Raw genomic sequence first — 57,671 nt, forward strand, 5'->3', positions numbered from 1 at the left:
TTTTATCGATATTCATGGCTTTATCATTACCCCAGCATTATTCAACTGCCTGGCTGCTTTTTATTTTTTTCAATCCGGTTTCAATGAAACCATGATATATCAAACACATACAATACCGGGTTAAAAGAAAGTATAATGTAAAATACCAATAATTGTCCAGCAATCATTGTCTTTCAGCAGCGATGTTTCCAACTTTCCAGCCCCACCTCATCGAAATCACGTGAAATGACCCTTTTGTCAATAAGGCTTTTGATGTGCGTACGGGAAATAAATGGCAATAATTATGCTTGACTTTGCTCAGAAGATATAATAGTCTGTTATTGAATAAATCAAATCGGCTTGTGAAGTCTTTCCGGCATTAAAATTATATGATAAAGGAGACACTATGAAACAAATAATCAGTATATTTTGCATACTTTTAATCTTCAATGCCGCTCTTTTCTCACAGACAGCCGAACGGTTGGCCGAAAAACCGGCGGCAAAAAAACCGGAAAAACACGAAATCGGTTTTATTTTTCAAATAGAAAACATCTACCGGTTTGTTACAAATTATTCCGACGGCATCATTTCGGGATTTGGTCTCAAGTACTGGTTTTCAAGTAAACTGGCTTTTCGTGGTGTTACCTATTTTAATATCTTTACCGATGCAGAAGATGATGTGAACAACTATTATTCTTTTGGCCTTGGCGGTATAGCAGAATACCATTTTACCAGCGGCAAGGCATCCCCTTATTTAGGCGGTATGGGCGGCTTTGAAATTCTCAACCAGAATGAAGAGTTCTATCTGGATTATCATATCGGCGGTGTCCTTGGCGTAGAAATCAGAACAGAAGCATATCTTTCGTTTTTTGCAGAATACAGGTTGCTTATCGTCTTTGACGAAATGGGAATGACAGTCGATTTGGGCAAACAATATCTGCCGGTCCTTGGCGTTACCATCTATTTTTAAGTATTTTTATATGTCCTGTATAACCATAAACAGAATTCTCATAATGTCAAATATATTATCCTTATTGTAAGCTGTATAATAACCCGATAAACGGCAATAATCCGTTAATAGTTAAGGAGAAAAATATGCCTGGCATATCAGGAATTATTTCAAAGGCCAATAATAGTCAAAACAAACGGCGAATTCTGGAAATGACGAACGCGATGATGCATGAGTCTTTTTATAATTCAGGTACATATATAAATGAAAATGATGGAATATATATCGGCTGGGTCTCACATCGGGGGTCTTTCGATGACTGTCTGCCGGTGACGAATGAAACAAAAAATTTATTGCTTTTTTTCTCCGGTGAAAATTATATTGACAATGCCCTGCTCGATCACCTCAAGAAGAAACAGCATATGTTCGATGCCTCGAATGCGAGTTATCTGATTCATCTCTATGAAGAGCAAGGGGATGATTTTTATTTAACATTAAACGGCTTTTTCAGCGGGATTCTTGTCGATCTCAACAGGCAAACGCTTATCCTTTTTAACGACAGATTCGGAATGAAGCGTGTTTATGCATATACAGACGACGATGAGTTCCTGTTTTCAAACGAGGCAAAATCCATTTTACGCGTGCAAAAAAAAACGCGCCGTCTTGAAGAAAAAAATCTGGGAGAATATTTTTCCCTGGGATGCGCGCTGGAGAATAACACCATATTCTCCAACATACAAACATTGGAATGCGGATCAAAATGGACGTTTATCAAGGCTGAACATGTTAAAAAGGAACGTTATTTCAGTCCGCGATCGTGGGAAGATCAACCTGTCCTCGATGAAAGCCGCTATTATACAAAACTGAAAGAAACATTCCGGAAAATTCTGCCCCGTTATATAAAGCCCGAAGAAAACGTTGCTATCTCATTAACCGGCGGGCTGGATACGCGTATGATCATGGCATATATCGATACAGACAGGATGAAACCGGAATGCTATACATTCGGCGGGTTTTACAGAGATAGCTATGATGTTAAAATCGCCAGAAAAATAGCCCGTGCCTGCGGACTCCGCCATCAAACATTGCGTATCGATGACGGCTTTTTAAAAGAATTTCCCGACCTTGTCGAAAAAACGATATTTGTTACGGACGGAAATATGAATCTCAATGGCGCCGCTATGCTTTTTGTCAATAAAATGGCAAGGGAAATCGCGCCTGTTCGGTTAACGGGAAATTATGGAAGTGAAATAATCAGGAAAGTAAGTAATTTTAAATTCAATCCTCCCGATTGCGGCCTTTTTTCATACGATATGCGTCAAAATATTAACCTCGCCGCAGAAAGCTTCCGTTCGATTAAACACGGACGGGATTTATCTTTTACCCTTTTCAAACAATTACCTTTATATCATTATAATTCCTTCTCACTGGAGGCGACGCAATTGATGGTACGCTCTCCGTTTACCGACAACGATTTCATTGAGGTCGCATACCGGAAGCCGCAATCAATTGATGAAAGGGCTTTGTTACTCCAACTCATTTTTGACGGAAACAAAGAATTGGGCGCAATGATATCGGACAGGGGTATTAAAAGAAATTCCATCTTCCCGGTATCGTTCATACGGCACGCATATTACGAATTTCTTTTTAAAATGGAATATTATTTCAATTACGGAATGCCCCAATTTCTGTCAAAACTCATGTATATTCTTGGGCACCGGCACCTGGAGAAGATTTTTCTGGGATGGCATAAATACTATCATTTAAGACCGATTATCAGGGATACCTGTTCGGACTATCTTAACATACTGCTTGATCAGAAAACACTCTCACGGTCTTTTTTCAATAAAGCGTTTATTGAAAAAATGGTAAACGATCATTTGAAGGGATACAAAAATTATACGGTAGAAATAAACACCGCCCTTTCAATAGAACTGACGTGTCGCCTTCTATTGGAACAATTTTGATAGTTCCCATGGCGACAATTGCTACATATGATGACCTTGAACGATTTCAACCGCTTTCACTACAGGCAGGATTGTCGCGCCCGATTCAATTGAATATTGAACGATCTTTTCAAATACACCTGCGCCGCACCCGAAAGGTGTCGGTTGATCGCCGATATCGTGGGTAGCGAAGATAAGCCATCCACGTTCAACACGATTTTTGTCGATCATTTTCATTATCTCCTGCAGATTTTTATTATTTCTTTTATCGATAAAATAACCTTTTAGGAGATTGAAATCGATCGCAGTTCGATTATTCGTTTGCCCGCCGCCGCGACAACAAACAAAATATCTGCCGGCCGTTCGCTTTGTCAGCGGCTTTGGTACGGCTATTGGATAGGATAACGTCCGGAAGTATGTTCCCGGTAATAATGTCTCGAGAGAATCACGATTCTTTTTTATCGCTTCTTCAAAGTCTTTCGTATTTGTATGCCATGCATCAAGATGTGAAAACGTATGACATCCTATTTCATGCCCTTCCGATACAATATTTTTCAAATCATTGACAGAGATTATTTTCCCCGTTGGCGTCTCTTTGCCAAGCAGACCAAGAGAGATATAAAACGTCGCATGTAAACCGTATTTTCTCAGTATCGCTCCGCCCTCAGTGAACGCCGATGAGGGAATATCGTCGAACGTAAAAGAAATAAGCGGTTTATCCAATAGAAATCGGGTGGATCGTTTAGAGAAAAAAGTGGACCGTATCCTTCTGTATTTATTATATAACCTGTTCCAAAAGGAAGCATGACTCATCTTTTAAAATCCATATCCCTTCTTTTCAATAAATGTTATTCGACCTATATTATACCTATTCTTTCGAATATTTAACTGTTTTTTATCCAATCCCGTTATTTTTTCACTCCCCGGTCCTTTTCTTTTTTACTGTTTTATACCACGATGTCCTCATGTTAAGAAAGAAATTTAAAATAAATTTAGGTATCATTGCCTTCATGCCATGGTGTAATCCAGTCTTTATTGCGAGGTCGCCCAAAAAGGTTAACGGAATAAAATATCGCGGAATCTCTATTTTGAGAAATCCATTATATTTTTTGAATGTCGTCAATGAATCTTCGCCTTTTTTACCATAGACGAATTTTCCGTAAACAAGATAAGAACACCCTTTTTCTGCACAACGTTTTACCGCGGCGGAAAAAAGCGCATTCATGGGGGATTTGTCGCGATGTGATATTTTAGCGATTGTTCCGCTCGTTCTTGCGTATTCGTCTCCATAACATAATTTAATGAATCCGACTTTTTCTTTTTCGTGATACGCGACAAGGAATTCACTTCGTTCCAGATCGGTCGCCCAACCCTTTTTGACGGTACTAAAATCCTTTCCAAAATAAGAATATTTTTTCCCCCTGCGAATGGGAGTCTCATTGAATATATCCATGAGACCCAGAATGAGATTATCATCAAATTTCTCAATTTTGACGTTTATTCCTTTTTTTTCCGATTTTCTTATCTTGTTGCGTACATTTGTATGGATCTGACCGGAAAACCAATCTTCGTATGTTGAGATCGGCAGGGCTGCTATATTGTCCGGTTCTCTATAATACAGATATTTCGGTTCCGTTTCTTCTATATTCTGGACGACCGTCAAAATATCCGCCTTCAATTTCCTTTTTTTAATCTCTTCCATTATTTCAGCAGGATCTTTGACAGGGAATATCCACTCATCTCTAACAGAAATTTTTCTAATTAATTTCCCCTTGCTTTCGAAGCATAATTGTCTGATATCAGCATATTTCATAGATGACAACCTTTACTATTTTTTATTGTTTATACCATGTATGCCAAAAATACCCAAGAAAATAAAATACCATTACCGTTGTCTGTAAAATGATGTTAACTTTATTTTAAAACGTAACCCTTTCCAACTCAATCCCTCATCATTCAACTTTTTAAAAAAGTCTATTTATTATCGATCATTTTCAGAAAATGCGACATAACCTGCCTGAACGGTTGTACTCCCCGAAAGAATATGATCAATGTTAAAACATACACTCCGATAAATACCGGTAATGTGTACAATATATTAATGAGAGGATTTGAGGAGGAAAAGACAAAATTAAGCAATATAAAACATATTACCGCGGCGATTGCTGAACAGACAAAATATTTCCAGATAGTTTTGATTATCATAGAAACTTTCAAGCCTATTTCTTGGCCCGCATAATGCATTCCCGGAAAAACCAGTATATAGATGACAATGATATATGCAACCGCGACCCCCATCACGCCAAAAAACAACCCGATAATATACGAAGCAATATTCAAGATTGAATCAAGGATACCCCAGCGGAACCATTTGTCCGGTCTTCCCAGAGAAACAAAAAGCCAACCCTGGGTTCCATATAAAATCTGCATTGCGGCGCCAACAGCCAGAACAGAGAGAATTTCTCCCGTTTTAAACCACTGTTCGCCTATGATCATTCTGATAATATCTGTGCTTTCTATACTCAGGTAAAAACAAAACGGTGTCGTGAGTATGCATATTGTTTCTATGGCGTTCAGGAAATAACGTATAAAACGCTGGTGGTCATCCTGCAGCTTGCTTAACGTAACGACAGCTACATTCTGCAAAGGGAATATCAACTGATTCAACGGCATGAGAAAAAGACTGTATGCTTTACTGTATAATCCCAACTCATGGGCGCCGAATTTCCACCCGATCAGGGTTTTGTCGATATTTTTCGAAAAATATTTCATAAAATAATAGCCGCTTAAATTCGCACCGAATAATAAAAACGATCTCACACTGGTTTTTCTCGACGGCCTTGACGGAACCCATTTACTTACAATGCAGATGGCGACAAGATAGAAAAAACTATACAGCAGAAATCGAATCACAATAGCCCAGTAGCCGAATTCCAATATTGCGGCTATTATCGCGATGACTGAACTGAGAAATGTTGCTACTATTTCTACGACAGCCACCCTTTTAAAAAACATCCCACGTTTCAGCAAAGCCTGGTGCTGGATCGACAGACAGAGGAAAATAAAATTTGTTGAAAAGATAACGGCTATCATCGTAAGCTTGGGTTCTTTATAAAGCAATGAAATAACCGGTGCAAATACGATTGTTAATACCGCAAATCCAAATCCGAATAATGTATTAATCCAGAATAAATTACTTACCTGTTGATGAGTGATATCCTTTTTTTGAATTGTCGCATCACTCAATCCCATATCCTGAAAAACCATAAAAAACCCTGTCAGCGACGTCACCATGGCAATCAAACCAAAATCTTCGGGAGCCAATATTCGCGAGAGGATTATTGTCCCCCCCATCTGAACAAGATATACGATAAAACGGGATATAACCGTTATACCGCCTCCTTTGATGGCCTTTTTGTTTAAACCGTCCTGCAGATGATCGGCATTAAAATAATGGCTGTATCTGGATTGTCCGCTACTGTTCATATTGTATCACTTTCATAATCTGCTTAATTCACCATCCGGGGTTTGGACCGAAATATCTATAAGCAAGGAATCGCGATTCTAAAACAGCCTCAATTATATATCAAATACTATTCAGAAATCACGCTTAATATCTTTGATAATTCCAAGAATTGCAAGACATCTGCTGAAGTGATCTGTTATTTTAATCAGATACCTGACAAGCAGATGAACACTAATAAAAAATAAAAAGGGTAACATTAGTATATAAAGGATAATTGCCGTCATCGATTTCAACAATATCTTTATTTTCTGAAACCGTGTCGTTTCTTTTTTATTATTGGTAAATGAAAGTACTCCTCGTAAATACGCGCGTTTGAAAAAATATCGTAACGTCATTCTATCCGAAGGAACATACTCATAAACGATCGCTTCATCACACCATAGGAACGTGAAATTTTCCGCGGCAAGCCGCCTGAAAAAATCAACGTCTTCCCCGCCTTCACCGAGTTCCCTGTTGAAATAATGAGCAGCGTCATCGAAGATCTCCCTTTTAATGATGACGTTTCCGGTTCGTGTATCTTTCCAATGAATAAACGTCCCTGTTTCATGTCGGGGTCTCTCGAAAATTTTGCCATTCCCCATCCACAATGGCGGTTTTTTTTCAAATTCAGGAAGAACCGGGCCGAGTACCGCTACGACATCGAACCGCTTGATCGCGTTATAATGATTGCACAGCCAGGTATCGATCGGTATCTCATCATCATCGATGAACGCACAATAATCTCCGCTCGCATTCTGAATCGCGGTATTTCGTGCCAGGGCAATATTTTTCTCCGGGACATTGAAATATTCTATAGCAAGCCTGTCCCCCGTACTGTATTTTTTAACGATTTCCATACCCCTACGGGCGCCGTCATTATCAACGACAACCGTGGAAAATGTAAATTGCGCTTCCGTCTTCTGACATAATAGTTTTTCAAGCAGTCGATCGAGCAGCTGCGGTCTTTTATACGTGCATATACATACGGTAATATGATCCATGGAAAGTAGTATAGCACATATCGGTGGTCATGAATATATATCACCTGTATTCATCACAAACTGCTTTTAATTCCGGTTTCATCACGCATATACCAATGAAGCCGCATCAACATGTATCCGCCACATACATAAAAATCACATCTTTCCACATTCATCAAATATTAAGTGAAATCACTATTGACAGACATTACGACCTTGTATAATTTGATGAGTGAAACGATGAGAACCTGTATCGATAATGTCAGTCATTTATAGGAATAATCTTACCAATTCATGATTACATTCAGGGAAAAGAACCGGACGGGAGTATACGGCACGTGAAGAAGATATTACTCATATCAAACAAACTCATGCATTACAGGGTAAGCGTCTATAATTATTTTTATGATAATTTCAGGAAAAACGGGTATGAGTTCATCGTTCGGGCGGATATGCTTCAGAAGGAGAATACCCACCCGATTAAATTTGATTTCGCGGAAATACCATTTAAATTTCATCTGTACAGAAAAGAAATAAACAGAATAAAACCCGATTTCGTCATTTTCTTTCTGCATCTGAGGGATCTGATCATTTTCCCGCTTATTTATTGGCTGAAATCCAGGCATATTACCGTTATATTCTGGACAAAAGGGAAAAATCTGGATAATCCCGACTCTTTCATCGTCAACACCCTTTATTACCACACCCATAATCAGGTCGACGGTATTATCCTTTATTCGAAAAAAGAACTCGATTTTATTAAGCCCAAAAACCATCATAAAGTCACGTTCGCCAACAATACGATCAATTTTGCCGATTTTCCCGATATAACGGAATCGAAAGAAACGATAAAAAAAGAATTGCATATCCCGTTCAAAAAGGTCGCTCTCTTTGTCGGAAGAATGGAAATCAACAAAGGCAGGAAACGGGCCGATCATGCGATACGGATATTCAATACCCTGACCAATCCCGATTACGGACTCGTGCTCGTCGGTTCCGGTTTTAACGATGAAATGAAATCCATGATAAACAAAAAAAACACGATGTATCTGGGAGAAATCCATGATCCGGGTCATTATAAAATAAGTAAAATATTCAAAATGTCGGATGTTTTTATCATCCCCGGACATGTCGGGCTCGGATTAAACCAGGCGTTTTATTGGGGATTACCGGTGATCACGGAAGAAGGGAAACAGCCGCCGGAAATACATTATCTTGTTGATGGAAGAAACGGTTTTATGGTAAAAGAAAACGATATCGCGGCGTTGAAGGAAAAACTGTTATATCTTCTTGAGAATGATCATATCAGGGCGGAATTCGGTAAAAAGGCGAGGGCGGATATTATAAAGAATGCTTCCATCGAAAACATGTTCAACGGTTTTCTGGAAAATATCAAATTAAAGAGATGAAAAGTATGACTATAAGTATTTTTGGTCTTGGGTATGTCGGATGTGTATCCGGCGCCTGTCTGGCGGATTTGGGACATACGGTTATCGGTGTCGATATCAATGAAACAAAAGTCACAATGATCAATGAGGGCAAAAGCCCCATTATTGAAGAAGATATCGATACATTGATCGAAAAAGTGGTGTCCTCAGGCGCGTTGAGCGCGTCAACGAATACCGTATCCGCCGTTGAGAAGAGTGATGTTGCTATCGTCTGTGTCGGTACGCCTTCGAGAAAAAACGGCAGCCTCGAGTTCAGGGCGGTGATGAATGTCAGTCACCAGATCGGCGAAGCACTGAGAGAGATATCAAAATATTTCGTCGTCATCGTAAGAAGTACCGTCCTTCCCGGTACCGTGGAAAATATCGTCATACCCGCTCTGGAAAAATCATCGGGTAAAAAAGCAGGAACCGATTTCGGTGTTTGTATGAACCCGGAGTTTCTGAGAGAGGGAACGAGCGTCTATGACTTCTACAACCCGCCGAAGAATGTAATCGGGGAATTCGATTCACGAAGCGGTGATGTTGTCGAAAACATATACGGAAAAATTCAGGTAAAAACATTCAGGGTCCCCATAAAAATAGCGGAAATGGTCAAATATTGCGACAATACCTTTCATGCCTTAAAGATCGCGTATGCAAATGAGATAGGGAACATCTGTAAAGAGTTTGAAATCGACAGTCATAAAGTCATGGATATATTCTGTTCGGACACGAAACTCAATATCGCCCCCACCTATCTGAAACCCGGATTCGCTTTCGGCGGATCATGCCTGCCGAAGGACCTGAGGGCGCTGACCTACGAATCGAAATTGCTCGATCTGGAAACACCGGTGCTGAACTCCATATTATCCAGTAATAAAAGGCAGATTACAAAAACAGTAAACAAATTGCTGGAATATAAAGGGAAAGTGATCGGTTTTCTAGGATTGAGTTTTAAAAGCGGGACGGATGATCTGCGGGAAAGTCCCATCGTCGAGGTCATTGAAACGGTTATAGGTAAAGGTCTTACGGTCAAAATATATGACAAAAATGTCTCCATCGCCCGCCTGATAGGCGCAAACAAGCAATATATCGAAGAAGAAATTCCGCATATATCATCGCTTATGGAAGAAAAAATAGAGGATCTCATACGGGATGCCGATGTACTGGTGATAGCAAATAAATCCGAAGAATTTAAAAATGTTGTACGGAAAGCCGGAAAGCCCAAAGTCATCATCGATCTTGTAAGGATTGTCGAGGATACATCCGAAATAAAAGCCGATTACTACGGAATATGCTGGTAACGACGGCCGTGTGACAATCTCGATGACACCGATAGTACCGTTACCGGTATACTGAATGCAGTACATCACAGACACATTCAATCTGTTCCGCCTTTATTTCCGGCCACAATGGCAGACTGAGAATACGTTGAGAAAGCCTTTCTGAGACAGGAAAATCACCCTTTTTATACTGCCTGTATCGATAGGCGGGCTGCAAATGGAGGGGGATCGGATAATGAATACCGCAGGAGATACCGGCTTCAGAGAGTTTTTGCTTTATCTCATCCCGATTTTCTATCTGTATGACGAATAAATGCCAGACGTGCTCCGCCTGAGGCGCGACATAAGGGAGCGTGATGTTCCCGTTATTTCCAAGCAGCTTCACATACATCGCCGCTTTTTCCCGTCTGATATTTGTCCAATCAGCAAGATGCCGTAATTTGATCGACAGGATCCCCGCCTGGATCGTATCGAGTCTGTTGTTGAATCCTTCGATAAAATGCTCGTACTTTGATTTCCAGCGGCCGTGATCGACCAGCATCTTGCAGCGTTTGTATAATTCGGCATCATTGGTGACAATCGCCCCGGCATCGCCGAAGGCGCCGAGGTTTTTACCCGGATAAAAGGAAAATGTCGCCGCGTCCCCGTAAGAGCCCGGTTTTCGTCCCCCCAATGCCGCGCCATGCGCCTGTGCCGCATCTTCAATGACAAAAAGACCGTACCGTTCCGCAACGGCGCATATTTCCGGCATATTCGCCATCTGTCCGTAGAGGTGAACGGGAATGACCGCTTTGATCCGTTTATTTCTGTTTCGTTCGCAATATGCTTCGAGTTTCGCCGGATCGATCGTTGCCGTACGTTCATCGACATCGATAAACCCGACCTCGGCGCCCATGCCGGTGACCGCTTCTGCGGTCGCGATAAAGGTGTTGACGGGAACCAGGACCGTCTCCCCGCGCTCGACACCAAGGGCTATCAGGGTATTCCTGATCGCGTCCGTCCCGTTCGAACACCCGACGGCGTAACCGGTCCCGCAGAATCCTGCGAAACTTTCTTCAAAGGCTTCGACTTCCCTGCCCCCGATATACTGCGAGTTGTCGATAAGTGACGTTATTTTTTCCATAATCTCGGGATAGATCGCATCGATGCTTTCCCGCAGATTCATAAAAGGAACCTTCATGACATCATTCTCCCTCTTCAATTTCATATTCCCCGATATTACGGATATGAGATATGCTGCGGGCCGGGTTCCCGGCTACGACCGATCCCTCCTCAACGTCTTTTGTCACAACGGCCCCCGCACCGACAAGTGCGTGTCTGCCGATCGTCCTGCCGGGCAGCACCGTCACATTCGCTCCGATTTTCGCGTGCTCGCAAATGACGGGTCCGGCGAGGGTTTGTTTGACATTTCTGCTTCGGGGATACTTCGCGTTCGTCAGGACGACATTGGGACCCAGCCAGCAATCGGTCTTCAATACGGAATATTCGGGGACAAAGACCTGGGAATGTATGCGAACGCCGTCTTCGATCCTGATGTGATGCTCGATGCAGGAAAGGCTTCCGATACTGACATTGTCGCCGATCGTATTCGACTCCCGGATCGTGACATGGTGGCCCGTGTTCAGGTTATCTCCAATATTATTGCCCGCGTAAATAACCGTGTGGCTTCTGATTACGGCGTTGTCGCCGATAACCGTCTCCAGTTCCCCCTCCGCCTTTCCGGCCGGCGGGACACCGATAACACAGAACTCGCCGATGCTCGCGTTCTTGCCGATAGTGACATTTCCGTAAACGACCGCCGATTCTTTCATTCTATTTCCCCAATCGTGATTTTTTGGGCACGAACCGAAGATTGACTTCCCTTTCGGTTTCAGCCGATTCATAGATCGCGTTGATGAGTTCAAGGGATTTTCGACCTTCAATGCCGTCGACGAGGGCCCGCCTGTTGTTGATAATGCAGTCGATAACGTTTTCCAGATAACGTTTATGACCGAATCCGTATACATTCGGCGGATTTTCCGCATAATCGGTCAACACCTTTTTTTTCTCTTCTTCACTCTGATCTTCGAATTCCCAGGTAATCATTTTATTGACGGCGAATCCCCCAATGACGACCGTCCCCTTTTCTCCAAGGATCGAAATCGAGCCTTCGAGATCGAGGGGGCGCGTGGCCGTCGTGGCTTCGATAATACCCAGCGCGCCGTTTCTGAATTTGATAATCGCGGCGGCGGTATCTTCGACTTCGATATCGGTAAGGTAATTCATGGTTTTCCCCATTACCGAGACCGGTTCTCCGAGCATCCACTCCAGAAGATCGATATGGTGGGAAGCCTGGTTCGCGAGAACGCCGCCGTCCAGTTTCCATGTGCCGCGCCATTGATCCATATTGTAATAACTTTGTTTTCTCATCCACCGGACCCGGATCGTTCCCAGGAATATCCTGCCGAATTTCCCCTCTTCCACCGCCTCCCTGAGTTTGGCGACCGGCAGATTGTATCTGTTCTGTTTGACGACGAACAACCTGCACCCGTATTCATCGCAGATCCGGATCATCTCATCGGCGTCGTCGAGCTGTAATGCCATCGGTTTCTCGCAGACAATATGCTTGTGATATTTCCTGACAATATCAATGGTATGTGTATGGTGGAAGCCGCTTGGCGTCAATATCGTCACCGCATCGACAGCTTCTTTTTGAAGCATCTCGTCATACGAGAGGTAATATGGAATATTGCCGCAATATTCGGCGGCCTGGACCGCCCTCTTTTTCTGACTGTCGCACACCGCGACCAGTTCCGCTTCCTTGATATCGATGAGTGCGTCAAAATGTCTTTTCGAAATCCTGCCGCATCCGACAACAGCAAACCTGATTTTATCCATGACTGTTACCTCTTGCTAATGATCCAACCGCCGTTTCCGGTCAATTCAGTCAAGGGAGACGCTTATCGTACTCCCCCACGGTATAACAGTATAATTTTTAAGTGTCTCCGTGTCTACAGGTGTCTTCGCCCCGCCCGGACGGTAACACCTGATCTGATGCGTGTTTTCAAGCACCCGGCTGTCTGCCGTGCTATTTTCATACTCGATATCACATGTGAAAAGATCATTCGCCAACGTCATATTTGTAAAGGAGATGCTTCTTCTTGCATGAAACCACATAACGATATCGAGTGCTTTTGTTACCCATACCTTCCTTGCCTTTAAATAGTCGAGAAGTCTTTTATAAAAATTATCCCATAACCGTTCGGGCGCGATGCTTCGCATGTGCCAGATGACCGTAACGGCACCGCCCAAAACAGCCGCTTCGTTGAATATATGTTCGCAATATGCCCATGCTTCGCTTTCCTTAAGATTCATTCTTCCCGGATAAAACATGGTCGAATCCTGTATGTGCATCGGTAGCTCATACAGCCCGGATACGCCCGGAAAACGGAATACCTGGGACGTTCCGGCCCGAAAACCGACGGTTTCGTTATAGCCGTAACTGGAATCGTAAAAATAACCGCCCCTTTCAAGGTGACGTGGAGTGTTTTCGTTAAAAAACAGCCAGTGCATGCGAATCCCGACCTTCCGGTCTCTTCCGATTATTTCACGAACGCGATTCAGTTCGGATTGCGCCGACGATTCGCTGTTCCAGGAATCAAGGCCGTGAACCCCCACCTCATTGCCGCAGGTATCCAGATACATAATCTCATCCCCGATATCGTCGATATCATACCTGGAAGCCCGTCTTTTTACATTACCGGCATTCTGATTTTTTCCCGTACGGCCTTTGAACGGGATGACATAAAACGTCGATGTCAATCCTTTTTCCAGTTTCACATATTCCTTGAATTGATTCCAGAAATCCTTTACCGCACCGGCAAGCACAAAAGGAAGTGAAAAAACGGAAATCAGGTTCCTGACAAGATGGCGGACCGTCCGTTTTCCTCTCACCACATCGAGCAAAGAACCGATCGTCGCCCTGTAGAGATACGCGATGAAGGTCAGGTCCGGGAAGTGCTTTCGGATCGAAACAAAATCGACATCATGGGTCAGGGCGACCATACAGGAATAACGGGGATGAACGGGTGGAATTTCGATAACAGGTATTCTCCCGTAATCGAGAATGACGAGCTTAAGCAGCATGATGTGATAATCCAGCACAGGGATGCATGCGTTCCCGACGGGCTGTCCCTTTAGCAGAAGCCGGGAGATCTCGTCAAAAAGATTGAATCCGATGTGCAGGACGATCATACCGGCTTTCTCCCGCTTCATCATTACCGGCTCGTTTGTTTCCTCAAGCAACAGTCTGGAAGAACAATCACCGGTAAATGTCACCACAGACCCGTATAACGGGACGCTCAGACCATATCCCGACAACCTCACGGGTTCCGTATCGTAGCGCCTGCCGATACGCTTTCCCATCCCCCCCGTTGTCTCCCGTGAACAATAGACGATCAATAATCGCGCATCGATCGCGGTTTCGGGCACCTTTTTCGAACACATTACCACAGGGTACCGTTTACCTTTTTGATACAATTCCCATGGTGTTTTGAATAATTCAAATAGTTCTTCGACCACCGATATTTCGGAATCGGAACAAATTATGCCAATCATCCCATCACCTGCCGTCAAAAAAGATGTTTTCAAATTTTAGCCGGATAATTGAAACGGTGTATCCGGAATGCTTTGATTGAAACGAATCGCTCATAAGGCACCTTACCCCATATACCGGTACATGAACCTTCCTATCACCCTCAAAAGCGAAACGGGGATCAATTTCATATAACGGGCCAGCCGTTTCGAGCCGTAATGTATCGGTTCACCGGCCTTTTTTCTCACATCGACAGTCAGGTAGTTCATTTCCATTATTTCGGCGCCCCATTGCCCCTTAAAGGAGAGAAGACCCCGGTTGTCCGGGGAAGTTCTCCCGAAAGACATGCTGGCATACCCTTTTTCATGATACTTTTTAATGGCATCACACATGATACAATTATTGGGCCGGAGATGATTAAATTTAGTATCGGAGGCACCATATTTATACAACACCTTCTTACCAAAATGAAAGAAAACGGCTCCGGCGATGATATTTTCCTCATGACTCGCTAGCGCGACAACCCCTTTCCCGTTTTTTAAAACGTGTTTCCAGATATTTCTGAAAAAGGAAAACGGCTGGGGAGGAACTCCATGCTTTTTTCTCGTTTTACAATGCAGCCGATAATACGCTTTTAAGCCGTTCAGATTGGTGTGATAGTCAATCTTGACCCCGCATTTCTCCGCTTTGACTATGTTTCTTCTGTTGCAGGATTTATACCGCGAAACGATATTGGCAAACGAATCGTCAAGGTCCACGATATGGTGATAGTATATCTGTCTGTGCCCCTCATATTGCAGGGCAACCTCCTTTATCACGTCGCGCAGTTCGATATATTGCCATCCGGTTTTTTTCGCATATGAGAGAATATGATAAATCATTTTTTCAAGATCAGACGTATCGGAAAAAACAAGCGGGGGGCAATAATCGGAAAAAGGGAGGGAAATCCCGTTTTTTTTCCCGACTATATTTCTTACTTCCAATACCGGGACGATTCCCCTTATCATGTCGTTTTTCTTGAAAATGAAAAAAAAGGGCTTATAATGATATGAATGATTCAACACCTCAAGCCAATACGTCGAATGAAAGAATGTATAATCCGGGTGTGAACGGACAAGGTCGTTCCAGCCCGTATACTGCAATGGATTTATCACCTCAACACATTCCATAGTAACCGAATATTCCCGTCATAAAAGATTTTACCCTCACTATAGAGACTCGCCGCCGCTATGTAAATATCAAAATCAAGAAAGAGTTTCGGTAAAAACGCTTCCCAAAGGAGGGGCATTGCCATAAGATTTTTAATTTTAGCTATTGACGATAATAAATGCCGATATCTCACGACTTTCATTACAAAGTGATAAAATAATAGTATTTGATATTTTCATAAAAATCCAATATAACATATAGTATTGAAAACGACATTTTACTTACTCGTTTGAGAATTTTTTTATATGGATTGTTGCTTATTTTATAGGGAAATTAACATGTTTGATCGTTGATTAACCGGGATGTATACATAATGACAGGGGGAAAGAATTAACTATCACCGGATATTTAATTAAAGTAAAGTTGTTTTTTCATAACAAGAAAAGTGATAGTGTCGTATTCGATAAATAACCTATGCATCATCGAAATACAAGTCACATTCAAATCACGGCCGCGCGGAAGAGTTTTTATAACGTCTATTATTGCTGTAAATCCTATATTCCAAAAAGGATCATGATTGCGGCAAGAAGACTCTATGCGTTTTATAAAAGCAGAAAATATAAAACGATATGGCCGATCGACTTTTCGGCGGACAAAAAACCGGAATGGTTTCACGGATGGCCTCAAAAAAAGCGGTTTGCGGTGCTGTTGCGGCACGACATAGAATCGGAGGTCGGGTACCGGAAAATCAATGACCTCATCGATATTGAAGACGGACTTGGATTTAAATCCGTCTACAATCTGTTGTTTCAAAAATACGAGGTAACCCGGGAGATGATAGACGGTATAAAGAAGAGGGGGTTCGAAGCAGGCATACATGGTCTCACGCATGACGGCAAACTGTATCTATCAAAAGAAATATTCGACAAACGGGTCAAGCTGATTAATCATTATCTGGAAAAACATCAATGTGCGGGTTTCGCATCGCCTTCGAGTTTCCACAATCTCGAATGGCTGCATGATCTGAACATCGAATATGATTCATCCACCTTTGACACGGATCCCATAGAACCTCAAAACGACGCCGTGAAAACAATCTACCCGTTCATGGTCAAGAATTACCGGCAGCATTCCTACATCGAAATTCCTTATACACTCCCGCAGGATTTTACCGTTTTTATATTATTAAAGCATAAAGATATAGATTTGTGGAAACGAAAAGTCGACTGGATTGCGGAAAAGGGGGGCATGGTTTTAGTAAATGTCCATCCCGATTATCTGCAATTTCACGGCGATAAAAAAAGGATCAACAATTATCCCGTCGATTTCTATATCGAGTTTCTTGACTATATAAAAACAAATTATAAAGACCAATACTGGCATGTTTTACCCAGAGAACTGGCCTCATTTTGCAGAAGTGAATGTATAAAAGACTTAATTAACACATCTATACGGATGCCGCGAAATATTCCCTGATAATCCCCGCCGTATATTCTATCTGCTCCCTTTCAAGATGTTCTCCCATGGGTAACGATACGTAATTCCGTGCGCATTCTTCGGCAACAGGATACCTTTTACCGGCGCAATCCAGCCCCCGGTAAGCGTCCTGCATATGCAACGGGACCGGATAATGTATTCCGCAGAAGATTCCTTTTCCTTTCAGATAATCCATAAAATCTTCGCGGTTCTCCGTCATGACGGCATAGATATGGTACACATGTTTCCCGTATTCCGCCTCATACGGCAGCACAATCCCTTCGAAATGTTGAAGAAGCTCATTGTAGGCGGCGGCGTTTTCCCTGCGTCTGTCGTTCCATGCCCCGAGGTGTTTCAATTTGACGCTTAAAATCGCCCCCTGGATCCCGTCCATCCGCGCATTCCAGCCGATCATCGAATGATAATACTTTTTCGACTGCCCGTGGTCCCGCAGCATCCTGCATGTATCGGCATGCTTCCCGTCATTCGTCGTGATTGCTCCGGCCTCGCCGTACGCACCGAGATTCTTCCCCGGATAAAAGCTGAAAGCCCCCATCAATCCCATGGAACCCGCCTTTTTCCCCTTATACTCCGCCCCGTGCGCCTGGCATGCGTCCTCGATCACAACGAGTCCGTGTTTTCCGGCGATTTCCAGGATCGGGTCCATATCGCACATCTGACCGAACAGCTGCACGGGGATGACCGCCTTCGTCTTCTCCGTTATCGCCGCTTCTAGCAGACGGGGATTCATCGTGTATGTTTTGGCATCGATATCGATAAAAACGGGCGTCGCGCCCGCGTAACTGACCGCTTCCGCGGTCGCGATAAATGTATTGGGTACGGTGATGACTTCGTCTCCTTCACCGATACCCGCCGCCAGAAGCGCCAGCCAGAGTGCGTCCGTTCCGCTTCCCACACCCACCGCATAATCGGTTCCGCAGAAAGCGGCGAACTCTTTCTCGAACTCCTCGACAAAGGGCCCCCCTGCGAAAGCGGTTTTATCGATCACCTGTTGTATCGCCTGATGGATTTCGGTCTTTATCGATTCATACTGTTTTTTGAGGTCTAAAAATGGAACATTCATCATCATTCATTCTCTTTTCTTTTCCGTAATATTCTTGCGGGATTACCCGCGACGATCGTATCGGCAGGCACATCCTTTGTCACGACGCTTCCCATACCGATAATCGCCCTCTCGCCGATCGTTATTCCGCATTTGATCGTCGCGCTCGAACCGATCGAAGCCCCCTTTTTAACAAGGGTCGGGATACACATCCAGTCGTCCTCCGTCTGGAGTTCGCCGTTTATATTCGTGGAACGCGGGTATATGTCATTGATGAAGGTGACGTTATGTCCGATAAACACCTCATCCTCGATCGTCACGCCTTCACAGATAAAGGTATGGCTCGATATCTTGCACCGTTCACCGATTGTCACACCCTTCTGAATTTCCACGAAGGTTCCTACTTTGGTCAGGCTGCCGATCTCACAGCCGTAAAGGTTGACAAATCCGTATATTTTGACATCCTTGCCCAACCTGACATCGTCCGCTATCTTCTGCATGTTTTCCATCCGTTATAAATTTATTTTTTTTCCTTCGGCCTTCAGGGACGCGGTTGAGGCTTCCAGTATCCTGACAATCTGCATACCGGCCTCACCGTCCGAAGGAGAAGGCTCCCCTTTTTCGATCGAATCGATAAACTGCTGGCATTCGATTCGCAGCGGTTCGGTCTGTTTTATATGGGGAATATACACGTCACCGTAATGATAGGCAAACTGAAACTCACCGAATGTATCGTAGTGATGGGGAATCTTTACGTGCTGATCGTAAATTTTTATTTTATAAAGGGGTTCCGTGTCATCATAGACGATCATCTTTTTACTCCCGATAATGGTAAACTCGCGTATTTTTCTGGGGTCCAGCCAGCTGCTTTGAATAATGGCAAAAAAATTGTTGCTGAAATCCATGGTGAGGGTGGTGACATCCTCTATTTTGGGATGAATGTGCGCTTTCCCGACGCAGTTTACTGAAACGGGTCTTTCATTAATGAGATAGAGAATAATGGAAATATCGTGCGGGGCAAGGTCCCATGTGACGTTGATATCGTTCTGGAACAGACCCAGATTGAGACGCTGGGATTTTATATACAGGACCTCACCGATGTCCCCTGAATCGATAATCTCCTTTATTTTCCTCACCGTCGCCGTATAGATGAATGTGTGACCGACCATTAACACAAGTGACTTTTCATGCGCTATGTCGTTGAGGGCCTGACATTCTTCGGTCGAACCCGCCATCGGTTTTTCGATGAATGTATGTTTTCCGGCTTGAAGAGCCATCCGGGCGAGTTTGAAATGAGTGGAAACCGGCGTCGCGACGACAATGGCGTCGATACGATCATCATCCACAAGACTGCTATAATCCGTTGTCGTATCGACCTCCGGATAGATTTCTTTCATATGGTTGAGTCTTTTATCATCTTTATCGCATACTTTAATTACCCGGCAATCGGTGAGGGATCTGAAATTCCTGATGAGATTCGGACCCCAATAGCCGCATCCGACAATACCGATATTTACCATATTTTATTTCCTTTTATGTGTATTTAAAGTGAGGCGGTATATTACCCCGCTTTATAACGTCAGCTTTTACCATATCGGTAATCAAAATGGTAAAATATTAAAGAAGTATTTCCTTTTAATATTATTTTGTCAAGGCTGACAGGAATTTTCAGTTTCATTAATAAAAACCGGCATTTTGTTCCATCTTTCGCTACCTGCATCGTTTTACTTAACGTTTGATACGTCCTGTTTGAAACCGGCTTTATCTATGCCCAATCCCTTATTAATAACCGCCGTCTATCTTTTTCTCTTGACCGTTTTTAATTGCCTGTAAAAATCCCACATGTTCGTGTCCCGTGTCAATGACTTGCCGCACGTTGCCACAGCGGCCGCCGGATTCCCCTGAACCATCGTATGCGGCGGGACGGATTTTGTCACGACACTTCCCGCGGCCACCACAGCACCTTTCCCTATTTTAATGTTCGGCATGATTATGACTCCGGGCCCTATGAAAACCTCGTCCCCGATTACCAGAGAAGGTTTCCTGCTTGCCAGATGCTTTTCCCCGAGATTGTCGAAATGGGCGATCAATGTCGAACGAATACCGATGATCACCCTGTCTCCGATGACAATCTTTTCCGGATGTGCCGTGTCCAGAAGAACATCGGTGCCGATAAAGACATCCTTTCCTATTTTTACGCCGCGCAACTTATGAAGCCATATCCTGATTGTCGTAGAACCGGGAAAATTTCTCGCGATCGATTGCAGAAACCTGTTTTTAATCGCTTTCAGGAGAGATTCCTGCGTTAAAATTCTATTCATTTGCAAAAGCCCTCTCAATACCATTTTATGAGGCCTTATGATGTTCGATATATCATCATTATCAGAGTGGGAAAGGAGTGTCAAGGAAAAAGAATCGTTGACTCAAATTGCCGTTTATGACCGGTATCTGAAATAATCGATATCCCCTCCCGTCCGTGCAATATAAATCCTGACTTTTACCGCCGTCACCTGTAAAAAAATATTTTCAATGTTTGCCTTAAAATCGTATTTACGTTTATAATAACAAAAACAGGAAGAATAGTTTGTCTATTCCATGTATGTATGAAACGGCATGAATAATATAAGAAAATATATAACTGACTACTGCGAAAACAATAGATCTTTTAGAAAGGACGACCTTTATCTGCTTGAAACATCCCTGTATCTTGAAGACAGCTTCGGAATACGGCTTGCCGATGACCAGATATGTCCCGAAATACTCAACAATGCGGATACTATTGAAAAGTTCATACGTGAAAAAATAACCTCAAAAAAGGGAAAAAAAGGATTATAAAGAAAGAATGTGCGGGATCTGCGGCGTCGTAACGGAAAACACGGAACTACCGGACATCGGAATATTGCTGAACATGATGTCACGGCTCGTTCATCGCGGACCGGATTCAAGCGGCTATTTCCGTGACCATGATGCGGCACTCGGCCATACCCGCCTTTCGATAATCGATCTTCAGGGAGGAACTCAGCCCCTTTCAAACGAAGACGGTTCTCTCTGGGTCATATATAATGGTGAGATATTCAATTATATAGAACTGGCCGCCGAACTGAAAAAACTGGGACACGCTTTTTCGACAAAAAGCGATACGGAAGTCATCGTTCACGCCTATGAACAATGGGGGACGTCCTGTTTTTCCCGTTTTAACGGGCAGTGGGCGATAAGTCTGTGGGACAGGAAAAAGAAAACCCTCATCCTTTCCCGCGATCGTCTGGGAATACGACCCCTCTATTATACCAAAACCGGAAATAAATTTTTGTTTTCTTCCGAAATCAAGGCGTTAGCCGCTTGTCCGTTTGTCGATCTCTCCTTCGATCCGGCCGGACTGAATGAAGTATTCACTTTCTGGTGTCCCGTCGCGCCGCGGACGGTGTTCAACGGCGTGTATGAACTGAAACCTGGCCACTTCGCAGTACTGAAAAACGGCTCATTCACGGAAAAGCCTTACTGGCAGCCTGATTTTGCAGAAAGGGATAACGAGAGGGAAGGAAGTGAAGGGGAACATATCGAACGATTGAAAGACCTTCTCGTCAAAGCAAGCCGGTTGCGCTTTACGCGAAGCGATGTTCCTGTCGGGGCGTTTATTTCCGGCGGTCTCGATTCGTCGATTACCGCCTCAATTATCACACATTTTACCGGGACACCCCTTCATACCTTTTCGATACGATTCAGTGACATGGCACTCGATGAAGGTCCGTACCAGCGGGAACTGGTAAAAAGACTCGGGACAAAACATGAGGATATCGTGGTTTCAGTCGATGATATCGGCAGGATATTTCCCGATGTCATCCTGCATACCGAACGTCCCATTCTCAGAACAGCCCCGGCGCCCCTTTTCCTTCTCTCCCGCCTGGTGAAGAAAGCGGGTTACAAGGTTGTCGTGACCGGAGAAGGTGCGGATGAAGTGTTCGCGGGATACGATATTTTCAGGGAGGCGAAGGTACGGGAGTTTCTCGCCAGGGATCCTTCATCCGCAAAACGGCGCGACATTCTCCTCAAACTCTATCCATGGATGTCCCGCTCGCCCCAAAGCATTCCGGCTTTCGCCCATCGATTTTACGGTAAATCCCTGGATCTCTCGGATCCCGGACTTTCCCATCGCCCGCGATGGGACACAACGATGATGATAAAAAGACTTGTCACACGGGATTTCCTGCGTGAAATGGAAAAAACCGATGTCGCGCAGGAATTGCTCGGCCGGTTGCCCCGCACTCATGTCAAATGGGACAGCCTCTCTCGCGCTCAATGGCTCGAGATGACGACCCTGCTTTCCGGGTATATCCTCTCTTCACAGGGAGACAGCATGCTCATGGCACACTCTGTCGAAGGCCGGTTTCCCTTCCTTGACAGTGATGTCGTCGATTTTGCCGATAATCTCCCCGCCAGGCGCAAACTGCTCGGGCTGCGGGAAAAACATATTCTCAAAAAGGCGTTTTCCGATCTTGTCCCGGACAGTATTCTTGAAAGGCCGAAGCAGCCCTATCATTCGCCGGACGCGGCAAGTTTTTTCGGCGGACACCGCCTCGAGTGGTTTGACGATATAGTAAACCCGAACGCGATAAAAAAGGCGGGGATATTCAGCGAGGATGCCGTGGCGCTTTTACTTGATAAATGCAGAAACGCTAAAGGGGTAAACATGAGTAATGCGGATAATATGCGTATTGTGGGCATTGTATCGACGATGCTTATCCATCATCATTTTATGAAACACGGGGGTGAGATGTTCCGCAAAAAGAAGATGCCGGTACTCAGGAAAATCGTCGATATGACCTGCAACAAGTAAAACAAGGAGTAACGATACAGATGAAAACGGAATTCGGTTTTGAACGTCTTTTGCTGGATGAAAAGAAAGCAATAGAGAACATTACAAAAACCTTGAGAGAATATGTCAAAACGGAACTGAAGCGGCAGGGACTCGTCGTTGCCCTGTCGGGGGGAATCGACAGCAGTGTCGTCGGCGCACTCGCCGTGAAAGCACTCGGTCCCGACCGGATATTGGGGTTGCTGCTTCCGGAAAGGGAATCTTCTCCCGATACATTACGGTTAGGGAAACTCGTCGCGGACTATCTCGGGATCGAGACGATACGGAAAGACATTACGGGAACGCTGGAGTCGGCGGGATGCTATCGAAAGCGGGATGAGGCAATAAAAGAAGTCATTCCCGAATATACAAAAGAGTATAAAGCCAAACTGGTGCTGCCGGGTATTGTCGAAACCGGAAACCTCAGGCTTTTTTCCATCGTCGTCCAGGCACCTTCCGGACGGATAATAAAAAAACGTTTGACATCAAAAGCATATCTCGGTATAGTCGCCGCATCCAATTTCAAGCAGCGCGTGCGGAAAATGTTCGAATATTACCATGCCGACCGACTCAATTACGCAGTCGCCGGCACGCCGAACCGTCTTGAATACGACCAGGGGTTTTTCGTCAAGCTCGGGGACGGGGCCGCGGACATCAAACCCGTCGCCCACCTCTACAAGACCCAGGTGTACCAGCTGGCTGCCTTTCTTGGAATTCCGGAAGAAATCAGATCGCGTCCCCCCACCACCGATACCTATTCAATGCCCCAGTCACAGGAAGAGTTTTATTTCTCATTACCGTACGACAAAATGGATCTCTGTCTTTATGGAAAGAACAACGGGATTCCCGCCATAAATGTGGCAAAAACGATCGGTCTGAGTGAAGAACAGGTCAACCGGGTGTATAGCGACATCGAACAAAAAAGAAAAACGACACGATACCTGCATCTCCCGCCGCTTCTGATCGAGAACATTGAAATCATCAAGCCTTGACTCGATAACCCGGATATGCATTACCGTCTCGGTAAAAACATCCGCCGTGATTCAGCTTATACAGCGTATTCAACCTTTTCAAGCAGGTTATGCCTACGGGCCGCCTCCGAAGACCTGCAAAGCAGGTCGTGACAGGTGCCGCTAAATCTGTTTCCGCTTGTTCAGCTGTTTCCTGATCAAATCAATAATTATAGCCAGAACCACAGCCAGGATGAATCCGCCGAAGGTCGCCCCGATGATAATAAGCGTTCGATTTGGTCCCGATTTCTGCTTTGGCACTTCCGGCCATTCGATTACCTGAAAAAGCGGTTCCGCTTCCAGCGTCAGTTTCGCTATTTCATATTGCTGGGAAAGGTTTTCAAAAATTCGATTCTGAATATCAAGACTTTGCTGAAGATGCGAGAAATCAAGCGCTATTTCAGGGAGGTCTTTTTTCGGCAATAACGAGCTGTCATACCCGGGCAGCCCTTTCTCGACTTGTTCGATGAGATCGAGGATATTTTCACGTTCCGATTTCAGCTTGGAAAGATGGGGATCCTGCATGGTTGCTATTTTCGAATAGTTTTTTATCTCCATTTCCTTGACGACAAGCTGCGACTGGAGACTCCCGATAATCTCCGCCTGCTGGGTTGCCAGTTCATCCAGCGAGAGGACACCATATTGCTTCTGAATTTGAAGGATTTGCCTCTCCAGTCTTGTTATTTCCTCTCTTATTTCTATTAATTTCTGTTCATAAAGCAGCTTTTTATTTGTGCGCGCGGTAATGAGTTTGTTAAAAAACCAGTCCTGCAATTGCAGCACGATCGCGTTTAGAATTTCATACGCCCTTATCGGGTCCGTGTCCACATAGAGTAAAAAAAGCTCATAGGTTGGCCTGCTGTATTCCGCCTGCAACCTGCCGGTGATCGATCTCCGGGCATAAAGCTGTATTCTGTCTTCAATCCCGTATTTTTCAAAAACATCGTACTCTTCCGCAAGTTCATCGAGAAAAGATCTGCTGTACATAACCCTTATTGCCAGGTTTCCATAATCAAAGTTGCTGCGGGGAAACGCGGATTCAAGTCCCATTGTCTGCCTGAGTGTATCCAGCCCGATATCTTCCTTTTGAAATAAAAGAAGGGCGTCCGCGGTAAACTCATTTGGCAGTGGACTTATCTCGGAAGGGAGCATGATCGATATTATGGTAATGGTCAAAGCACCGACCGCAAACAAAATTGTAATAATAATGATGAATATCTTGTAACGGAGAAGAATCGCCACATAATGGAGAATTATTTCCATTATTGTTTTTTCTTTTGGTTTGCTTTCTCCCGCATTATTATACATGTCGCCATTCATAGCATACAATTATATTAAAAAATGCACTTTATGTAAACTCACGACAATCACCGATTCCTCGATTTCACTCTCATATTCTAATTGAAAATCCGAAGAAAGCACGTAAAGGAGAAATTTTCTCCTGATAAGATTGCTAAAACATTACTTTTAGGTTAAAATACCTATTATGCATTTTTTTAACACGGCAGGTCCCGTCAACGCACTTGATCACTATTGTATCGATCCGCTTCGAAGATTCGATTTAAGCGTTATCCTTAAGCTTATCGAACAGAAAAAATACTTTGTTTTACACGCCCCCCGTCAATCCGGTAAAACCTCGTGCATGCTCGCCCTTACGGATTATATCAACCAGAAAGACCAGTATAAATGCCTGTATATCAACCTCGAATCCAGCTATACCGCCGCCGATGACATAACGGAAAGCATGAAATGCATTTTATCGGAACTCTCTTCAAGGGCCAGGGATTATCTGAACGATTATCTGCCGGAAAAAATAGCGTTCAATCTTCTCGAGGAGCGGGGTCCGAATCTCGCCTTTAACGAACTCCTCACTCAATGGTCGAAAAACAGCTTAAAACCGATTATTCTTATTTTCGATGAAGTCGATTCACTGCAAGGGAAAATCCTTGCCGCCCTGTTACGCCAGTTACGCGCCGGCTACGACAAGCGCCCCCGGCTTTTTCCCCAAAGCGCGATACTCTGTTGCGTGGAAGATATCCGTTACAAAAAAATCGAACTCTCTCCGGGAAACGTCGTCACCGGCGGCAGCATTTTCAATATCGAGGCAAAATCACTCCGACTGAACAATTTCAGCAAAGACGATATCGAATCCCTCTTTCACCGGTATTCGAAAGACACACAGATAAAAGTCGATATGGCTGCGATAAATAAAATATGGCGGCTCACGGCCGGGCAACCGTGGATCGTCAATGCGTTGGGGTATGAAATTTGTTCGGAAATGGTACCCCGGAAAAAGGATATTTCGACAATAAAAGAAAGAGATGTTGATGAAGCGGCGGAAAACATTATCCAGAAACAGGAAATACATCTTCAGAATCTCGTCGAGCAATTGAACCAGGAGGGGGTGAAAAAAATCATATCGCCGATGCTGACCGGTGAGGAGTTTTTCCAGGATATATCGGAAGAAGACTTTCAATACCTCTACGATCTCGGTCTGATCACAATAAGCAGCAGCCAGATCGGCATCGCAAACGAAATATACAAGGAAATCATTCCCCGATCACTTATTTATTCCACACAACTTCTCATACGATACGATCTCGACCTCTTCTCCGAAGAAGACGGGATGCTGAACATGAGAAAAATAATCAAATCATTCCAGAACTTTTACAACAAGTATTTCAGACGATGGGCGGAACGGTTCAGCTATCAGCAGGCCGGCGCATTCCTCTTTTTTCAGGCATTCCTGCAGCGAATTATCGACGGCGGGGGAAAGATACAGCGGGAGTACGGTATCGGAAGAAAATTCACGACACTGACTATTTCATGGCCTTACCGCCAATCGATCCAGAAAAACCTGATAGACCTTCATTTTTTCAAGCCGCCGTTAAAGGAACAGATGAGAAAGTCAGTGGAAGAATTGACGGTGCAGATGAAAGAAAGAAAGATCTCGGACGGCTATGTGATCATTTTCAGCAAAAATCCCGATGAATTATGGGAACAGAAGATTTACAAAAACAATAAAGAAGACGGCCTTATCATCGATGTATGGCTTATATAGCCGCTGAATGGCTTATAAGCCACCATCACGCTGCATACTTTTAACCGTATGATTGATACCTGAAAATTTAATAGCTTCGATAAGACGTTAAAAAGACACCGACTCAACGCTTATAAAAGCAATAGAAGGTGTCTTTTCAAAGCCTTATTCCTGCGAAAATATCTCTGCAATAAGAAGACTCAATTCCTTTTTGGTTTCTTTTGTCTCCATATGTTGTTCCCTGTTTCGTCTCAGCTTGTCGATAACCGATTCGAAGATTAATCCCATAATTGTCGGGATTGTTTTTATCATGATGAATACGTCAAATAAAAAAGACAGCTTTTTACCGTATTTTATATCAAGCCTGACCATCTGGTTGAATGACAGCCTGTTTTTCCCGCTTACCTGCCACAATCCGGTAAGACCGGGAAGCACATCGAATCGATAGCGATGCCATCTCGTATATTCGTTGACCTCATAGGGGATCGGCGGTCTCGGTCCGACAAGACTCATCTCTCCCAAAAAAACATTGATGAGTTGCGGAAGCTCGTCGATGCATGATTTTCGAAGCACATTCCCTCCACGGATGATTCTCGAATCATTTTTACCGTCGAGTTTGGTCATTGGTCTATCACCACCGTTGATGAGTTCTTTCAGGTGATGCGCATGGACATTGACACCGATATTGTGGTGCATGGTACGGAATTTCAGAAGCGTAAATTTGTTGCCCTGATACCCTATACGTTCCTGTTTGAAAAAAACAGGTCCCGGTGACACGATTTTGATATATGCGGCGACAAGGAGGAAGAGAGGGGATAACAACAGAAGGGCGGTCCCTGACAGGAGGAGATCGATAAGTCGTTTCCACAGAGGAATGTCCCGTGAAAAAACGTTCGCCAGCCGGCTTTTAAGCACTTCCGCTTTCTTCATGCAGCGGGTGGTCCCGGTCGGGACAGCCTGCTTCCCGGATATATTGATGACATTATTCTCCTCATCATGTTCACCGGTTCCGGAGGTCGTATTTCCATTCGGATCACCATTCTCGAACCATGAATGCGGATAGGTAAAAATTGTAAAGGGCGGAGCGGGAGAAACCTCATAAATCTTCTTTGCCACATCGATGGCAAACATCCACGCCCCGTCTCCATCTGTCGCATGAAGAATGACACCAAGATAATGATCGTCGAGCCATCCTGCAACATCAACGGTCCGTATACGGTTTTTCAACGTATCGATAATCCTTCGAATCTGTTTTTTGTTATATACTTCATGGGTTTCAAAGAGGACGAGTGAAAAGACATTATTGAGTCTGTCCGCCCTGTTTCTTTCGATATTGAGAAAAAGTCTAAACTCTTTTTTATTTAACACCTTTATATCGACTGAAGATATGGGATTAATGATTTTACGGTCTTTTATACTCCTGTTTCTGTTTACCATTTCTTCCTCCTCATGAAATCGCACATGGCGCACCCCGCTCATCCTTTCATGATATCATTTCATCATAAAAGGCAGCCTTTTGGCCTATGTGCTTTCAACTTATGCATACAAGACAAGAAAAAATCGGAAGTTATGTTTTTATATCCGCCATACACACTTCTCCTTTTTTCGCCTTCCGATTAATGCCTTTTCCCCCCTGACATTAATCACTGCATCTTTTGTATCTACCCTTAAATGGTCTTTTTTATGGAGAGCGTTTAGACATGCATTCCGCATGGTTGCTCAATAGCACTATTTTTTTATTTCTCTTTAAAAATCACTTTACTTTCAATCAATTACCACGCTTCAGGCATATACCCTTCCGCCAAAGTAACAGTTGTAAATATACTTGAAAATTTGAAAAACACAATAATGATAAAGAATGAATTTTGTACCAAATGGTATATTTTTAGTATTATTTTTTACTAGTTCGTTTTCAAACAGTAGTACTTTATTATGACTATTTTTATAGATTTAGCACCTTTATAGGGCTATTGTCCTATGGCTCAGTAGGTTTTTATATTTGAGAAACCATCAAGTTTATGTACTTCATAAATATCGTGTTTTCATGGATAAAAGATAATTCGTTTTTTACTATTTTATAGCGATCAATCATTGTTTCCGATATAGAAACCTCATTATATTCCCCTGTCCTCCGCGGCCTTCGTTCGACACAAACATATCTCCGCCGGGAAGAAAGCAAATCCCTTCCGGTTGTAAGAATAGTTGTCTGGGTAATTCGGTCACGGACCGTATTGCCCCGTCCGTATCGATAACGACAAGAAGTTTTTCGACGGAAGAAATGAGATAGATTTCCCCCGTCACCGGATGCACGGCAATCCCTGAAGGCTGTAATTTCCCCTTTATGAGAAAAGGATTTTCAGCTTTTTCCCTGATCGCGTCGATATCGATTGAAAAAAGCGGAACGGCCGTCATGCTTTTTTTATTGAGGTCAAAAGTATAAATGGGCTCGTCCATTCCTGCCAGGTACTGCGGATTTTTACAGGTGATAAGGAGGGCGTTCAATCCCCGGTGGTAGCAGAGACCTTCCGCATCATCCCGCGATGACAGGAATGTCTGGTATTTTTTTATTTTCTGATCCGCCAGCCCCAGATTCTTGATGCGATAGATCGTTCCGGTATTGAGAAGGATATAAATCTTTGTCTCCATGTCGTCGATTGTGTCTTTCATTATCTCGATATCCTCGTAATCCTTATCCTTGCCGAATTTGTGATTCCCCTTCATCTCGCCGCTTTCATAATCCAGCAGATAGATGATACCGTTCTCATCTTCGATACAGGCGAGTATATTGTCCCTGTAATACGATATACCGGAGACCTCCGTCAGTTCCGGCGGAAGTGTGATGATGGTATCGGGATGCAATATATCGTAGGGCAGGACACCCATCAGATTGACGACGGAAGTCCCGCTTTCACCTTCCGCCGGACGGGTAATCCAGATGCTTAAGACGGCGACCCCCGCGATAGTGCATAAAAGAATAATGATGAGTTTATTTTCTTTTTTCACAGGCAATACCCCAAGACAGTACCGGTTTTTTCATCCGATCATCTCGCCTTTATGCGAAAGCAGGTTGATCGATCTGATACCGGAAAGCTGTTTCACATTACTGACAAACGCATGTTCTTCTTTTTTCTTGATCTGGATTTCGTAGATCATCTCGTAACCGGAGGAGTCGCTGTTTTTCATTTTCAATTTATATTTATGGGAAAAATCCTTGAATACGGTTTCAAGCTGATTTTCGGAAAACCCATTACCTTTGACAATAAGGATATATGAAAACTGTTCACCCAGATAATAATGGAAAATGAACATTAACACCGCCACGATGAGGGTACCCAACACCGCGATCGTGTGGTTTCCCGTCCCGGCGGCAAGACCCGCGGACATTCCCCAGAACAGGTAACCGATATCCCGTATATCTTTAATAGCTGACCTGAATCTGATTATGGACAGCGCCCCCACCATGCCGAGGGAGAGGGCAAGGCTTCCCCCGATTACCATCATCACGGCCGCGGTTACCACGGTAATAAGCACAAGGGTGATATTGAAATTTTTGGAATAGATGATTCCCGAGTAGGTCTTTTTGTAGACCCATGAAATGATCAATGCCACGATGATCGCGATTGCCTGATTGAACAACATCTGCTCGACGGGAATATAAACGGTAACGATATCGATAATTCCCGGAAATAATTTTTTTTCCACCTCGCGTTCCTCTTTTCCTTTTTCCTCAATAAAAAGGTGTAACATCAACGATTCAATAGTCTTTCGTTGGTTTCACGACTCACATAATCAAAAGAGAAATAATCTTTTTAACTACTCGACAATGCTCTTATATTCAATACGGATATATAATATAATATAATTAAAACAACCGGTGCAAGGCAAATGGGACGTGCAATTATCAGAGAATATTATATGTTTCCCTGCCGTAACAATATTTACTGATTGCCGAGTTGACTGTCTGTATACATGACAATACCATTTTCAACCATGCGGGTAAAAATACATTGTATTTGACCTCCATAACAACAGTCATGCTTTCGAAAACAGGAAACAGATGCAAATCGAGTCTGAAAATATCGAAATCCGTGGCGCATGCGGTGATGTTCCTGTCAAAGGTAATGCGAATATTGTTGAAATCCTCGACAAACGCGTCCCGCATATAATCGATGACGACGACGGGGCTGTAATAATGTTCGGCCATCAAACAATAGACACGGTTCAGGACAGGGTTTCCGGGATTCAGTAAAAACGACCTGACGCCGTTTATCAACATCGATGCCTGTTCCCTTGTGACAAACGCCGTCTCTTTCTTCAAATAATCGTTGTATTTGTTCTTGATCTCCAGTTTTATTTGATCGGTCTCCACATTATAAAGCCTCAATCTTATTTTTTTTCTCTCTTCGATACCCATTATCTTCTCCATGTACTCCTTGTTGTCCGGAGTATCGAAGTAAAGGCTTCGTATCCAATAGCCGTCAAACGATCTGGAATGCGAATCCGTTTTCATGAATCTGGAAAGTATCTCCCTGATTCGTACATAATCGATATAACCGATATAGTATTTCAATTCGTTTCTGAACAAGGAGATATGGTTATTGCTTCCGTTTTTTCCATCATTCATCACGTTTTCCTGCCCTCTCATCATCCATCACCGTTTCCATACCGCTCTCTTACAAACATCATACGAGTTTATCTCATATGATATTATCGATCCATGAACATCGTATGCCGGATGTATGATTATTGAGTAAACATTTCATTCTATAATAATCGTCAATACCATGATATCCCGCATTTGTACAGGGGGTTGAACAATTATACATCGAACGTTCATCATTCGTTCACACGATGATCACAATATTCGTGTATACTGAACCGAAAACTATTTATATAATTTAGATTTCTTTCTTTTTACATAAAAACAAGAGTGCCGGAGTTGTTTGCCGATGGTAATGAATTCTTGTATGAGGGAAAAGACGCCGAATGAAGGCTGTGTGTGTAAAAACCACGCCGACAACGATGTCGCTTCAATAATGCAGGGAGTTTCGCTATCGATGTTACCTGCAACCTATCCTCCCGCATCACCATGAAAACTCTTAGTGGGTGATTCAGCCGATTCTTTTAAGTGTTTTTAGGTGAATTGCTACAGGTAGCATATATATAAATCCCTATTCCGGCAATAGCATTTTATTGTATAAAAATCGGGTGTTTACCGGCAATAGCTTATTGAAATATCATGTTTTATAGTATATTCTTTATATAGAATTATCCTATTGACAATACACACTCCCTCTCTATTCAATGTATAATGTAGAGTAAAATAAAAAGACATACGGATATGAGCGTTACGCCGACACATGATGAGGGGTATCATCGATGTGAAGATGAGACGTTATTTGGTAAAAAAAGGGAACGTAAACAATGAAAAAAATCCTGATTATCGACGACAATATCGAAAGTAAAAAGCATATTGCCGAATATCTTGAAGATGAAGGAAGTTTTCAGGTCGATATTAAAAATAAAAAACAATCGCTGGAACAACTGGAAAAACAAAATCTCTTTGATCTTGTCATCGTCGACATCCTCATCTCACAGAATAACGGCTGGACTATCTGCCGGGAAATAAAAAAGATCACCGATATACCGCTTGTTGTCGTTACCTCCAATCACGAAGATATCTATGAATTGTACGGATATGAGATAGGGATCGACGAATATATAAGAAAACCCTTCAATCCGGAAATTTTGATAGCCAGAATGAACGCCCTGTTGCGGCGAAGAAACGGTAACCGCCAGATTCATACCTTTGATGAGTTTGAACTCAACAAAAAAGGGCATTATGTTTCGATAAAGGGCAAACCCCTCCACCTCAGACCAAAGGAATACGACTTGCTTTTATACCTTGTCGAAAATCATGGTGTGGCGCTAAGCCGGGATCAGATTCTCAAAGACGTCTGGAATTACGATTACGACGGCTATCACCGGACAGTCGACTCCCATATAAAGCGCATACGTAAAAAACTGGGGACTAAAAACAGCTTTATCGAGACGGTAAGGAACTACGGGTATAAATTCGTCAATCCCGCCATGGACCCCCCCTATCAAAACTAGCACCGCCTCCACGGTAGCCGTCAAAAAAGAGCGGCCGGCACCCGTCGTCTCTATCGATTCAACTCCACGAGAATATCATCCCGGTGGAAAGATCGGGACTGTCCTTTATAAAGTTCGATTCCTTCCTTTATATTGTACTCCCCGGTTATAATTCGTGCGGCGATATTCTGTTTCAATACCATGATATCATCGGCGTATTGAACATAGTACTCTCCGCCTTCGGGAAGCAGCATTTGATCGCAATACATGGCATGGACACTTCGCGACCTGATCACATCATCCGCCGGCTTTATGGGGAGGTCCCAGTCATTGAGGGTTAGTTCCGGGTGAACATAGGCCTTATTGAATGTTCTTGCCGGATTCTGCAATTCCCTCATCATTTCATACGTCCCGCCCGTCTTTTTGTAGTGCAGGTCCGGAACGCCGTAGGTAAAAAGCATCTGGCCCGGCCCCTTGTCATGCATGATATCGATAAAACACCTGAAAGCGGCTTCCGGATCCTTTGCCTCTTTCGTGATCGCAAGACACGGGGCAACCCGTTCGAGGTACCGGGCATCGCCCACGGGAGGAACCGCGATCAAGACCGATTCGGGACAACTGGTGCTTCGTATGCTTTCATTCAACCGAACCGCCCATTGGCCCGACCAATATTCGATTATTCCCACCCTGCTTTCATACAACTTTGTCCGGACCGTCGTCGTCGTATTGGTGAAGATTTCGTGATCGATAATGCCTTCTTCATAGCATCGCCTGAAGCGTTCCAGGGCATCCTCCATTTCCGGTTCCGTAAACCCGTCAACCCATTCACCGCCCCGTTTGAAAAAACCGAATCTCGCACCCTGCATTATCATCCGGTTGTAATAATCGAACTCGTTATTGACGACTGTCGTATACCCGATCGTGTCCGCCAGGCCGTTTCCGTCAGGATCGTTTTCCGTGAACGCTTTCATGACCGTGTAAAACTCATCCCAGGTTTCGGGTACTTCGAGACCGAGATTCGAAAGCCAGTCCTTTCTTATATAAGTAACACACCCCCCGCCCCTGTTAAGGGGAAAGCCGTATATATTGCCGTCCCTGAGCCGGTAGGCCGTATAATACCTTTCGTCTATGTCCTTTATATACCTGCTTCCCCTGATATAATCATTAAGCGCCAGAAGCTTGCCGGAGGCGGCAAGAACGATATAATCCCCTGTCTGTATTTCACAGATGTCCGGAAGGTCGCCGGAGAGAAAAATAAACCTGAGTTTTTTGCTGTACTGGTCGTGAAGCGGTTGAACGATAAACCATTCAACACCTGTTAGTTTAGAAAGCTCCTCACACCATTCCCTCTGCCCGTTCTGCGGTACCAGGACGATATCGAGCACCGCTTTCATGCGGACGGGTTTTTCCCGAACAACCGTTTTTTCTTTTGCGCAGTACGCCAACAACAAACACGCGACCGCCGTTAAACCGGTCCTGAGGAAAATCCATTTCTGTCTCATTTTCCCGTTCCCCGTCTCTAAAAAAGCAAAGACTCTCATGCTAAAGATATTTTCCTACAACAAAGCTTTACTTAATTCTAAAACTATTTTATGATTATGTACAGACAAATATCAAAAGAAGCCGATGCACCGCGGCAGAGACGACGATGTAAACAATTATGGCTAAAAAGAAAAAGAGAATACACACAATCTTTTTCCGGTTTCTTACAATGTTTATCATAGTATTGATAATACCCGTCATTATCAGCTGGTTTACTTACCAGGGAATGCTTCGGGGCTATATCGAACAGGTAAAAAAAACGCATCTCGCCCTGCTTATCCAGACACGTGAAATTATCGATAATTACATGACCTCGATCGAATGGAAAGTCTTCAATATCGGAGAAAAGCAGCGGCTCAAGGAACTCCTGCGCCTGAGTGCAAACGAGATCGGTTCCGTCAATTATAAAATCAGGGAGTTTATCAATGAATTTTCATCCTATTTTTACGATGAAGATTTAACGACAACATGCTACATCTATCTCAAAAAAAGCGATACCGTCATCACCCCGGACACATCGTTTTCCACCTCACTTTTCAACAGGGAATCCGTGTTTGAAATACGGGGCTCGACGGTTCAATCGTGGAACAACAACCTTTCGCTCACCTACTTCAAGGGTCTGTTTCTGCCTTCGATAAGGATAAAAAGCGAAATGATTACCCATTCGGAATATATCACCTATATACCCTACATTCATTCGCTTCCCGTTCTCAGTTTTACCGACAGACCCGAAGGGGCCATCGTATTTCTGATAAGCGAACAGAAAATCGAAAACCTTATCAGAAAATTCAACATTCCTCCCGGCGGACGCGCCTATATAACGGACAACCGCCGAACGATCATCACGAGTGTAACGGGAAATACCGCAGGCAAGACGCCCCGCCCTTCATTCAAAAGAACCTTTGATCAACAGGAAGGCATCATCATCGAAGAACGGGACGGCCTGCGGATGGTCTCCATCTATACGACCTCGCCGAAAAACGACTGGAAATATGTGGTGACAATTCCCTATCAATATCTCATCGATCAACTGGGGTTTTCTAATAACATCATCATGTGGCTTCTTGTATCGTCGTTTGTCTTCAGTATCATCATCGCACTGTACCTCGCCTATGAAAACTCAAAACCGCTTCAGAAAGTGATTACAATGATGGGGGAGTTCTTCGGCCAGGATACCCCTAAAAAGGACTATCCGGATTTACAGGGAGGTGTCGCCGAACTGATAAAAAAAAGCCGGGGACTAAAGGAGGCTTTGGACCGACAGTCCGATTTTGTTCAAAAAACCTTCTTCAACCGGCTTATAAAAGGTGGATTTAAAAACAGGGAGGAAATCGATGCGGGCTTATCGTTTGCCCGAATGCGGATAACGGGCGAGAAGTTTCTGATATGTATTATCGCACTTTCAGGCTATGAAGACCGCAGGGAAAAAGAGATATTCTCGGAACTCCAGATGACGAAAGTCGTCATCGCCAACATCATATCGAACACGATAGGCGGCAACTGCCATATCCATGATATGGACGAGGAACGAATGGCGGTGTTGCTTGCATTTTCGGACATGAGTGATTCAGCCTGTTTTTCATCGGCAGAAAAATCAATACAGACGATATACGACAATATCCGCGAGGTATACGTGTCGCAATTTCATATCGCCGTAAGCGGACTCGCACGAAATCTGCTGGAAATCAACAAAGCGATGGAAGAAGCGATAGAGGCGTTGAATGTCACGGGAAAATCATCCGCCAACCCCGTTATCTGGTTTCACCAGCTATCGGAGAAGATCCAGGATTACTACTACCCCCTTGAAATAGAAATGCGGTTTATGAATGTCGTCAAGGCGGGGGATATTGACCAGGCAAATGCGATTCTGGATACCATCGCCGGGGTCAATCTGAATACGCTCAGGTTGAGCAGAAAAAAATGCGATCAGCTGATGATGGAAATACACGGAACATTTATAAAACTCAAGAATCATATCGATATCGATTCGCGGGTCATGGAGATGATACGGCATATCACGGAGATTGAAGAACCGGAGGAGGCGTTCGGTCACATAAAAAAGCTGACGGGGCGTCTCTGTAAAATGATCGATGAAAAGAAAAAAAGCCACAATACAGCGCTGAGTGACAATATCGTTCATTACCTCGATGAAAATTATTCAAATTCCCAACTGTCGCTTTACAGCGTCTCTTCCAGATTCGGGCTTACCGAGGTGTATCTCTCCTGTTTTTTCAAGGAGCAGACCGGTGTCAATTTTTCCTGGTATCTTGAAAAACTGCGGATCGACCACGCCACACGACTCCTTTCGGAAACCTCCCTCACGATCAACGAAATAGCTCAAAAAGTGGGATACAGCAGCGACAAGGCATTCCGCAGGGCTTTCAAGCGGGTAACGAATATACCGCCGACGAAACTCAGACTTCTGCAAAAGCGTGCCGCCCCATCCTGACACTCCTCATCGGACTGCTTTATACCGCATGACCGCGTCCATTATTAAATATTGTGTTCATTAATAAAATTTAATCCTTTAAAAAAATACCGTTTCATGATAGAATGAAGACCGAAATATCAACTATAGATAGGATGAAAAAAGGAAAAGCCAATGAAAAAAAATGCCGGTTTCAATAAAAAACGGGTTCTTTGCTGTTTCATTCTCCTCATCGTCGCATTCACCGCCGCTTCCCAGAACCTGGGTGACGTGAACGGGAGCGGAAGTATCGATATTGTCGATGCCCTCCTGATCGCGCAGTTTTCAGTCGGGCTTAATCCTGGTAATTTCAACCAGGGTGCAGCGGATGTCAATTGCGACAACAACGTCAATATCGTGGACGGCCTTCTCACCGCGCAGTTTTACGTGGGACTCATCAATTCGTTTCCCTGTTCGCAAACCAATCCGCCCACATCACCACCCGCTTCACCGACGAATCCTCCCCAATCTTCCGGTGTTATCGGATGGGCGAGTCAAAACGGGGGAACGACCGGGGGCTCGGGCGGCAGTACGGTCAATGTATCAAGTTACTCGAGCCTTGAAAGCGCGGTTTCGGGTACGGAAAGCCGGATCGTCGTGATCTCGGGAACAATCACCGGCTCGGGGATGATGCAGGTCGGATCCAACAAGACGATCACCTCGTCGGGCGGAAACGGGACCATTTCCGGTTTCGGATTCACCGTCAAGGAACAGCGGAATGTGATAATCCAAAACCTCAATTTTACCAATGCGGACGACGATTCGATCAATGTCGAAACATACTCGACCAATATCTGGATCGATCACTGTTCGTTATCGAACGGCTACGACGGACTCGTCGATATCAAACGGGGTTCATCATATATCACCGTCTCGTGGAACCGCTTTTTCAATCACGGAAAGACCTGTCTCCTGGGTCATTCCGACGATAATGCGAGCCAGGACACCGGCAACCTCAAGGTTACCTATCACCATAACTTTTTCGACAATACGGACACACGCCATCCCCGGGTTCGTTTCGGACATGTCCATGTGTTCAACAACTATTATATCGGAAACGAATATGGCGTCGCCTCAACAATGAATGCGGATGTTCTGGTCGAGGCAAATTATTTCAGGGATGTCGAAGATCCGGTACTTTCGGGATATGCAAGCTCCGATCCCGGCGATGTGGAGGAACGCAACAATGTGTACGATTCCTGCGGCAATGGACCTCAGACACGGGGAAGCGTGCCGTCGTTCCCATACAGTTATTCCGTTGACAACCCTCAGAATATCCCTTCAATCGTATCCGGCGGTGCGGGGGCCGGAAAGATGTAAAAGGTGTATTGAGGCGAGGTACAAAAAAAACAGGCGGTTTCCGCCTGTTTTTTTTATCCGGCGGTCCGTTTCAGGGAACGACGACAACGTCTTTCGGCGAGAGATACCCCTCGCCGGAAAGAACCATCTCCCAGGCGTCCTTGTTGATCATAAGGCTGCTTCCCTCCTTTATCGCGTGACAGAGTCTTCCGACATCTCTCGCCACATACTGGATATTTTTACTCGCAGGATCGATATACAAGGCTATTCCCTTATAGACGGTCCCATCGATATCAATATCAAGATAATAGTCCAGTTCCCACATATTGAACGACTCCTCTATTTTTTCCGGATACTTTTTATAATAGTCATCAGGCATCTCGAGATACAGATACATATCCCCGGATTCCTTTTCGACTGTCGCATTGATATATGCCACGGGATGTTCGTCCGTCTGTCTGACAGGCGGAAGGGTACCGGTGCCTCCGTCCCGGCCGGCACCGGTGTTACGGTTTCCGCAGGTAAGAAACAAACCGAAAACAAGAACGAACGCAGAAAACAGTCCGATAATGCGTTTCATAAATAATAAACTATATGGCTCCCCGAACAAAAGTCAAGAAGGTACCGGCGTGAAAAAGCCTGTCGGCTAAAATTTCGCCGAAAACACATGTTCTGGACTCACCGTCCCTTGATAGCCTGAAAATTAATCCGGATAATACGGATGAGTTTGTCTTTTATACGGAGGGTGATAACACACTCCCCGTATTGTCGGCCGGTGAAGTGATCGTATCTCCGGTACACCCGAACGCGCCGAATGGTTTTCTCAGAAAAATCGATAATATCGTTTCAGAAGACGACAGGTTGATCGTTTCGACCAGTCCGGCCGCTTTGGGAGAGGCGATAGAACAATGCGGCATCCACGAAATCGTTCCGATTGTCTTTGCCGAACCAGACAACACGGGAAGAACACTTCGCGGAGGAAGGGACATCGACGTTACTCTTTCGGGCAACAAGATGACGATCGGCGAATCAATCGAATTTTTCGCCGATTCTTCCGCCGTAAAACTGGAAGTCCAGGCGGAACTGACACCAAGACTCGAAATCGCCCTGAGAATCGAAAACGGCGAAATCAAACACTTTTTATTCAAACTTGTTTTCGATATCGGTTTGAAAGGTGGATTCGGCATCGGTGCTGATACGGATGTTCTCAAATATATAACGGACCCGCAGCTTCTGGATCGCCTCTCCTGGCTCAACAAGAGCGGTGAAATTCCCGTTCCAATCAACATCAGCCCCATCATCATTACGATTAGCGGTGTTCCTGTCGTGGTAAAGCCGATGCTTTCTCTTGCATGGGGAATCCAATTCAAGGCATACGGTTCCGGGAGCATTTCGGCGGAAAAACGGGGGAGTTTCGAGGCCGGTTTTCTTTACGACGATGACGGGTTCAAACCCATAGGTGGAATAAATGCCAAACCGGTAGAACTCGGTATCAATGCGAAATGGGGCCTGAAACTGAAACCGTATATCGGTCCGAAAATTTTATTCGTCTTTTATGAAGCCGCTGGACCTTTCGTCATGTGCGATATCTTCCTTGAAGCGGACGGAAACATCAAATCCGAAGCCGTTTATTCGGACGACTCAATGACAATAAAGGGCAAACTCAAGGTCTGCTGCTCGAAAGGTGTCGAATGTGTTCTGGGATTTGACACGAGCCCGAAAGGAAAAGAAATATTGAAGATACTTTTCGGGGACCGGTTCATTACCTTTTTCAAGAAATGGGTACTCTTCTCGAAAAAGGAGGAGATTTTCTGTTTGCCCGAATTCGACATTTTCGAAATCGGGATACCGGCGGACCGGACCCCGGATTCACTCCCCGATCTGGTCTGTTCCGGCATTACTATCCCCTCCGAAATACGGAAAGGAACGGATTGTACATTTACGGTTACCGTTTCAAATACCGGTCCCGTATATACGGGAGGCGTCAACGTCGACTGGTATATCGACGGAAGGTTCATGAAACAAACGACGATCGCCTCGGTCGTTCCACCGTACGGTTCCCAAAGTATTCAATACACCTGGCCGGCATCCTCCGGAACCCATATCGTCCATGCCGATATCGATCCGGACAACATTATCGCGGAATCAGACGACACGAACAATTCCTGTTCCGAATACACGTTCACGGTGGACGGCGGGGGGGGCGATACGACACCGCTGCCCGATCTCTTCTGTTCGGAAATCACCCTCCCGGCGCATATGAAGGCAGGCGAAAGCCACACATTTACGGCCGCCGTCTCCAATACCGGACGGGAATATACGGGCGGCGTATGCGTCAGATGGTACATCGACCGCCAGACCGTAACGGACACGCGCATCAATACCGCCATTGCGCCGGGCGGTTTCCAAACAACCTCCTGCACACGGGAAACGGCGCCCGGCCCTCACGTTATTTCCGTCGTCATCGATCCGGATAATGCCATTGCGGAAAGCGATGAAACCAACAATGCCGGCCCCGAAAGGGAATTCATCGTTGATTACACCGGTTCTGTAACCACGACGACAATACCCGGAGAGCCCCAGTCATGGTCCTTCGACTGGGTATCGACCGGGTCATCAGGCATGCAGAGTGCGCATTCGCAGACGGTGACAGCCGGAAGTTCGGTGACGGTGACGACAATAACGGAGTGGACAATCTATACCGGCTCCGGGCCCTCGTATGCATTCGATCATTGGTCCGTTTCGAATGCGAAAGCTTCCGATCCGGCCTCCCCTTCGACGACGATAACCGGTTTTACCGGAGACGCGAGTGCGGTACCGGTTTACACCGAAACACATCCGACTGCCGCCCCGACCCCGAAGCCGACCGGAACGACACTGCCGGCTTCGACCCCGATTCCCGGACCGACTTCGATACCGACATCGCTTCCCGTCTACGTCCCGACCGACACCCCTTCCCCGACGCCGGCCCCGGAACCGACCGGAACGACACTGCCGGCTTCGACCGCGATCCCGACATCCCTTCCCGTCTACTTCCCGACCGACGCCGCCACCCCGACCACGACTCCGGGACCGGTTATCGGAACGCGTATATGACCCCCACGGTGAGGGAGGGTGTGACGTTGCCGGGGGATTAGCCGGTGTTGACGCATCATCGGTCTCGATCCCTTATTTTCGAAACCGCCGCGCACGGAGTTCCCGGTCAAGAAATGGCTATGCTACTCCGGCGCATGAGAATTCCTTCGTACCGGAAAAATTCGGTAAGGGATGGGAATTCCCAAAAACAACTATTGCGGAAGCGGCCAAGACAAGCTATGATCTCATTGGTTTATTGATCAATGAGAAATTGTAAAATCATTCCGGAGGAAATAAATGAAAAACTACTGTGTTTTATCGCTTGCGTTTGCGGTATTGACGCTTTTTTTGTCCGCTTGCAGTTTTTTAGAGGATGACAACAAAAAAAATGTCGATGATATTCCGTTTTCGGACTCGAACAATTCGGAAGCCGCTTTGAATTTATGGGCGGCACTGATTACCGGCACATACGTGAAACTCGAATGGGATATGCCGGAACCGGAAAATAACGAGGTGCTTTTCTACCGCGTTTATAAATTCAAGGATCCGATAGGCACAACAAGGGAAAAGAACTACACGGTATCGGGATTGTCTCTCAATACCAGATATACCTTTCGTGTTATGGCCTATTATCGAATTGCCTCCCGCTGCGATATCGCATCCGCTTATGATACAGTGATGGTGACGACGGGACAACTCGGCATACCCGTTATTGAAGGATGTATTCCGACGCCGCGGCCGCCGGCAACGACAATATCGGACAACGGAGTCGATATTTTCCCGAAATCCGGTTCCTCGTCTGCCGTCTGTATTTGCGCGGCGCCGGGGGAATGTTCGGTCTGGGTCGATTGTACTCCTGCCCCGGGAGATTATGATCCCTGTCCCGGCGGTTCATGGACAAAGGCGATAATCGATCTATATACGCCGGTCGTCTATGATAATAAAGCATATACACGGATATGGTATCAACATCTGGACCCCGAATCCCTGATTTACAATTCCCCGGTTAAAAAACATATCGGACTCGGGGATAAAATCGGCAACACCGGCAATTGCAATGCCAACCATTTGCATTTCGGCCTGTTGCGGGAAGCGACGGAAGAAGACAAGAAAAAATACAACAATTACGCCTTAAAGTGGGTGTCTCTGGACGATCGAAGCGCGGTGATCGAGCTCCTTCTGGGAGACGATGAATACGGCAGCACGAAAGCGGTCGAGTTGTCGGGCGGCCAGTATCCGACGGAACCTCACGATATCGGACCACTGGAAATATATACCTTCAATTGGGAAGGTTTTACTCCATTTTGTGACGATAACAGAAACACGGCATGCGTACTGAAAGACGACATCATCAGGATATCAACCCCTTCTGTCTGCAAAGGATATGAAAAGGACGGTAAAATATACCAATTTACAAAATGGATCGGGGACGGTCTTTCGACGATTATTGACGACAAACAACCCGAGACCGATGTGACCGGTTTCGCGGGCGATTCGATCATTCACGCGGAGTACGTGGAGGTATCCGATAACACCCTGCCCGATCTCGTCTGCAGCGGCATCACGACGCATAAGAATATGTTCGAAGGGTTAAATTACCCGTTTACGGCGGTGATTTCCAACATCGGTATTGAATATACCGGAATGGTGAGGGTTGTCTGGTATGTCGACAACATGAAATCGGGCGTCGAAACAGCGATCTCTCTGCCCATTCCGCCGGGGGGTTCACAGAGTACGACATTCATCTGGAACAATGCTTCGGTCGGCGGCCACCGAATATCGATCGTTGTCGACCCGGACAACAAGATCATCGAATCCGATGAATCCAACAATGCCTCATGCCTGATAGATTTTCTGGTGAGTTCATACCCCCGCCCCAACCTGGTATGTTCGGATATCATTATCCCGTCGAATATGATTCCGGGCGTAAATTACACCTTCGAGGCTATTGTTTCCAATACGGGAACTGACCATGCGGGCAACGTTTCCGTTGACTGGCATATCGGCGGAAGGGAGACGGTCCGAACCACGATAAATTCGATCATTTCCCCTGGAAGTTCACGGACCGCAACATACACCTGGTTGGCAGAATCCGGAAATTATATTATCTCCGTATTCGTCGACCCTGAGAATGCCTTCATGGAATCGGATGAAACCGACAACGCATGTCTGGGACAAAGCTTTTACGTTCCTTATCCTGTATTCAATACGACAACGACCTCTTCCATATTGCCGCGGATAGAACCGGAGAATTGGTCCTTCAACTGGATTTCGATCGCGACAGACGGCGATCAAACTCCGTATTCGAAAGCAGTGACATCTTCGGATTCCGTTCCCGTTTACACCGCATCCCAATATAGCGCCTACTCCGGCGAGGGTTCGACGTATATCTTCGACCATTGGGAGATATCCAATGCCGCCGCATCCAGCCCCCGTTCCGCCTCCACAACAATAAGCAATTTCACGGGAAACGCAAGTGCCCAACCGGTATATAATGAAATACCGCAGACTCCGGCACCCACGTCTGCTCCGACATCCCCGCCCACTGCCGTCCCGCCGCCCCCGACAAATCCGCCGACCGATGTACCGCCGAATATCGATCCCGACCATTCGACCCCGACTCCCACGCCTGTCCCGGTCGTCGGCACACCGCGTTGACCGCTTTATACGGCGCCGAACCCCCCTGTTTTTCAAGGGGTTTCGGCGCCGTGTTTATCACGGCGAAACAGCGGCCCGCCGGTCTCCGGGATTATCCCTCGCAGGTCAATATGCGATATGGAACGAGACACTCACCTTTCCTTTTTGAGGGACCGGTACGATACGCCAGCTTCCCGACGGCACGGCCGTAATGTCTTTTTTCGCTTTCCATGCCCGGTACTCGTCAAAAGCGGCTTCCGCCCTGCTTTTTATTGGAAAGCTGACGATACCGGAACCGGCTATCATTATACCGCTCAGCATGGCTGTATGCATCATGGCCTCCGGAAACAAACACCAACTCCCGCGGCAAACGAAAAATAAATATCTTTAATCTTGACACAAGCCACATTTTTAAATAATGATACGGGCATTCATTTTTTCTCTATACAATGAGGATCGCCTATGGTTCAGGATAATAAAAAAAATGGTGAACACTCGTGGCATGAAAGCCCCTGTTCCGCGTGTCCGCAGACGCCATGCTGCAATCATGTTCCCGTCTGCACAATTCCAATGGAAACGGAACTCGATCTTAGAAAAGCCGCCACATTACTGTATCACATGAATATCGAAATCGGTCTCTATGATACCGGAAAATGGGTTGTCTATTACAAAACGCCATGCCGGTATTACGATAAAGCGACGACAAAATGCGCCCTTCACGGTACTGAAAACAAGCCGGTCGTATGCAGAGAATATCCCTCACTCAAGTGCTGGTACCGGGAGTATTTTCTCAAGGAGACCTCGATCAGGTTTATACGATTCAATCTCGATCGTTTCGTCCGGCTTTTTTCCAGCGTTGTATTCGACGGCAGCGGAGAAATATGCGAAACCCCTGATTGGGAAACGATGGCGGCCTGCATTTCGAATATTCCACTTGAGAGTGGGAAATCCCTTTTCAGAGAAATCAGGTACAGAAACCTTTTCGGCTGCCACAAAAATTGTTCGTATCCGCAACAGGCGAATCCGTGCTCCTCACTCGTCTTCCCGGTCAGCGATGCGCCATCGTTACCGGTAGAAGAGATGCTGCACTTTCGCAGGAATTTCATCGGTATCGATGTCACGACGGATAACACCGGAAGGTACCTGGTACTCGAAAGTCCCTGCCGCTTTATATCCGGCAGGTCCTGCCGGTACAGAAAGGCCGCCTGACCAGGGCTTCTCGTAAAAAGTTTCGCCATTCACGATAAACCCGTGTTCAGGAGATCGTCCGCCTACAAAAAAAAAGAGCGGGGATACCCCGCTCCATTATGTTATTACGGCTTCTTTATTTTTCCGCAGTGTTAAAGCGATTCGAGGATCTTCTCCGCCTCTTTTCCTATTGCCGTCGCAGGATCGATCTCGACCGCACTCGACAGCGTTTTCTTCGCTTTCTTCACATCGCCGAGTCCGCGGTAGCAGTATGAGGAGATAATAAGAAGCGCCTGCGCGAACTCCCCGTCGGGATATTTTGTCAGATACCCCGAACAGACATTGAGGGCCTCCTGAAAGGCCATTCCCTCGACAAGCAGCCTTCCCTTGAGAATGACGATATCCCTCAGAAACGGGTGCTCGTCCGGTATATCGACTTCAGTCAGGTATTTAAGGGCGAGTGCCTTTTTTTCCATCTGACTGCATGTGTAGGCGATATAATAGCGGTAAGTAATTTTGTCTTCATTGTCAGTCGAACGACCGAGTCCCTCCTGAAATACGGCGAGGGCTTCCTTGTAATTTCCTTTTTCGATAGAGGAGAGCCCCTCCCGGATAAACTCGTCATCCTCTTCGATATCGATAAACTCGACTTCATCCTCGAGCGAAACACTCTGATCCGGCCCACGTACGCCTGCCTGGGATTCCTTTCCGTGAACGGTTTCCTCGCCGGCAAATACCGCTTTCATTTTTACCTCGAACAAATCCGCCACGCCCCACGAGGAAACTTTCTTTGACGCATTGACGATGTTATCGAGGCGGTAGACGCCTTGTTCAAAGATAGAAATCGTATCCCCCCCGGAAACGAGTTCGATCAAACTGTCCTTTCCCAGCCGGATCGAGGACTCTATAGGAAGCTTGTCCCCGAACGAAACGGGTTTCCACTGGCCCTTTATCCTGATATCCACATCGCCATCGACATAATCCACGACAAGGGAGTCGGAAAAAGACACGGAGGAGATCATAAGAAGCGATAATAAAAGCAATCCTTTTATTCCTGCTTTTGCCATAGTACGAACCTCACTTTCCGAATATAATCATAGACATATAATAAACCCTCTCACATACTCCTGCTGCCATTCTCATACCGCCTTCCCTTCAGGGCTTAAGAATTGATGTTGTCAGCGGCAATACAATAATCGATGTCGTCGTCGTTTTTATCGGAATAATAGTTGTCGTTGAGATCGAAGGGGTGGAGGTCGTCGTTGTTCTGATCCCTATAGTGGTCGTCGTCGAAATCGAAGGGGTGGAGGTCGTCGTCGTGGTTTTTATCGGAATCGTCGTCGTCGTTGTCATCACCGGAATAGTGGTCGTCGTCGTTTTTATCGGAATCGTCGTCGTCGTTGTCATCACCGGAATAGTGGTCGTCGTCGTTTTTATCGGAATAATAGTTGTCGTCGAGATCGAAGGGGTTGAAGTCGTTGTAGTTTTCGACGCAATCGTGGTCGTTGAAATCGACGGGGTGGAGGTCGTCGTTGTTCTGATCCCTATAGTGGTCGTCGTCGAAATCGAAGGGGTGGAAGTGGTTGTCGTGGTCTTTATCGGAAGAGAGGTCGTCGACGTGGTTTTTATCGGAACAGTGGTCGTCGTTGAACGCCGGTATTCGATCGTGTCGTTGAAAGCTTTCGTATTTTCAAGGCGGTCCTTGAACTCCGCGTACACTTTCTTGAGTCCCGGGGTAGAATCAAGGGTCCAGCGTTTTTCATTATCGTATTCTTCCCAATCCGACCATTCCTCTCCTTCGTTTCTGAAACGCATCTCGATCATGCCGCTTCCTCTGTCGGTAATATTCATCGTCAATGTCACACCGGTCGTTGTGGTGGATTTCGCGTCATTATTAATCGTAAATGTTCCGCCCGGGGGCGTGTTGTCGACATATACGGTATATTTCGTCGAATTGACGGCGTTTCCCGCCTTGTCGTATACCCTGGCATAGACGACATAATCGCCGTCGCCGAATTCCTTTCCTTTCGTGTCCCAGGCATAAGAGAACGCGCCGGAAGTCTCCGAAACGGTTCTGTAGGTTTTTTCGATATAAAGTCTGACGAAATTCAGGTTAATATCGCTTGCGCTTCCTGAAACGGTAACGGTACCGTTTGCAAAAACTGTGTTATCCTTGTATGGTATCGACGGCGAGATGGATAGAGAGCCTGTTGTGGGCGGTGTATTGTCCACGGTCACCCAGATAGATAACGGATCCGATTCCTCATTGTCATCATCGATGGCAACGGCTTCGAGGAGATAGAGCGTATCAGCCGCCGTTACCCAGTCGAAGGTATGGGTAAACTTTGTCGAACTTGCCGGCACGATCTGTGTATCGCCCCCATTGACCTCGAACGTGATCGCCTTAAGCGGGACATTCGTAAACGCGGAGCCTGCGGTCACTGTGACATCGACCGTCGTTCCCTTGACGAATCCGCCGTCTTTGGGATTATCGAAAGAAATAACGGGTTTATCGGACTGGGCCACGATAAAACCCTCTTTTGTGACTGTGTTGGTGCCGATCGGTCCGGTTACGGTCAACCGCACCGTATAAACACCCGCTTCGTCGTACACGTGACTCGGGTTCCTGATCGTGGCGCTTCCGCCGTCGCCGAAATCCCATTCCCACGAGGAAACGTCGCCTTTTGATTCGTCTGAAAACATGACGGTGAGGCTTACCGGGCCCATCGTCTTCGATGCCGAAAAATCGGCGGTTATCTTATTTTGCGAATAAACGGCATCCTCGATGGCATCCAGCAACGGGCTGCCGATATCATTACATGAAAGAACGCCGCATAATACGATCGCGAGACATGTCAGCCCCGAAATCGTCCATGTGATTATTCTTCTATCCATAATACTTCCTCCTTAATTTTTGTTATATCCGAAGCCCGTTCGGTCGTGGCGCCCGACATATCGATATAGGCATATCGTTTTGCCAGACCGGAATCGATTTTCCTGAGTTTGTCGTATGTTTTTTTCGCAAGGGCATAATCTTCCATCTGATGATAGGTCCTGGCAACGGAAAGAAGGACCGTCGCGTTCGAGGGTTCTCTTTTCAACGCGCGATCGTAAAACGCCAGGGCCTTGTCCCACTCCTCGTTGAAATAATGGATATTCCCCATATTGACAAGACTCGGGACGTATTCGAGTTCATCCAGCACTTTTGCGAACTCCGCTTCGGCCTTATCCAGCAGCCCGTATTTCGCATAGAGGATCCCCAGCTTATTTCTTTTGACATGGCTTCCACCGGATTTTTTGATATCCTCTTCCAGTTCCGCAACCATGGGGTAGATCTCCCTGTCGATGAACTTGAGCATTTCCTCCTGGAACGAACCCACGATTTTCTCGTCTTCGGGAAGCCGCAGATCCGCGTTCCCCCCCGGCAAGCCGACCGGTTCGTACTGGTTCCACGCCTCATGAAGCGGGTAAAAAGCCGCCTGTTTTTTCTGTTCGTATTCACGCCACTGGCCGGCTCCTTCCTGCCAGGCTTTCAGGAACCCCCCGCTTCGTTCGGTCACCTCGACGGGTATCCATATTTTCCCGAATTTTAAAAGGAGATCCTCGGTATGCGAAAAATGTCTGGATGCGTCCCCTTCGGGGATATCGGTCGAAAATGCCATGAGGATATGTCCCGGCACCGTGATGAAAGCCGTTTCGATTCCCGCCGCTTCAAGAAGCGAGCAGTAAAGGATCGAAAGATCGTCACAATCTCCGGCTTTGTATTCGAGACTCTGTCTGGGAAACTGGAGAAAATCAATCGCTTTACTTTTTTTCGAAAATTCCTTGTACGGTGTCCGCGGATCAACCACATAATGCAAACCGTAGAGATCGAGGGCGTTATGAATCGCCATCGCGGTGCGAAGATTGGCGTTCACCGACCTGCTCCCCCTCTCCCGTACCATGCCGGCAACATTCTTTGCAAGGGCCAGAACCTTCGGGTCCTTGGCCGTCACGAACGCCGCCGCTTTGCGGTCGTCATCCCACGTCATCGCGTTCCGGTCGTACATTCGCAGTGTGGCCGTCTGTACGTCCCTGTACCATTCATCGTTCATGAAATATTCGAGCTGAACCTCCGCCGTCACCTTTGTTCCTTCGGTAATATCCAGAACCTTGTCGGTAAAAAGCGAGAAGAGTTCGATTTCCTTTGATTCTCCGCCCGCGAGTTCGGAGGGCGCCGGGCATTGCTTTGCCGCATCCATATACTGTCTGATTAAAAAGCCCACCTTGATACTCGAAACGGATCCGCCCTCTTTATTCCTGAGTGTCACCTTGCCGACCGGGTGATCGTCGTAATATTTGAAAAAAACGGGAAACACCTCCTGCAGATCGAGTCCGCTTAATTCGATGCCGCGGCCCGGTTCGGGCTTTTTATATCCCTCCAGATATTCCGGGAGAATGGTTGCTGGACCCTGCAGGGATTTTTTCCTTTTATCGAGCCCTGTCAGATAATACGACACACCAAGCGAAACATTCATCTCATGAAGTCTCAGCCCCATAAAATACGCATATGAACCGTTCAGGTACAGATTCAGGGAAGGCGTCACGACATAGGACAGCCCCAACCCGCCGGATGCGAAAAAATTATTGCTGCTTAATTCCATCGCATCGTTGAAAAAACCGTAATAGTATCCCCCCGATCCATATACCTTCGCGGCAAGGCGGGGAAGCAGATAAAAATACATTCCGCCGATCCCCTCGGCCCCGACAAGGGAGACCGACCGTTCAGCCTTGATTGGGGCAAAGTTGTACCGGATTCCCCCGCCGGCAAACAGAACGGGATTTGAGGTAAAACCATACTCGAGTCCGATCAAGGCGGAACCGCCCAAATCGAAATACTCACTGCTTGAACCAATCGGTATTTCAAAAGCGGGGGAAAGGAAGAGAGAGAGTGTGTTCGGGTTCTCTTCCCGGTTATCCGGCGATTTGCCTTCTCTGAGTTGACCGAAACAAAGCGGTGCAAGACACACGACCAGTATAATGCCAATAAAAAGACCTTTTCTTCCCATGATACCATCCTTTATTAATTTATTTATTATATCGTTTTTATTAATTGTCGAGAGAAAGGGTGGAATATAATCCTCTCAATGTGGCGTTAAAAGAAAACGGCGACATGCAGCCTTACAACATCCCTTTCCCCACATACAAAACCCTTTATTGATGAGCGGCTCTATTATATCCTTTTTAATTTGATATGTCAAGAAAAAACGGAACCCCTGATACATGCCCTCTTTTTTTTAACAATATAGCACATCATAAAAGGATTTCAGGTTTTTTTATAAAAAAAATTTTTTCGGGAGGTTTTACCGCTCGAATCTCCCCGGTTTGTTGTATCCGGGTTTTTTCCACAAAGCCCGACAAAAAAACGCCGCTTCCCTCGAGCCCGTTTCACGCCTCACCGGAACAACAATAATAATCGAGGCTTTCGGCAGATATTTCAAAGACATTCACCGCATTTCCCGTCATAAAAACAGGACTTCCGATTCCCTCCCACGCGATGTGCAGGATGCCGCCCGGCAGCCTTACAAAGGCGCTTTTCTTTGCGTACCCATTGACGGCGGCCGCAACAAAACCGGCGCATGCGCCTGTCCCGCAGGCAAGGGTGACACCCGCACCCCGTTCCCAGACATACATGGTAAACTCCTGCGGTGAATCGATCTTGACAAACTCGACATTTGTCTTCGCCGGGAATAGCGAGCTGTTTCCCTCGATTTTTGGACCGAAGTACGCCACATCGCGTTCCGGTGTATCGGTAAAAATTACCGCATGAGGATTGCCCATACTCACAAAAGTGAACCAAAGACCCTCGGCATTTCCCCGAACGGCACCTTCCTCACCGGGTTCGACGGTCACCTGCTGAGGATTGAAAAGTACCGGTTCTCCCATATTTACCTTTACCTGGGCCTCGCGCGCCGAATACCCGATGAGTTCCGGTTTGATCAGACCCGCATCGGTATCCACGGAAAGCGAACCGTCTCTGTCGACAAGTCCCCGGTCCGCCAGGTACTTGGCGAAACACCGGATACCATTTCCGCACATCTCCGCCACGGACCCGTCTGGATTGAAAAACTTCATCCTGAAGGTGGCATCGGGCCTGCGTGAAGGCATCACGGCGATCAGTCCGTCCGCTCCCACGCCATAATGACGGGCGCATAGTTTTTTCACCTGGTCCGGCAGCAGCCTGCCTTCCCGGTCCGTGAGTACGATGAAATCATTGCCGCACCCGTGCATTTTCATGACAGGCTGATCGTTGACGATGTCTTTGATCTTCATATGCTTCCCTCCAGCGGCAATTCGTTTTCCGTTATCTGGTCCAGACGCTGATGCTTTCGTATGAGTTCGAGCCGCCCGTTTTTCCGGAGCAGGACTTCCGGCGCCTGCGGATGGGAATTATAATTATATGGCGACATTGAAGCACAATAGGCACCGCATCCGCCTACAACGACAATATCGCCGATCTCAGGCTTCGACATAAGCCGTGGGACGATATGGCCGTGTTCGTCAAGGCATTGGGAATCGCCGCTTTCACAGCAGCGCCCCACGATGATATGCCGGTCAAAGGCCGGATCGAGATGCTCCAGCGCCTCTTCCCGTGAAAGAAGACTGCCGTTACGTGAAATTATATAAAAAGGATGTCTTGAACCGTAGAGAAGGGGCCGCGCATTCGTTTCCATGCCCCCGTCGGTGACGATAAACCGGAATCCGTCCTCTCCCGTCTGCTTGAAGTCGATCACCCTGGTGACGAGGTACCCGGCACGCGCGATCACATAGGTTCCCGGTTCCACTTCCATACGTAGTTTTCTCCCCGTTCGTCTGCCGAATGCTTCGATCTGTTGTTTCGCGTAGTCTCCCAGCCTCATGATGTCTGCGGGCCTTTCATCCGGCATTCTCGCCTCCCTGAGTCCGCCCCCGAAATTGACTGTGGTCGCGTCCGGGAAATATGTTTCGAGAAAGCCGAGTTCACGGTCGATATTTTCTTTCCACGTGACGGGATCCCCCCCCGACCCGATATGAACATGCACCTCATCGATAACGAGGCCCTTTTCCCGTGCGAAACCGACGGACCGCTCGAGATCGGTAAGATGAATACCGAAACAGGAATACTTGTCCCCCGTGTTTCGCGTCGCCGATTCTCCGGAACCGACTCCCGGATGGACCCGCATGGAAAGTGAAAGGGAATTATTGGCGGCATAATCGGCGACGGCCTCGAGCTGTCTGAAAGAACATATATTATATTTCATGTCTTTCCGCATATATGCCTCGAGTACCAACCGGTCCTCCCCCGAAGGAATTTCCTGTGTCGTCAGCATGATCGAACCGTGAGGAATTCCCGCCATGACCGCCCTTCTCGCCTCATTGAGCGAACTCGCATCGATCAGGAGTCCCTCTCCGGCTATCAGTTGAAGCAGCGCCCTGCTCGAATTGGCCTTCATCGCATAGCGAACACGGAGACCGAACGCCGAGGGCATGGAAAGAAGTTCCCTGCATTTGGAGACAATGACGGCTTCATCGTAGAAGTAGAGGGGTGTTCCGTAATCATCCGCCGCTTTCACGCAATCGGCCGGCGTGATATTGCCTTGAGGGTAAAGAAGGTGTTCGTTCATTGAAGCTTCCTTTCTGAAATTCCGGAAACAGGAAGAAAAAACAGCTTCGCTGTGTTCGGTCCCTCTACTATACAGGAATAAAAAAAAAAAATAAATATGAATTCATCAAAGCTTTACCATTTGCGGGAAGACCGGGGGTCAATCACTTGACAATAACGGCATAACCAATTAAGTATACGTAAAGGTCCATGCGCGGAAAAAGGCGTGCGGCATGAGGGACGACAAACGATGTTAATGAAACGCTACTACTGCGTAAAACAGCATGATATCACGGATTGCGGGGCCGCATGTCTTGCCACGATAACAAAACAATACGGCAGAAAACGTTCGATTGCCGCCATCAGGGAAATTTCCGGAACAGGACGGATGGGGACGACGGCGTACGGCCTTATCGAGGCCGCGCGCCATATCGGATTTAACGCAAAAGGGGTAAGGGGCACAATCGATCAACTCATGACGGAAAAGATTCCCCTTCCGGCCATTGCGCACGTAAAGAAAGGGAATTTCCTCCACTTTGTCGTTATCCACAGAATAAAAAAAAAGACCCTGCTTGTCGCGGATCCGGCCGAAGGCCTTGTCGTTTATTCAAAAGAGGACTTCGACCGATTATGGACGGGTGTTCTTATCCTTCTTATTCCCGATGATTCATTCAGACCCGCTGATGAAAGCAGGGGTATCGCGGGCCGTTTCATCTCGCTTCTGGTTCCTCACAAAAAAATGATCATCGAAATCTTTCTCGCTTCACTGCTATTTACCGTACTGGGGATTCTCGGCGCATTTTATTTTAAATTTCTCATCGACGATATCCTTGTTATCGGACTCGAAAACACATTTCATATCATATCACTGGGAATGGTCATTCTTACGCTTTTCCGTGTGGTACTCAATGGTTTCAGAAAGCATATCCTTCTCTACCTGAGTCAGAAAATAGACATTTCGCTTATTTTCTCCTTTTACCGTCACGTCCTGCGATTGTCACTCCCTTTTTTCGACGCGCGGAAAGTGGGAGAAATTCTCTCGCGCCTCAATGACGCTTCGAGAATCAGGGCGACGATTTCAAGCGCGACCCTTTCGGTCCTCATCGATACACTCATGATCCTTGTCGGAGGCACGGTGCTGTTTCTGCAGAATCGCGCGTTGTTTTTCGTAAGCCTTCTCTTTATCCCGTTTTCGATGCTCATCGTCTGGGTTTTTCTCAAACCTTTCAGAAAAGTAAACAGGACCCAGATGCGTGAAGCCGCGGATACCGAAGCGTATCTCGTCGAATCGCTTTCCGGTATCGCGACGATCAAATCGCTCAACGCGGAAGAGGAAGCCGGTTTTGAAACGGAACGCCGTTTTATACGATACCTCAAGGCCGCGTTTAAAGGAACATGGCTTTCGAATCTGCAATATTCGCTGCAGGAAATCCTTATGCTGACGGGAAGCATCGTTATTCTTTGGGTCGGGGGAATCGAGGTAATGCGCGGAGTCATGAGTCTCGGCCAGCTTATTACCTACAACGCCCTTCTCGCGTATTTCCTCACACCGGTCGGAAATCTTATAAACCTCCAGCCGGCCCTTCAGGAAGCGGGTGTCGCGGCCGAGCGACTCACCGAAATCCTTGATATCCCCCCCGAAGAAAGCGGAGAGAAAAGTCTTATCCGGTGTGAAAGCTTCAACGGAGAGGTCGCCATCTCGAACCTGACATTCAGGTACCCCGCGGGCGAACCGGTCCTTACAGGTATATCGTTTTCCGTAAAAAAGGGTGAAAAAATCGCGATCGTCGGAGAAAGCGGGTCGGGTAAAACGACGATCGCGAAACTGCTTCTCAAATATTATCTCCCTGAAAAAGGCGAGATTACCATTGATTCTTACAATATAAAGGATATTCATACCGAGAATGTTCGGGAGCACATCGGTTATGTTCCGCAGGATGTCTTTCTTTTCAGCGGCACCATTAGGGAAAATATCGAATTCGGAAGAAAAAACGAGCGGTTCGAGCTTATCGTCAAAGCCGCGCAGGCGGCACGCGCGGATGAGTTCATCGACAGGTTTCCCCTTCGTTACGATACACTCGTCGGCGAACGCGGCGCGACGCTTTCAGGGGGGCAAAGGCAAAGAATCGCGCTTGCCCGTGTCATTCTGAAAAACCCGGACATCCTCATCCTGGATGAAGCGACAAGCAGTCTCGATTCCATGACGGAAAAAGCCATTCACGATTCGATCACAACGCTTTTTAAGGGAAAAACAATGATCATCATCGCGCACAGGTTGAGTACGATCTCAAAAAGCGACAGAATATTATTGCTCGATAAAGGCGATATCGTTGAAAGCGGAAATCACATGAACCTCCTTCGGAAAAGGGGCAAATATTACGCGATGTGGAAGGGGCAATCGGATTCCGATAATTATTCGGAAGCGTCTATGACATGAAAGGATACATTCTCGATTTCAAAGACATTACGGACACACGGGAAATATACGAGGCAAACCCTCCACCCTTTATGTCGATTTTCATATACGGCATCCTTTCCATGATCGTTCTTTCGATAACCTGGATGTGGTTCGGTGATATCAATGAAGTGGTACTGGCGGACGGCATCGTGAGAACAAAGGATCCGGTAAGTATCGTGACAAATATTGTCGAAGGGGAAGTAAACGACGTATTCTTTGAGGAAGATATCTTCGTGAACAAAGGGGATACACTGTTTACTCTTGAAACGACGACATATAGAATCGAACGGGAAAGCGTATCGGCCCAACTGAATCGTCTCGAAGCGAGACTCGGAAACCTCAAACTCCTCGAGGAAAGCATCGACAGAAACAAGAATCTTTTCGATGAGGCGAATATAGAATTTCATAACCGCTTCAATGCCTATTCGTACGAACTTGAACTGCTTAATCTCGCCATTGTACAGGCAAAAGCCGCTTATGACCGGCATTCATCCATGCAGCTTATGGTTTCGGAAGCAACGATGGAAGAACTCGAATCACGCCTGAAAGTTGCCGAACTCAATCTGAGAAAATACAAAAGCAGGCACAAAGTCGAAATAAAGGAAGAACGCGACCGGATCGAGTCCGAAATCATTATTCTCACCGAAAAACTCGACAATCTCTCGGAAAAAATCGATCTCTGCAATATCAAGGCGCCGATCAGCGGAAAAGTTCAGGTCGTCACCCATTTTAATCCCGGTGATTACCTGCGCGCCGGAACCGAAATCGCGAGAATCATTCCGGAAACGGACTCGCTTCTCAAAGTGGAACTCATCATTTCCAACAAAGATATCGCAAAAATTGAACGGGGAAGAAAAATACGGTACTCTTTTCTCTCGCTTCCGCAGAACAGGTACGGCTTTGCAGAGGGTGAAGTCATCACGATCGGCAGTGACATTTCAATGAGGCAGACCTCGAAAGATCCCGTGTTTGTCGTCGAGGGAAGCCTCGACACTCCCGAACTCACGGATTCGAACGGCGTTCCCACCGCCATAAAAACCGGCATGATATGCAGCGGGAGAATTATCATCAGACAAAAAAAAATAATCGAATACGTCCTTGAAACACTCAATTTTCTTCCGTGAAATACCGGAAAAAAAAGATTGATTTTTTATATATCTGTGATAGAATGATCATGTATCGCTTATATAATAAAAGGAACGTTTTTCCGAAAAAAATAATGACGGCGATCCGTTTCTGTTTAAATCATTGCAGTAAGGAGAATGGGTATGAAAAAATTTGAAAAGCTTTCCCTGGTCAAAATGCACGATGAGGAATTGAAAAAAGTGATCGGCGGAGCTTCGGCGCTTGAAAGAAACCGCCTGCTGTACGGCATAATTCCCAAGCCGCCCGTGCTGAAATATGGAATCACACCATTGTACGGGATTATCGTCCAGCCGCTGTACGGGATCTCCGTTCCGTTGACGGAAGAAATCCAGGCCGAATAGCAGACAATCGGTATAATCATCGGTCCGGACAAGGACAGACAACCACATTATGGCGTATTCATTAAGTAATGCAGTATGGGAGATAACCTACGCCTGCAACATGCGATGCAAACATTGCGGTTCGAGCTGCGGTGAAAAATATCCTGACGAATTGACAACAGAGGAGGCCCTCGGACTCTGCGATGACCTTGCGGGGCTGGGCCTTCAGATTCTCACGCTTTCAGGGGGCGAGCCCTTTTTAAGAAAAGACTGGTTTCAACTCGCGAAAAGACTTTCCTCTCAAAACGTACTGGTCAACGCGATCTCGAACGGATGGTATATTACGGAGGAACTCATAGACAAGGCGCGGGAAAACGGGCTTGTCAATATCGGAGTCAGTCTCGACGGCTTAAAAGAAACGCATGATTTTATACGGATGAAAGGTTCCTTTGAACGTGTAGTGAATGCGCTCGAAACCATGAGAAGACTCGGTATGTCTTCTGTCGTGTGTACGAGCATCAATAAAAGGAACCTCCCCGAGCTTCCCGAACTATACAAACTCATCAAAGACAAAGGCGTGCAGCGCTGGCAGT

At 46.0% G+C, this 57,671-nt stretch carries 45 protein-coding genes (1 of these 45 only partly in view); 19 read left to right on the forward strand and 26 right to left on the reverse strand.

Going from position 1 to position 57,671, the window contains the following annotated elements; translation table 11 throughout:
* Positions 1 to 385: 385 nt before the first annotated feature.
* Both JW881_03220 and JW881_03225 read left to right on the forward strand, forming a co-directional pair.
* The gene (locus JW881_03220) at positions 386 to 949 is read left to right on the forward strand and encodes a hypothetical protein (GenBank protein ID MBN1696504.1); all 564 of its coding nucleotides are present in this window, start codon (positions 386 to 388) and stop codon (positions 947 to 949) included.
* A gap of 125 nt (positions 950 to 1,074) precedes the next feature.
* Positions 1,075 to 2,895 (forward strand): hypothetical protein, encoded by a 1,821-nt coding sequence (locus JW881_03225; GenBank protein ID MBN1696505.1) that lies wholly within the window; start codon positions 1,075 to 1,077, stop codon positions 2,893 to 2,895.
* A 21-nt stretch (positions 2,896 to 2,916) separates the two neighbouring features.
* Here the strand turns inward: JW881_03225 and JW881_03230 are convergent, their stop codons facing one another.
* From JW881_03230 to JW881_03245, 4 genes are all read right to left on the reverse strand, one after another.
* On the reverse strand, positions 2,917 to 3,597 hold the full coding sequence (locus JW881_03230) for a polysaccharide deacetylase family protein (GenBank protein ID MBN1696506.1): 681 nt from the start codon (positions 3,595 to 3,597) through the stop codon (positions 2,917 to 2,919).
* A gap of 193 nt (positions 3,598 to 3,790) precedes the next feature.
* Complete coding sequence (locus JW881_03235) at positions 3,791 to 4,687, reverse strand: hypothetical protein (GenBank protein ID MBN1696507.1); 897 nt, start codon at positions 4,685 to 4,687, stop codon at positions 3,791 to 3,793.
* Between the two features lie 161 nt (positions 4,688 to 4,848).
* Complete coding sequence (locus JW881_03240; GenBank protein MBN1696508.1) at positions 4,849 to 6,360, reverse strand: lipopolysaccharide biosynthesis protein; 1,512 nt, start codon at positions 6,358 to 6,360, stop codon at positions 4,849 to 4,851.
* A 111-nt stretch (positions 6,361 to 6,471) separates the two neighbouring features.
* On the reverse strand, positions 6,472 to 7,380 hold the full coding sequence (locus JW881_03245) for a glycosyltransferase (GenBank protein ID MBN1696509.1): 909 nt from the start codon (positions 7,378 to 7,380) through the stop codon (positions 6,472 to 6,474).
* A 317-nt stretch (positions 7,381 to 7,697) separates the two neighbouring features.
* On the opposite strand from JW881_03245, the gene JW881_03250 reads away from it, so the two are divergent.
* Together JW881_03250 and JW881_03255 are read left to right on the forward strand one after the other, a co-directional pair.
* Entirely contained in the window at positions 7,698 to 8,768 is a 1,071-nt protein-coding gene (locus tag JW881_03250; GenBank protein ID MBN1696510.1) for a glycosyltransferase family 4 protein, read from the forward strand.
* A 5-nt stretch (positions 8,769 to 8,773) separates the two neighbouring features.
* Positions 8,774 to 10,090 (forward strand): nucleotide sugar dehydrogenase, encoded by a 1,317-nt coding sequence (locus JW881_03255; GenBank protein MBN1696511.1) that lies wholly within the window; start codon positions 8,774 to 8,776, stop codon positions 10,088 to 10,090.
* Between the two features lie 40 nt (positions 10,091 to 10,130).
* On the opposite strand, the gene JW881_03260 is transcribed toward JW881_03255, so the two are convergent.
* The 5 genes from JW881_03260 to JW881_03280 all read right to left on the reverse strand — a co-directional run bounded on the left by JW881_03260 (position 10,131) and on the right by JW881_03280 (position 15,811).
* Complete coding sequence (locus JW881_03260) at positions 10,131 to 11,249, reverse strand: DegT/DnrJ/EryC1/StrS family aminotransferase (protein MBN1696512.1); 1,119 nt, start codon at positions 11,247 to 11,249, stop codon at positions 10,131 to 10,133.
* Positions 11,250 to 11,253: 4 nt separating this feature from the next.
* Positions 11,254 to 11,880 (reverse strand): hypothetical protein, encoded by a 627-nt coding sequence (locus tag JW881_03265; protein ID MBN1696513.1) that lies wholly within the window; start codon positions 11,878 to 11,880, stop codon positions 11,254 to 11,256.
* A 1-nt stretch (position 11,881) separates the two neighbouring features.
* Positions 11,882 to 12,946, reverse strand: coding sequence for a Gfo/Idh/MocA family oxidoreductase (locus JW881_03270; protein ID MBN1696514.1), 1,065 nt, complete (start codon positions 12,944 to 12,946; stop codon positions 11,882 to 11,884).
* 45 nt (positions 12,947 to 12,991) lie between these two features.
* On the reverse strand, positions 12,992 to 14,665 hold the full coding sequence (locus JW881_03275; GenBank protein MBN1696515.1) for a hypothetical protein: 1,674 nt from the start codon (positions 14,663 to 14,665) through the stop codon (positions 12,992 to 12,994).
* A gap of 102 nt (positions 14,666 to 14,767) precedes the next feature.
* Positions 14,768 to 15,811, reverse strand: coding sequence for a peptidoglycan bridge formation glycyltransferase FemA/FemB family protein (locus JW881_03280; protein ID MBN1696516.1), 1,044 nt, complete (start codon positions 15,809 to 15,811; stop codon positions 14,768 to 14,770).
* A 553-nt stretch (positions 15,812 to 16,364) separates the two neighbouring features.
* Between JW881_03280 and JW881_03285 the strand changes: the two genes are divergently transcribed.
* Positions 16,365 to 17,267: a hypothetical protein gene (locus tag JW881_03285; GenBank protein ID MBN1696517.1), complete on the forward strand. Its 903-nt coding sequence runs from the start codon at positions 16,365 to 16,367 to the stop codon at positions 17,265 to 17,267.
* On the opposite strand, the gene JW881_03290 is transcribed toward JW881_03285, so the two are convergent.
* The 4 genes from JW881_03290 to JW881_03305 all read right to left on the reverse strand — a co-directional run bounded on the left by JW881_03290 (position 17,239) and on the right by JW881_03305 (position 20,675).
* Positions 17,239 to 18,357: a DegT/DnrJ/EryC1/StrS family aminotransferase gene (locus tag JW881_03290; GenBank protein ID MBN1696518.1), complete on the reverse strand. Its 1,119-nt coding sequence runs from the start codon at positions 18,355 to 18,357 to the stop codon at positions 17,239 to 17,241. The two genes, JW881_03285 and JW881_03290, sit on opposite strands and share 29 nt — an antisense overlap.
* Complete coding sequence (locus tag JW881_03295) at positions 18,354 to 18,830, reverse strand: N-acetyltransferase (GenBank protein MBN1696519.1); 477 nt, start codon at positions 18,828 to 18,830, stop codon at positions 18,354 to 18,356. Before JW881_03295 ends, JW881_03290 begins: the two co-directional genes overlap by 4 nt.
* A gap of 12 nt (positions 18,831 to 18,842) precedes the next feature.
* A complete protein-coding gene (locus tag JW881_03300; GenBank protein ID MBN1696520.1) occupies positions 18,843 to 19,850 on the reverse strand; it encodes a Gfo/Idh/MocA family oxidoreductase in 1,008 nt (335 codons plus the stop codon).
* A gap of 276 nt (positions 19,851 to 20,126) precedes the next feature.
* Positions 20,127 to 20,675 (reverse strand): acyltransferase, encoded by a 549-nt coding sequence (locus tag JW881_03305; GenBank protein MBN1696521.1) that lies wholly within the window; start codon positions 20,673 to 20,675, stop codon positions 20,127 to 20,129.
* A 268-nt stretch (positions 20,676 to 20,943) separates the two neighbouring features.
* Here JW881_03305 and JW881_03310 point away from each other — a divergent pair, with 268 nt between their 5' ends.
* The 3 genes from JW881_03310 to nadE are packed head-to-tail and all read left to right on the forward strand — an operon-like array spanning position 20,944 to position 24,174.
* On the forward strand, positions 20,944 to 21,165 hold the full coding sequence (locus JW881_03310; protein MBN1696522.1) for a hypothetical protein: 222 nt from the start codon (positions 20,944 to 20,946) through the stop codon (positions 21,163 to 21,165).
* Between the two features lie 7 nt (positions 21,166 to 21,172).
* Positions 21,173 to 23,164, forward strand: a complete 1,992-nt coding sequence (asnB, locus tag JW881_03315) for an asparagine synthase (glutamine-hydrolyzing) (GenBank protein ID MBN1696523.1) — start codon at positions 21,173 to 21,175, stop codon at positions 23,162 to 23,164.
* Positions 23,165 to 23,184: 20 nt separating this feature from the next.
* On the forward strand, positions 23,185 to 24,174 hold the full coding sequence (nadE, locus tag JW881_03320) for an NAD(+) synthase (GenBank protein ID MBN1696524.1): 990 nt from the start codon (positions 23,185 to 23,187) through the stop codon (positions 24,172 to 24,174).
* A 141-nt stretch (positions 24,175 to 24,315) separates the two neighbouring features.
* Here the strand turns inward: nadE and JW881_03325 are convergent, their stop codons facing one another.
* Positions 24,316 to 25,500, reverse strand: a complete 1,185-nt coding sequence (locus JW881_03325) for a hypothetical protein (GenBank protein ID MBN1696525.1) — start codon at positions 25,498 to 25,500, stop codon at positions 24,316 to 24,318.
* 178 nt (positions 25,501 to 25,678) lie between these two features.
* Here JW881_03325 and JW881_03330 point away from each other — a divergent pair, with 178 nt between their 5' ends.
* A complete protein-coding gene (locus JW881_03330) occupies positions 25,679 to 27,253 on the forward strand; it encodes an ATP-binding protein (GenBank protein MBN1696526.1) in 1,575 nt (524 codons plus the stop codon).
* Between the two features lie 144 nt (positions 27,254 to 27,397).
* Here the strand turns inward: JW881_03330 and JW881_03335 are convergent, their stop codons facing one another.
* From JW881_03335 to JW881_03350, 4 genes are all read right to left on the reverse strand, one after another.
* On the reverse strand, positions 27,398 to 28,669 hold the full coding sequence (locus JW881_03335) for a sugar transferase (protein ID MBN1696527.1): 1,272 nt from the start codon (positions 28,667 to 28,669) through the stop codon (positions 27,398 to 27,400).
* 651 nt (positions 28,670 to 29,320) lie between these two features.
* Positions 29,321 to 30,235: an SdiA-regulated domain-containing protein gene (locus JW881_03340; protein ID MBN1696528.1), complete on the reverse strand. Its 915-nt coding sequence runs from the start codon at positions 30,233 to 30,235 to the stop codon at positions 29,321 to 29,323.
* Positions 30,236 to 30,265: 30 nt separating this feature from the next.
* Entirely contained in the window at positions 30,266 to 30,934 is a 669-nt protein-coding gene (locus JW881_03345) for a DUF4956 domain-containing protein (GenBank protein MBN1696529.1), read from the reverse strand.
* A 199-nt stretch (positions 30,935 to 31,133) separates the two neighbouring features.
* On the reverse strand, positions 31,134 to 31,856 hold the full coding sequence (locus JW881_03350; protein MBN1696530.1) for a polyphosphate polymerase domain-containing protein: 723 nt from the start codon (positions 31,854 to 31,856) through the stop codon (positions 31,134 to 31,136).
* An 800-nt stretch (positions 31,857 to 32,656) separates the two neighbouring features.
* Here JW881_03350 and JW881_03355 point away from each other — a divergent pair.
* Positions 32,657 to 33,346, forward strand: a complete 690-nt coding sequence (locus JW881_03355; GenBank protein MBN1696531.1) for a response regulator transcription factor — start codon at positions 32,657 to 32,659, stop codon at positions 33,344 to 33,346.
* A gap of 50 nt (positions 33,347 to 33,396) precedes the next feature.
* Here JW881_03355 and JW881_03360 read toward each other — a convergent pair whose 3' ends face one another.
* Positions 33,397 to 34,827: an extracellular solute-binding protein gene (locus JW881_03360; GenBank protein ID MBN1696532.1), complete on the reverse strand. Its 1,431-nt coding sequence runs from the start codon at positions 34,825 to 34,827 to the stop codon at positions 33,397 to 33,399.
* Between the two features lie 209 nt (positions 34,828 to 35,036).
* On the opposite strand from JW881_03360, the gene JW881_03365 reads away from it, so the two are divergent.
* Both JW881_03365 and JW881_03370 read left to right on the forward strand, forming a co-directional pair.
* Positions 35,037 to 37,316 carry a helix-turn-helix domain-containing protein gene (locus JW881_03365; protein MBN1696533.1) on the forward strand — a complete coding sequence of 760 codons (2,280 nt, stop codon included), beginning with the start codon at positions 35,037 to 35,039 and terminating at the stop codon, positions 37,314 to 37,316.
* A 153-nt stretch (positions 37,317 to 37,469) separates the two neighbouring features.
* Entirely contained in the window at positions 37,470 to 38,654 is a 1,185-nt protein-coding gene (locus JW881_03370) for a hypothetical protein (protein ID MBN1696534.1), read from the forward strand.
* 70 nt (positions 38,655 to 38,724) lie between these two features.
* Here JW881_03370 and JW881_03375 read toward each other — a convergent pair whose 3' ends face one another.
* The gene (locus tag JW881_03375) at positions 38,725 to 39,213 is read right to left on the reverse strand and encodes a hypothetical protein (protein ID MBN1696535.1); all 489 of its coding nucleotides are present in this window, start codon (positions 39,211 to 39,213) and stop codon (positions 38,725 to 38,727) included.
* 200 nt (positions 39,214 to 39,413) lie between these two features.
* Here JW881_03375 and JW881_03380 point away from each other — a divergent pair, with 200 nt between their 5' ends.
* Positions 39,414 to 41,729, forward strand: coding sequence for a hypothetical protein (locus JW881_03380; GenBank protein ID MBN1696536.1), 2,316 nt, complete (start codon positions 39,414 to 39,416; stop codon positions 41,727 to 41,729).
* 276 nt (positions 41,730 to 42,005) lie between these two features.
* On the forward strand, positions 42,006 to 44,366 hold the full coding sequence (locus tag JW881_03385) for a hypothetical protein (GenBank protein MBN1696537.1): 2,361 nt from the start codon (positions 42,006 to 42,008) through the stop codon (positions 44,364 to 44,366).
* Positions 44,367 to 44,471: 105 nt separating this feature from the next.
* Here the strand turns inward: JW881_03385 and JW881_03390 are convergent, their stop codons facing one another.
* Positions 44,472 to 44,681 carry a hypothetical protein gene (locus tag JW881_03390; GenBank protein ID MBN1696538.1) on the reverse strand — a complete coding sequence of 70 codons (210 nt, stop codon included), beginning with the start codon at positions 44,679 to 44,681 and terminating at the stop codon, positions 44,472 to 44,474.
* Between the two features lie 126 nt (positions 44,682 to 44,807).
* On the opposite strand from JW881_03390, the gene JW881_03395 reads away from it, so the two are divergent.
* A complete protein-coding gene (locus JW881_03395) occupies positions 44,808 to 45,554 on the forward strand; it encodes a YkgJ family cysteine cluster protein (GenBank protein MBN1696539.1) in 747 nt (248 codons plus the stop codon).
* A 131-nt stretch (positions 45,555 to 45,685) separates the two neighbouring features.
* Here the strand turns inward: JW881_03395 and JW881_03400 are convergent, their stop codons facing one another.
* The 5 genes from JW881_03400 to JW881_03420 form a co-directional block, all read right to left on the reverse strand.
* On the reverse strand, positions 45,686 to 46,600 hold the full coding sequence (locus JW881_03400; protein MBN1696540.1) for a hypothetical protein: 915 nt from the start codon (positions 46,598 to 46,600) through the stop codon (positions 45,686 to 45,688).
* An 88-nt stretch (positions 46,601 to 46,688) separates the two neighbouring features.
* Positions 46,689 to 48,428, reverse strand: coding sequence for a PKD domain-containing protein (locus JW881_03405; GenBank protein ID MBN1696541.1), 1,740 nt, complete (start codon positions 48,426 to 48,428; stop codon positions 46,689 to 46,691).
* The gene (locus JW881_03410) at positions 48,413 to 50,581 is read right to left on the reverse strand and encodes a hypothetical protein (protein MBN1696542.1); all 2,169 of its coding nucleotides are present in this window, start codon (positions 50,579 to 50,581) and stop codon (positions 48,413 to 48,415) included. Before JW881_03410 ends, JW881_03405 begins: the two co-directional genes overlap by 16 nt.
* 379 nt (positions 50,582 to 50,960) lie before the next feature.
* Positions 50,961 to 51,845, reverse strand: a complete 885-nt coding sequence (locus JW881_03415; GenBank protein MBN1696543.1) for a diaminopimelate epimerase — start codon at positions 51,843 to 51,845, stop codon at positions 50,961 to 50,963.
* A complete protein-coding gene (locus tag JW881_03420) occupies positions 51,842 to 53,176 on the reverse strand; it encodes a diaminopimelate decarboxylase (protein ID MBN1696544.1) in 1,335 nt (444 codons plus the stop codon). The genes JW881_03415 and JW881_03420 overlap by 4 nt, the downstream gene beginning before the upstream one ends.
* A gap of 234 nt (positions 53,177 to 53,410) precedes the next feature.
* Between JW881_03420 and JW881_03425 the strand changes: the two genes are divergently transcribed.
* From JW881_03425 to JW881_03440, 4 genes are all read left to right on the forward strand, one after another.
* The gene (locus JW881_03425) at positions 53,411 to 55,591 is read left to right on the forward strand and encodes a peptidase domain-containing ABC transporter (protein ID MBN1696545.1); all 2,181 of its coding nucleotides are present in this window, start codon (positions 53,411 to 53,413) and stop codon (positions 55,589 to 55,591) included.
* Positions 55,588 to 56,736: an HlyD family efflux transporter periplasmic adaptor subunit gene (locus JW881_03430; protein ID MBN1696546.1), complete on the forward strand. Its 1,149-nt coding sequence runs from the start codon at positions 55,588 to 55,590 to the stop codon at positions 56,734 to 56,736. Before JW881_03425 ends, JW881_03430 begins: the two co-directional genes overlap by 4 nt.
* Before the next feature lie 144 nt (positions 56,737 to 56,880).
* Complete coding sequence (locus tag JW881_03435) at positions 56,881 to 57,099, forward strand: hypothetical protein (GenBank protein MBN1696547.1); 219 nt, start codon at positions 56,881 to 56,883, stop codon at positions 57,097 to 57,099.
* A gap of 49 nt (positions 57,100 to 57,148) precedes the next feature.
* Positions 57,149 to 57,671: the start of a radical SAM protein gene (locus tag JW881_03440; protein MBN1696548.1), read on the forward strand. It continues 1,019 nt past the right edge of the window; 523 of the gene's 1,542 nt are visible here — the first part of the coding sequence; the start codon lies at positions 57,149 to 57,151; its stop codon lies beyond the right edge, outside the window.

The sequence above is a fragment of the Spirochaetales bacterium genome (assembly GCA_016930085.1).
Lineage (GTDB): Bacteria > Spirochaetota > Spirochaetia > SZUA-6 > JAFGRV01 > JAFGHO01.

Coding starts and splice junctions, on each gene's coding strand:
- JW881_03270 (MBN1696514.1), bottom strand. CDS start 12,946: ATGGATAAAATCAGGTTTGCTGTTGTCGGATGCGGCAGGATTTCGAAA.
- JW881_03395 (MBN1696539.1), top strand. CDS start 44,808: ATGGTTCAGGATAATAAAAAAAATGGTGAACACTCGTGGCATGAAAGC.
- JW881_03335 (MBN1696527.1), bottom strand. CDS start 28,669: ATGGTAAACAGAAACAGGAGTATAAAAGACCGTAAAATCATTAATCCC.
- JW881_03310 (MBN1696522.1), top strand. CDS start 20,944: ATGAATAATATAAGAAAATATATAACTGACTACTGCGAAAACAATAGA.
- JW881_03285 (MBN1696517.1), top strand. CDS start 16,365: ATGATTGCGGCAAGAAGACTCTATGCGTTTTATAAAAGCAGAAAATAT.
- JW881_03370 (MBN1696534.1), top strand. CDS start 37,470: ATGAAAAAAAATGCCGGTTTCAATAAAAAACGGGTTCTTTGCTGTTTC.
- JW881_03410 (MBN1696542.1), bottom strand. CDS start 50,581: ATGGGAAGAAAAGGTCTTTTTATTGGCATTATACTGGTCGTGTGTCTT.
- JW881_03435 (MBN1696547.1), top strand. CDS start 56,881: ATGAAAAAATTTGAAAAGCTTTCCCTGGTCAAAATGCACGATGAGGAA.
- JW881_03260 (MBN1696512.1), bottom strand. CDS start 11,249: ATGAAGGTTCCTTTTATGAATCTGCGGGAAAGCATCGATGCGATCTAT.
- JW881_03240 (MBN1696508.1), bottom strand. CDS start 6,360: ATGAACAGTAGCGGACAATCCAGATACAGCCATTATTTTAATGCCGAT.
- JW881_03295 (MBN1696519.1), bottom strand. CDS start 18,830: ATGCAGAAGATAGCGGACGATGTCAGGTTGGGCAAGGATGTCAAAATA.
- JW881_03220 (MBN1696504.1), top strand. CDS start 386: ATGAAACAAATAATCAGTATATTTTGCATACTTTTAATCTTCAATGCC.
- JW881_03235 (MBN1696507.1), bottom strand. CDS start 4,687: ATGAAATATGCTGATATCAGACAATTATGCTTCGAAAGCAAGGGGAAA.
- nadE (MBN1696524.1), top strand. CDS start 23,185: ATGAAAACGGAATTCGGTTTTGAACGTCTTTTGCTGGATGAAAAGAAA.
- JW881_03275 (MBN1696515.1), bottom strand. CDS start 14,665: ATGATTGGCATAATTTGTTCCGATTCCGAAATATCGGTGGTCGAAGAA.
- JW881_03325 (MBN1696525.1), bottom strand. CDS start 25,500: ATGTATAATAATGCGGGAGAAAGCAAACCAAAAGAAAAAACAATAATG.
- JW881_03225 (MBN1696505.1), top strand. CDS start 1,075: ATGCCTGGCATATCAGGAATTATTTCAAAGGCCAATAATAGTCAAAAC.
- JW881_03360 (MBN1696532.1), bottom strand. CDS start 34,827: ATGAGACAGAAATGGATTTTCCTCAGGACCGGTTTAACGGCGGTCGCG.
- JW881_03255 (MBN1696511.1), top strand. CDS start 8,774: ATGACTATAAGTATTTTTGGTCTTGGGTATGTCGGATGTGTATCCGGC.
- JW881_03390 (MBN1696538.1), bottom strand. CDS start 44,681: ATGATGCATACAGCCATGCTGAGCGGTATAATGATAGCCGGTTCCGGT.
- JW881_03355 (MBN1696531.1), top strand. CDS start 32,657: ATGAAAAAAATCCTGATTATCGACGACAATATCGAAAGTAAAAAGCAT.
- JW881_03305 (MBN1696521.1), bottom strand. CDS start 20,675: ATGGTATTGAGAGGGCTTTTGCAAATGAATAGAATTTTAACGCAGGAA.
- JW881_03420 (MBN1696544.1), bottom strand. CDS start 53,176: ATGAACGAACACCTTCTTTACCCTCAAGGCAATATCACGCCGGCCGAT.
- JW881_03365 (MBN1696533.1), top strand. CDS start 35,037: ATGTTTATCATAGTATTGATAATACCCGTCATTATCAGCTGGTTTACT.
- JW881_03430 (MBN1696546.1), top strand. CDS start 55,588: ATGAAAGGATACATTCTCGATTTCAAAGACATTACGGACACACGGGAA.
- JW881_03385 (MBN1696537.1), top strand. CDS start 42,006: ATGAAAAACTACTGTGTTTTATCGCTTGCGTTTGCGGTATTGACGCTT.
- JW881_03375 (MBN1696535.1), bottom strand. CDS start 39,213: ATGAAACGCATTATCGGACTGTTTTCTGCGTTCGTTCTTGTTTTCGGT.
- JW881_03330 (MBN1696526.1), top strand. CDS start 25,679: ATGCATTTTTTTAACACGGCAGGTCCCGTCAACGCACTTGATCACTAT.
- JW881_03425 (MBN1696545.1), top strand. CDS start 53,411: ATGAAACGCTACTACTGCGTAAAACAGCATGATATCACGGATTGCGGG.
- asnB (MBN1696523.1), top strand. CDS start 21,173: ATGTGCGGGATCTGCGGCGTCGTAACGGAAAACACGGAACTACCGGAC.
- JW881_03290 (MBN1696518.1), bottom strand. CDS start 18,357: ATGATGATGAATGTTCCATTTTTAGACCTCAAAAAACAGTATGAATCG.
- JW881_03245 (MBN1696509.1), bottom strand. CDS start 7,380: ATGGATCATATTACCGTATGTATATGCACGTATAAAAGACCGCAGCTG.
- JW881_03265 (MBN1696513.1), bottom strand. CDS start 11,880: ATGAAAGAATCGGCGGTCGTTTACGGAAATGTCACTATCGGCAAGAAC.
- JW881_03300 (MBN1696520.1), bottom strand. CDS start 19,850: ATGGTAAATATCGGTATTGTCGGATGCGGCTATTGGGGTCCGAATCTC.
- JW881_03415 (MBN1696543.1), bottom strand. CDS start 51,845: ATGAAGATCAAAGACATCGTCAACGATCAGCCTGTCATGAAAATGCAC.
- JW881_03350 (MBN1696530.1), bottom strand. CDS start 31,856: ATGAATGATGGAAAAAACGGAAGCAATAACCATATCTCCTTGTTCAGA.
- JW881_03280 (MBN1696516.1), bottom strand. CDS start 15,811: ATGGAATGTGTTGAGGTGATAAATCCATTGCAGTATACGGGCTGGAAC.
- JW881_03405 (MBN1696541.1), bottom strand. CDS start 48,428: ATGGATAGAAGAATAATCACATGGACGATTTCGGGGCTGACATGTCTC.
- JW881_03400 (MBN1696540.1), bottom strand. CDS start 46,600: ATGGCAAAAGCAGGAATAAAAGGATTGCTTTTATTATCGCTTCTTATG.